Genomic DNA, 55874 nt, shown 5'->3' on the forward strand with positions numbered 1-55874 from the left:
CTCCTTCGTCTTCTACCTCGCGCATCTCGGCCGCGACCTGCGGCGCTTCCCGCCGCTGGAGAAGGCGCTGACGGAGCTGCGCAAGGCCGCGCCGGACCGGCTGGTCGTCGCCGTCATGACGCATGTCGACGAAATCCGCCTGAAGCTGGAAGCGGCCGGCATCCCCGTCTTCGAGGACCCGTCGCGTGCCATCCGCGCCATCGCGGGCGCGACCTTCGTGCGCGAGCTGCAGGCAGCGGCCGTTGCGGCGCCGGAACTCGCGAAGGGCCCGCCGATCGTGCTGGCCTCGAGGAACGAGGCGGCGGCAAAGGAGCTGCTGGCGCAATCAGGCGTGCCGGTGCTGCCGGAGAGGGCCTGCGCCACGGCCGCTGAAGCGGCTGCGGCGGCGACCTCGATGGGCTTCCCGGTGGTGCTGAAAATTCTGTCCGACGACATCCCGCACAAGACGGAGGTCGGCGGCGTGCTGCTGAATGTCGCGGATGCCGCGGCAGTCGCCGCCGGCTTCGACGAGCTGTTCCGTCGTGCGGGCGAAAAGAAGCCGCAGGCGAAGCTGGACGGCGTGCTCGTCGCGCCGATGGTCTCCGGCGGCGTCGAGACCATCATCGGCGTGCAGCGCGACCCGGTCTTCGGCCCCATGGTCATGTTCGGCCTGGGCGGCGTTTCGGTGGAGCTGTTCAACGACGTGGCCTTCGCCACCGCGCCGCTGACGCCCGAGCGCGCCGAACAGCTCATTGCCGCTGTGAAGGGTGCTAAGCTGCTCGACAGCTTCCGCGGCCGTCCGCCGATGGACAAGGCCGCGCTGGTGAAGGCCCTCGTCGCCGTCTCCGAACTGGCCGTGGCGCAGCAGGACGTCATCGAGAGCGTCGAGATCAATCCCTTCCTGGTGCGGCAGGAGGGTGCCTACGCCCTCGACGCCCTGGTGGCCCTGCGCGGAGAATCCGCCGGCCACTGACATCGCATGTTGCGGATGCGAGACACCTCCGTCAGGATTGCTCCCGCATCCGAAAGGCGCAGCCCCGATGAACCAGATCAGCACGCCCGACCGCTACGGCCAGGATTTTCTCTCCCTCCTCCGCGACGGCCCGCCTGTGCGGACGATCGAGGAGGAGCGCCTGCACCGGAAGCAGATGCTGGCGGCGACCTTCCGCCTCTTCGCGCGCAACGGCTACGACCAGGGCCTCGCCGGCCATGTCACGGCGCGCGACCCGGAGCGGCTGGACCATTTCTGGGTCAACCCGCTCGGCTTCCATTTCGGCCGCATCCGCGTCTCGGACCTGATCCTGGTGAATGATGACGGCGAGGTGGTCGAGGGTTCCCATGCGGTGAACCGCGCGGCTTTCGCGATCCATTCGGCGATCCATGCGGCGCGGCCGGATGTGATCGCCGCCGCGCACACGCATTCGACGCATGGCAAGGCCTTCTCGACGCTCGGGAAGCTGCTGGATCCGCTGACGCAGGATTCCTGCGAGTTCTACCAGTCGCACGCGCTCTTCGACGACTTCACCGGCGTCGTGCTGGAAGAGGAGGAGGGCCAGCGCATCGCGCAGGCTCTCGGCCCGAACAAGGCGGCGATCCTGAAGAACCATGGGCTGCTGACGGTGGGCCAGACGGTCGAGGCGGCGGCCTGGCGCTTCATCGCCATGGACAATTGCGCACGGGCGCAGCTGCTCGCTGAGGCGGCAGGCACGCCGCAGCTGATCCGGCCGGAGATCGCGGAGCTGACGGCGACGCAGATCGGCAACGAGAAGGGCGGAATCCTGAATTTCTATCCGCTGTGGGACAAGATCACGTCGGAAGAGCCGGATCTGCTCACGTGACTGAGAGGGGCTCCGCCCCTCCCAGCGTTGTCTCCGCTTCGCGGCCAACCCCCGCCAGGGCTTTATGCCCTGGACCCTTTAACTGATCGAAGATCCAAGAAACTGAGTTTTCTTGGTGGGGGAGTTTGAGGGGGCAAAGCCCCCTCAATCCATCGAAGCCCCGGACGCCCGGATGATCGGCGTCCACGCCGCCAGCTCGTCCCGCACATACTGCTGCGCGTCATCCAGAAAGACGCGCCCCGGCGCCGTCGCCGATTCTGCGTAGCGCCGCAGCAGGTCCGGCGATTGCAGCGAGTCCCGCGCAGCCGCCGCCAGCCGTTCCAGGATCGGCCGCGGCGTGCGCGCCGGCGCCGCGATGCCCGACCAGCCATCCACCACCAGTGAGGGGTATCCCAGCTCCACGAAGGTCGGGATATCCGGGAAGCTGGGCACGCGCTCCGGCCAGCTGTGCGCCAGCGGTCGCAGCGCGTTGCTGCGGATGTTCGTGCTCGCCGCCGTCAGGCTGTCGATCATCATGGGCAGCGTGCCGCCGATCACGTCCGACACCGCCTGCGCCGAGCCGCGATAGGGCACGTGCGTCATGCTCAGCCCTGCCGCCTGGAGGAAGCGCACCATCACCAGATGCGGCATCGAGCCGATCCCTGAAGTGCCGTAGGAGTACCGGTCCGGCTCGCGCTTCACCGCCTCGACCAGCTCGGCGACGCTGCGGATCGGCAGGTCCGGCCGCATGAGGATGAGGTAGGGCGTGCTCATCACCATCGCGACATGGGCGAAGTCGCGGTCCGGGTCCCAGCCCGCGCGGTCGCCCTGCAGCACCTTGCCGACGATCATGGAGCTGATGACGGAGAGCACCAGCGTGTAGCCGTCGGGCGCGGCGCGCGCGACCTGGCCGGTGCCGACCATCGCCCCGCCGCCAGGACGGTTCTCGACGACGATGCTCTGGCCGATCCGGCGCGACATCTCCGCCGTGACGATGCGCGCGATGATGTCGGTGGTGCCGCCCGGCGCGAAGGGCACGACGAAGCGGATCGGCCCGGCCTGCGGCCAGGGGGCCTGAGATTGGGCCTGCGCCAGGGCCGGCGTGGCCAGGGCTGCCGGCAGCAGCCCGAGGGCGCGGCGCTTCAGCATCACGCCACCCCCGCCGCGAGACCGTCGCGCTGCGGGTCCGCGCCGCCTTCGAGGCGGCCGTCCCACATCGTGATCCCGTGCACGCCGGCAAAGGGGAAGGTGGCGGCGGTGCGCTTCACCTCGTAGCCCATGGCCTCGACCTCGCGCTGAACCGCGCGCGGAATGCGGTTGCCGATATCGATCGCATCGCTGGTCGCGCTGAAGCGCGGTGCGGAGATCGCCTCCTGCATGCCCATGCCGAAATCAAGCAGGTTCACGATCACCTGGGCCACCGCGATGGGAATCCACGCGCCGCCCGGCGCGCCCAGGGTCGCCACGGCCTCCGTGCCCTCCAGGATGATGCTCGGCGTCATCGAGGAGAAGCGCCGCTTGCCCGGGGCGATGGAGCCGGCGCGGCCCGGCCGTGGATCGCACCAGTTCATGGCGCCGTTCAGCATGAAGCCCGTGCCGGGCGGGATGACGCCCGAGGGCACGCCCAGCGTGTGCGTCATGGAGACGACCATGCCGTTGCCGTCCACGCAGGAGATGGTGGTGGTGTGCTTGGAATCGGATTCCGTGCGCGGCAGATGGTACTTTTCCCCTGCCAGGATCGCGGCGGCGCGCTCGTCCGCATAGGCGTCCGAGAGAAGCCGCTCCAGCGGCGGTGGCACGAAGCGCGGATCGCCGATGTGGAGGTCCTTGTCGCGGCCGGCGACCTTCATCGCCTCCGCCACCACGCGCAGGTACCCGGCGCTGTTGTGGCCGAGGGACGGCAGGTCGAAGCGCTCGAGGATGCGCAGCATCTCGGCCACCATGATGCCGCCTGCCGGCGGGGCCGGCACGGCGATGGTGCGGCCGCGATAGTCGATGGTCAGCGGCGGCCCGATCTCCGGCGCCATGCCCGCGAGGTCGGCGGCGGAGAGCAGCCCGCCATGCGTCTCCATGTCCGCGACGATCTTGCGCGCGATGCTGCCGGTGTAGAAATCCTCGGCGCCTTCGCGGGCGAGGATGCCCAGCGTCGCGGCCAGGTCGGGGTTGCGCACAGAGTCGCCCACGCGCTTCGGCGATCCGTCCGGACGCAGGTAAAGGCGCTTGCCGTCCTCGGTGAAGGCCAGCTTGTCCCGATAGGGCAGGCGGCCATAGCCCGCCTCGTCCAGCGCGAACATGGTGGCGACGTGCGGGCGCACCAGCCAGCCCTCGTTGGCGATCGCGATGGCGGGATCGAAAAGCTGGGCCCAGGGCTTGCTGCCCCAGCGGCGATGCGCCTCGGCGAAGACGCGCAGGATGCCCGGCGTCGTCACCGCGCCGTGTCCGAGCTCGTTCACGTGGCCGGTGAGCACATAGCCGTAGCCGTCGGAGCATTCGCGCTCGAAGGCATTGGCCCACATCATCTCCGTACAGGCGCCAGGGCAGGTGGAGAGCCCGTTGATGACGAGATGGTCGCCCGTCTTCGGATCGAGGATGTGCAGTACGCCGAGCCCGCCGATGCCGCACATCATGGGGTCGACGACGCCCTGAGTCAGCGCGCAGGCGAGCGCGGCGTCGAGGGCATTGCCGCCGGCGGCGAGGATGGCGGTGCCGGCCTCCACCGCCTCGGGCTGCGGTGCCGCGATCATGGCGCGCGGGGCGGGGATGCGGCGTTCGGGACGGGCCATGCTTTTCACTCCGCCTTGATGCCGCGGCGGCGGATGAAGGCCGCGATCTCGGCGCTCTCCGTCTTCGCCCGGTCCTGGATGGCTTCAGCGCTGCCCGAGACCGGCTCCAGCACGACCTCCCGCAGCTTCTGGGTCACGGCCGCGCTGTCCACCACGGCGCGCGTGGCAGCATTCAGCCGGCCCACGATGGCTTGCGGCATGCCGGCCGGGCCAACGAAGGCGTACCAGCCGGGGAGGGTGATGTTCCCGAGCCCGGCCTCAGCCAGCGTGGGCGTGTTGGGCAATGCAGGCGAGCGCTCGCGCCCCAGGGTCACCAGCGGCACGACCTGCCCGGCCTCAGCGGCCTGCAAGGCGCTGCCGAGCGGCGTGAACATGCCGTCGACATCGCCCGCGATGATCGCCGTCAGCGCCGGCGCCGAGCCGGCGAAGGGGACGTGGGTGAGGCGGATGTTCGCGCGCTCGGCCACCATCTCCATGCCGATATGCGTGGAGTTGCCGATGCCCGCGCTGCCGAAGGTGATGCGCTCCGGCTCCGCGCGGGCGCGCTCCACATATTGCTGCATGCTCGTGATCCCCGTGCGGCGGCCCACGATGATCGCGTAGGGCGTGTCGGCGATGGGCGCGATCCAGGAGAAGTCGCGCCAGGGATCGTAGGGCAGGTTCGCGAAGAGGTTCGGGTTGAAGCTGAAGATCGAGACGCCGCCCAGCAGCATGGTGTTGCCGTCGGGCCGCGACTGCTTCAGCGCGTTGATGGAGACGATGCCGTTCGCGCCCGGCCGGTTGTCGATGACGACGCTGCGGCCGAGCTCGCGCGCGAGCGGCTCGGTGAGCAGGCGGGCGAGCACGTCGGTGGCGCCGCCCGGCGGCTGCGGGATGATGATGCGGAGAGCCGTCTCCTGCGCCCGGGCGATGGCCGGCGCGGCGAGGAGGAGCGCGGCCGCCCGGCGCGCGATGGGGTAAGTCATGGTGCGGGTCCTTTGAGGATGCGCAGGATGGGGGCGACGGCCAGCGCCGCCAAGACGTTCAGGACGGGCAGCTGCGCCTCCTGATAATGACCGGCCGCATCCAGCAGGTTCAGGGCGCCGAGGGTCTGTCCGTCCCAGCGCACCGGCACGTTCACTGCGCCCTCGCAGCCGAGGGCGAAGATGATCTCGTGGTCGAAGAAAGCGCGGACGATGTCGGCGCGGTCGCGGCAGAAGCGCGCCTCCCCCGCTTCGACCACGCGGGCGAAAAACTCGCTGGTCCGGTCGATGGGCTTGTACCCGCCGACCGGGTATTCCGCCGGCCGGCTGGAGTGAAAGCGCCGGTTCACGCCGCGCGCATGGTCCAGCACCAGCACGGTGAAGAGCCGATGGCCCACCAGCTCCCCCGCCGCCGCTTCGATCGCCGCCAGCCCCGCCTCTGGCTGCCCCGGAGCGGCCAGAGCCTGCGCGACGCCCTCCAGATTCACAGGATGGTCTGCGAGGCGAGGGTCTTGGGCGAGTGCGTGATCACCTCGGGCGCCGCGCCCACGATCACCGTGTCGTCGTGCCGGAAGCCGCCCAGGCCCCATTGGTACAGGCCGGGCTCGGCCGAATAGACCTCGTTCTCCAGCAGCGGGCGGTGGTTGAAGGCCATGTCCTCGGGGAACTCGTGACCCATCGTGCCCATGCCGTGGCCGGTGCGGTGCAGGATCAGATCGGCGACCCCGGCCTTCTCGATCACCGCCTGGGCCGCTGCGTCGATGCCGCTGACGGGCTTGCCGGTGATGGCCGCCTCGCAGGCCGCCTCGTTGGCCGCGCGCGCCGTCTCGAAGAGGAAGGCCTGCCGCTCCGTGGGCCTGCCGCAGAACCAGGTGCGCTCGTTCTCCACCACCAGCCCGTTCACGCGGGGGATGACGATGTTCACGAGACCGTCGCCCTTCTCGATCCGTTGGCCGGAGGAGCGCCCGTCGCCATGCGGCGCGCAGCTTGCCGGGCCGGAGAGCGTCCAGCAGCGCATGATCTCGAGGTGCTGGCCCGGGAAGCGGTTCGCGGATTCCTCGGCGAGCCTCGCGGCCATGGACATGTCGAGCTCCTGCACCAGCCGGCCGGGGCGGATGTTCTCCCGATATTGGTCCTGCACCCAGTCGGTGAGGGCGGCGATCTCGCGCAGCAGCTGCAGCTCCTCCGGATGCTTCACCCAGCGCAACTGCCGGCAGCCGGCGGTGGCGCCTTCGAGCTTCAAATGCGGCAGCAGCGCCGTGGCGCGGGCCAGCATGCCGCCCGCGGCATCCGCGCCGATCCGCGCCTTGGCGAGCCCCGCGCGGCGCAGCCGGTCGGCGACGAGTTGCGGCCATTCCGTCACCAGCGGCAGCCGGTTCGCGAGGCGCGGATGCTCGGCGTAGAACTCCGTATCGGTCACCCAGAGCTTCTGGGCCTCCAGCCCGAAGCGCCAGTGGTTGGTCGAGAGCTCGCACAGGACTGCGAAGGGCTCGCCGTCGCGCGGCACGATGCAGAGGATCGGCCGCTCCCAGGGCTGCACGTCGGTGGCGAAATTGGTGGCGAACTGGAAGAAATCGGCTCCGGTGAAGGCGAGCGCGTCATAGCCCTCCCGGTCCATCAGCTCGCGCATGAGGGCGAGGCGATGGTCGCGGACGGCGGTGCTGAGGGTCATCGGACGGGTCCCGTGGATTCGGATGGATCTCCCGGGACGATGGCATGGCGGCCGGCATGCGTCATGCCGGCCTTGCCGCCGCCCTCCCGACGGGCGACATCAGGCGGACAGGAGCCTGACATGAACGAAACCCCCAAGCCGCGCGGCGAGCTGCAGATCCGTCAGCTCGCCATGCCCGCCGACACCAACCCCGCCGGCGACATCTTCGGCGGCTGGGTCATGGCCCAGATGGACGCGGCGGGCGGCATCGCGGCCGCGGGGGTCGCGCAGGGCCGCGTGGTCACGGTGGCCGCCTCCACCATGGTCTTCATCCAGCCGGTGAAGGTGGGCGACGTGGTCTGTGTCTACACCCAGCTCGCACGGGTCGGGCGGACCTCCATCACCTTCGACATCGAGGCCTGGGTGCTGCGGCAGCGGATCGGCGACCGGGTGAAGGTCACCCAGGCGGAGTTCACCTTCGTTGCGGTGGACGAGAACGGAAAGCCGCGGCCGGTGCCCCCTCAGGAAACGCCCCCGCAGAATTCATCGCCCTGATGTTCGGGGTGTTACCTTCGGGACAGTTCCGGCGAAGGAGGCGTGGTTGCCTGCCGCCTCCACCGGAAGCCAAGGAAACACCCAGATGATCCGCCTGTTCACGATGATGTCGCTCATGGCCGGCGTCGCGGCCTGCGCCGCCCCGCCGCCGAGCGAGGCCCTGCGGGACCGCCCCGTCTCCACCGGGGCCTCCCGCGACGCCGCGGAGCTGGCCCGGCCCGGCGGCCAGCCGGTGCCGGTCAACTTCAACCCGCTCGATACCGGCGTCTCGACGATGCCCGGCTCGGGCGGCGGCGGCTACTGAGGCTCATCGCTCCGGACGGCGACGTCCGGAGCGCGGCCGCTCAGGCCATCGCGCGCGAGAGGCGGCCCGCGCTCCGCGTTGCGCGGATGCCGAGCCACACGAAGAGGACCAGCACCACCACCTGCGCGATGGCGAAGGGCGGCTCCGACTGGGTCGGCGCCAGGACGTTCAGCGCCGGGATCTTCGCGAAGGCCTGCGCCACCAGCACGAAGACCAGGAAGTAGAGGCTCGCCACCATGCCGACGGCGTCCGCCTTCCGCCAGCCGCCGCCGAGGCCGAAGGCGTAGCGCGCGGCCAGCACCACCGCGAGCACGAGCAGCGCGATGCCGCCGACGATGTGCGAGGGCAGCACGCCGCTGAAGGGGAAGAGGTAGCCGGTCGCGCTCGTCAGGATCGCGGTGGCGAGGAACAGCACGGTCCAGAAGGGCGTCGTGCCTGCGCGCAGCAGCTCGTAGACCACCACCACGCCCGCCGCGATGGCGATGAAGCTGAGGGCGGTGTGGATGGTCACCAGATCGAAGGCCATGAATGAGTCTCCTGTAGGCGGTGCGGCCGGTCCGGGGATGGCTGCATCCCGTTGCTCTTCATCCTTCCCGGATTCGGAGGAGAACGCCACCGACAGTTGCAGGTCAGTGGCCGGCGTGGCGCGTGTTGTAGATCTGCAGCTGCGCGTTCACCGCGCTGAGCAGCGGGGCCTGGACGCCGGCTTCCGTGCCGCGGCGGATCAGGTCGCCGATGATGTGGTCCACCTCCAGCCGCGGCACGCTCTGCTCGATGTCACGCATCATCGAGGCGGCCCAGCGCGAGGCGGGATCGGTGAGCTGCCTGTTCACCTGGTCCAGGGAAGGCTGGCGCGGCGCATGGCCCAGCGCGGTCACGATGCCGCGCGTCTCGGCCATGATCCCCTCGGCGGTGGCGAGGCCGGTAGAGGTCGCCATGATCTCGCCGACCGTCGCGCGCATCAGCGAGGTGAGGCCGGCGCCGGCCGCGATCATCGCCCATTTCTCCCAGAGCGCCTGGACGATCTCCTTCGTCGCCGTGGCGTTCACCCTGGTGCCCGCGAAGGCCTGGGCGAGCTCCTGCGCGCGCGGCGAATCCCGGCCTTCGCGGTCGCCGAAGAGGATGGTGTCGTTCGGGCTCGTGTGGCGGATGGAGCCGTCGGCGGCGAGCGAGGTCGCGATGTAGCAGACGCCGCCCAGCACGCGCTCCGCGCCGAAGCGGGCGTCCAGCGCGTCGAAATGCGCCATGCCGTTGAGGATGGGCAGCACGGCCGTGCCGGCGCCGACCGCGGGGGCGATGGCATCCATCGCGCCGTCGAGGTCGAAGGCCTTGCAGGTCAGGAAGACGAGGTCGTAGGGCGCGCGGACCTCCTCGGCGAGAACCGTCGGGATCCTGCGCTGCAGCACCTCGCCGCGGCTGTGCACGACGAGCCCGTCGCGCGCCAGGATCTCCGCGCGCTTCGGGCGCACGAGGAAGGTCACGTCCGCGCCGGCCCGGGCCAGGTGCATCCCGTAATAGCCGCCGATCGCGCCGGCGCCGAGGATCAGGATGCGCATCAGTGCACCGTCTCGATGGCGACCGCGGTCGCCTCGCCGCCGCCGATGCACAGGGCCGCGACGCCCTTGCGCTGCCCGCGTTCCTGGAGCGCGTGCAGCAGCGTCACGATGAGCCGCGCGCCCGTCGCGCCGATGGGATGGCCCAGCGCGCAGGCGCCGCCATGCACGTTCACCTTCTCGTGCGGCAGGCCGAGGTCGTGCATCGCGGCCATGGTGACGACGGCGAAGGCCTCGTTGATCTCGAAGAGGTCCACCTCGCCGGCCTCCCAGCCCACGCGGTCCAGCAGCTTGCGGATGGCCGGGGCGGGGGCGGTGGTGAACCATTCCGGAGCCTGGCTGTGCGTCGCGTGGCCGAGGATCTTCGCCAGGACCGGCAGGCCCTGCTTCTCGGCGTTGGAGAGCGTCGTCAGCACCAGCGCGGCCGCGCCGTCGGCATTGGCGCTGCTGCTGGCGGCGGTGACGGTGCCGTCCTTGGAGAAGGCGGGCTTCAGCGTCGGGATGCGCTCGGGCGAGAGCTTCTGGGGGATCTCGTCCTGCGCCACCTCGCCGACGGCGACCACCTGGCTGGCGAAGGCGCCTGACGTCACGGCCTCCTTGGCGCGGCGCAGCGTCTCCATGGCATAGACGTCCTGCTGGCCGCGCGAGAACTGGTAGCGCTCGGCTGTCGCCTCGCCGAAGCTGCCCATGGAGCGGCCGGTCTCGTAGGCGTCCTCCAGCCCGTCCAGGATCATGTGGTCGTACATCATGGCATGGCCGGCGCGGTAGCCGCTGCGCGCCTTATCGAGCAGGTAGGGCGCGCCCGACATGCTCTCCATGCCGCCGGCGACCACGATCCCCGCCGAGCCCACGCGCAGCAGGTCGTGCCCCAGCATCACCGCCTTCATGCCGGAGCCGCAGACCTTGTTGATCGTGGTGGCGCCGGTCGCGTCCGGCAGGCCGGCGCCGCGCGCTGCCTGGCGGGCCGGGGCCTGCTTGAGGCCGGCAGGGAGAACGCAGCCCATCAGCACCTCGTCCACGGCGTCGGGCGCGACGCCCGCGCGCTCGACGGCGGCGCGGATGGCGGCCGATCCGAGCTCCGGCGCGCGGACGCCCGCGAGCCCGCCCTGGAATTTCCCCAGCGGCGTGCGCACGGCGCTGGCGATGACGATGGGATCCTCGTGCATGGCTGACCTCCGGGGGCGGATGTTTTCGTGGCGACCGCCATCAATATGGATATTGATTGCGTTCGTCATCAAATCTGTCAAGGAGTGGGGCGAAAGGAAAAGCCGATGCGGGTTTCGAAGGAGAAGGCGGCCGAGAACCGCGCGCGCATCCTGGCGGAGGCCGGCCGGCTCTTCCGCGAGCGCGGCGTCTCGGGCGTCGGCGTGGATGCGCTGGCCGAGGCGGCGGGCCTCACCCATGGCAGCCTCTACAGCCAGTTCGGCTCCAAGGAGCAGCTGGCCGTCGAGGCGCTGACCGAGGCCTTCCGGCACAGCGGCGAGAAGCACGAGGGCAAGGACCTTGAGGGCTTCCTCGACCATTACCTCTCGCCGCGCCACCGCAAGGCGATCGGCGAGGGCTGCGCCATCTCCGCCCTCTGCGCCGAGATGCCGCGGCAGGCTCCGGCGCTGCGGCGCAGCTTCACCGAGGGACTTCGCGCCATGTTCGGCCGGGTCGGCGCCAAGCTCGCGGCGCGGCGCGGCGTGGCGGACGAGGAGGAGGCGCTGGCGGCGGTGTCCTCGCTGGTCGGCGCGCTGGTGCTGGCGCGCGCGGTGGACGATCCAGCGCTCTCGGAGCGCATCCTGGCGGCGACGAAGGCGCGGCTGCTGGACGCCTAGGAGGGCCTTGCCTTCATCACAGCGTCGCGATCACCGACCACCAGGCCCAGGCCGTCAGCATCGACAGCGGCACGCCCACGCCGATGAGCAGGGCGACGAGGTCGGGCTCCAACTCGTGGTCCATGGCGATGATGCTCGCTCCCAGCATGGGCGGCATCGCCATCTCCAGCATCGCGACCTTGGCGACGGGATCGCCCGCCTGGCCCAGCGCGAGATACATCGCCAGGATCGCCAGCGGAGCCAGCACCAGCCGGTAGCCGAGCCCCACGCCGAGCGCCGCGACGCGGCCGGCGATGCGGTCGAAGCGCAGCGCATAGCCCACGGCCGCCAGCGCGATCGGCGTCAGCGTGTCGGCGAGGGAGACGAAGATCTGCGTCAGCCAGTCCGGCCGCTCCAGATGGTTGGTGGCGAAGGCGATCAGGATCGCGAGGAAGGGCGGGAAGGTGGCGATCCGCTTCGCGACCGCGCGCCAGTCGAACCGCCCCGAGCTCGCGACCGTGGCGACGGCGAGGCCCAGCGTGGACAGCGCGAGGTAGGAGCCGAAGAGGTCGATGACGAGGCCGAGGCCGAGCCACTGGCTGCCGGCGAAGGCGGCGATCATGGGCAGGCCCACGAAGGAGGTGTTGCCCCAGCCGCCCACCAGCAGCAGCGCGCCGGCCCGCTGCCGCGTCCAGCCGAGGGCGCGGCAGAGCGGGACGATCAGCAGGATGGCGAGGATGGCGCCGATCCAGGGCGTCGCCGCGGCGAGCCACCAGTCGCCCGCCGGATCGAGGTCGTGCACGCTGCGCAGGGCGGCGGCGGGCAGCGCCACGTTGATGACCCAGCCGCCCAGCGCCTTGGTCGCCGTGTCCGGCAGCCGTCCCGACCAGCGCAGCGCGACGCCGATGGCCAGGCACAGGATGATCAAGGCGATTTGCTGCACGCGGCACCTCGGCGGATCGGTTGTCGATCCCGATCCGCGGCTGCGTCAGGACGGGCGGGGCGGGTGGCGCCGCGGCGATCCTCGCCGATTCCTCCGAGACCGTCAGCTCATTCGTGGGCAACCGGTGCGGGGCGATGCTACGCCTTCGCCGCCCCCAGGATTCCGCCACCCGCGGCCTGCAGCAGAACCGCGATGCGCTCGCCCTCGGGCTTCGGCTCCACCACGCGCAGCGGCTGCCCGAGCCAGGCGCCGACCTGCGCGATGCTGCGCACCACGTTCACGTCGGTGAGCTTGCGGCCGCTGTTCTCGCCGCTGCGCACCTCGGTCTCGTGGCGGGCGTCGTAGCCGATCAGCCAGACCGCCGCGACGCCCGTGCCGGCGCCGACCTGCACGGTGACGGAGGTCCTGTTGGGCGTGACGGTGATCGGCACGCGCGGCGCGTTGCGCGCGGCCTCGATGGCGGCAAGCACCGCGGCCCGGTCGGAGCCGACGGCGTCGGTCCGGCCCTGCACGACGAGCTGCGGCGTATAGACCTGGCCGCGGTAGCGCGAGCCCACCAGGGTCGAGGAATAGCGCCGCTGCCGGTCGGTGGCCTCGCGCATGGAGAAGCGGTCGCGCCAGCCGGTCCGGTCCCAATAGGTCACGTGGAAGGCGAGGGCGAGCACGTCGGGCCGGTCGCGCGCCAGCTCGCCGAGCAGGGCGTCGGCGGCCACGCAGGAGGAGCAGGACTGCGAGGTGAAGAGCTCGACCACCACCGGCTGGTCGGCGGCCCGGGCGGGGAGGGAAGCGCCGGCGAGCAAAGCTGGCGCGGCGAGGAAGCGTCGGCGGATCATGGGGCCTCCATGCGATGCCGGAACAGGCGTCGTCATGAAGTATACGCCCATCGAGAGCTGGAGGTTAGCTCAGGCTGCCGCCCGGGCCGGCACGCCGCGCGCGAGGCCGCCAAAGAGGTCCAGCATGCGCTCCATCCAGGCGTGGAGGGGGTCGCTCTCCTCCAGGATCCGGAGCGGGCTCACCACGCGGGCCCACATGAAGCCGCCGAACATGATGTAGTCGGCGTAATCAGGGGATGCGCCGGCCACATAGGGCTGCTGCATCAGCACGGCGCGCAGCGGCTGCAGGGTGGCGCGGAACTCGGGCAGCTTCGCCTCGCGATCGGCGGTCACCTGCTCGAGCGACATGCCGAAGCGCTTCTCCCGGCTTTCGACGAAATACTTTTTCTCGTTCTCGCCGAGCAGGCCGGGGATGTCGGAGACGATGAGCTTCACGAGGCCGGCATTCAGCACGCGGTCGGCCCAGGAGGCGGTGAAGCGCAGGCTCGCGGAGTTGCCGGGGAAGAGCGCGGGCCGGTCGGGATAGGCGCGGTCCAGGTACTCGGCGATGGCCCAGCTGTCGGCCACGGTCTGGTCGCCGTCGATCAGCACGGGCACGGTCTTCGAATTGGCGAAGGCGATGGCCTCGCTCTGCGTGAAGCGCCAGGGGATGGTCTCGGTGTCGAGGCCCTTATGCGCCAGCGCCATGCGGATGCGCCAGCAATAGGGGCTGAAGCGGCGCTCCGGATCGGTGCCGCAGAGCTCGAAGAGTTTTCGCTGTGCCATGGAGTTCCCCGTTCCGGCTCGGACGATACGGAACAGGCCTGCGAAGGGCAAATCCGGTCGGGCGGGACGCGCCGGCGCCGGCTATGGATGACCCGATGAAGGACGCGGCACGAAACTACCATGCCCGGATGCAGCGGGTGCTGGCGCATATCGACGCGCATCCCGCCGGCGACCTGAGCCTCGAGGCGCTGGCCGATGTCGCGGCCTTCTCGAAGTTCCACTTCGCCCGGCAGTTCTCCGAGCTCTTCGGCCTGTCCCCGGCGCGCTACGTGCAGCTCGTGCGGGTGCGGCAGGCCTCCTGGCGCCTCGCCTTCCATGGCGACACCGCGATCACCGAGCTGGCCTTCGACAGCGGCTTCGACACGCCCGAGGGGTTCTCCCGCGCCTTCAAGCGACACACCGGCCGGATACCGAGCGCATTCCGCGACGATCCGATCCTGCCATCGCATGGGGAGAGCCCGCGCATGCCGACCGAAGCCGAAGTGCGGATCGTGGATTTTCCGGCGACGCCGGTGGCGCTGCTGGAGCATCGCGGCGATCCCGCCCGGATCTGGGAAGCGGTGCGCGCCTTCATCGCCTGGCGCCGCCGCGCGGGCCTGCCGCCCTCGGTCAGCGCGACCTTCAACGTCTTCCACGGCGAGGACCGCATCGACCTTTGCGCCGCGACCGACCGTGAGATCGCCCCCAATCCCGAGGGCGTTCGCGCAGGCCTCATTCCCGGCGGACGCTGCGCGGTGCTGCGCCATGTCGGGCCGGCCGAGGATCTGCGCTGGGCGGGGCGACTGCTCTATGCGGACTGGCTGCCCGGCGGTGGCGAGGAGCCGCGCGATTTTCCCCTGTTCGTGCAGCGAATCCGCTTCCATCCGGAGGTTCCCCAGCACGAGGCGGTGACGGACGTCTTCCTGCCGCTGCGGTGACGGCCGCGGCGGCTGGGCAGAATCTTCGCATTCTGCCTCTTTGCGATCGCCGTGCGGCCGCTCCGGGCGCTTTCGATGGCGGCGCAGGCATTGCCGGTTCCGGACGGCTGCTCCAGGGTTCCGCCCGTCGAACGGAAAAGGTTTTTCATGCGGCGTCCCACCCTGGCGCGACGAGTGGTGCTCTCCCTGCTGGCCGCGCCGGCTGTCGCCTCCGCGCAATCCTGGCCCAATCGCCCCATCCGCCTGATCGTGCCCTTCCCGCCGGGCGGCGGCGTGGACCTCACGGGGCGCCTGCTGGCCGAGCCGCTGGGGCGCAACCTCGGGCAGCCCGTGGTGGTGGAGAATCGCGGCGGCGCGGGCGGGGTGATCGGCGTCGAGGCGCTCTCCCATGCCGCGCCGGATGGTTATACGCTTTCGCTGACCGGCGCGGGCACGCTGACCGTCGGCCCGCATCTGCGCCCGCTGCCCTATGAGCCGCTGGGCCTCGCGAACATCACGCGGCTGGTGCGGATGCCTTTCATCCTGGCCGTGCGCACGGACCTGCCGGCACAGACATTGCCGGAGTTCATCGCCCTCGCGAGGCAGGGCAACCTCCGCTACGCGAGCGGCGGCGCCGGCACCAGCCAGCACCTCACCGGCGAGCTGTTCAACCAGTCGGCCGGCGTGCGCATCGAGCACGTGCCCTATCGCGGCACCGGCCCCGCGCTGAACGACCTCGCGGCCAAGGTGGTGGACGCCTATTACGGCGACCCCGCGACGCTGACCCTCATCAACGGCGGCCAGGCGCGCGCCATGGCCGTGACCTCGCCCGAGCGCTGGCCGCTGCTGCCGAACACGCCCGCCGTCGCCGAGGCCGTGCCCGGCTTTGCCTCGGAGAACTGGTACGGGCTCGTGGCGCCGGCCGGCACGCCCGAGGCGATCCAGGACCGCATCCATGCGGAGGTGATGCGCGTCTTCGAGGACCCCGCCTGGAAGCGCCGTTTCGACGAGGCGGGTCTCACCCCCGCGCCCATGCCGCGCGCCGACTACGTGGCGTTCCTCCGCGCGGACACCGAAGTCTGGGGGCGCGTCGTGCGCGCCGGCAACATCAGGATCAACGACTGAGATGCAGCATCGCCTGGCCGTCGACATCGGCGGCACCTTCACCGACCTCGTGCTCGAAGCGCCGAGACGAAGCTATTCCCACAAGCTGCTGACCACGCCCGACGCGCCGGAGCGCGCGGTGATCGAGGGCACGCGGTTGCTGCTGGAATCGGCCGGCGTGGAACCCTCGGCGATCGGCCTTGTGCTGCACGGCACGACGCTGGCGACCAATGCGCTCATCGAGCGGAAGGGCGCGAAGACGGCGCTGATCACCACCCAGGGATTCCGCGACAGCATCGAGATCGCCTACGAGCACCGCTTCGCGCAATACGACCTGACCATGGAGCGCCCCGCGCCGCTGGTGCCGCGCGCGCTGCGCTACACGGTGCCCGAGCGCATCGCGGCCGATGGCGGCGTGCTGCTGGAGCTGGACGAGGCGGCGCTGCGCGCGGTCTGCGGGCAGGCGAAGGCGGATGGCGTCACCGCGATCGCGATCTGTTTCCTGCACTCCTTCACCAACGACGCGCATGAGCGCCGCGCGGCGGAGATCGTGGCGGAGATGCTGCCGGGCGTGTCGCTCTCGCTCTCCTGCGAGGTCTGCCCGGAGGTGCGCGAGTACGACCGCGCCAGCACCACCATCGCCAACGCCTATGTGCGGCCGCTAATGGACGGCTATCTTGCCGGCATCGAGCAGGGGCTGCGCGGCCTCGGCCTCGATGCGCCCGTGCTGATGATGATGTCCTCGGGCGGTTTGTGCACCGTGGGCGCCGCGCGGCGCTTCCCCGTGCGGCTGGTGGAGAGCGGCCCGGCGGGCGGCGCCATCCTCGCGCGCCACGTGGCGGCGCAGAACGCGCTGGACCGCGTGCTGGCCTTCGACATGGGCGGGACGACCGCGAAGCTGACGCTCATCGACCATGGAAAATTCCACATGGCGCGCAGCTTCGAGGTCGCGCGCGCCTACCGCTTCGTGCAGGGCAGCGGGCTGCCGATCCGCATCCCCGTGATCGAGCTGGTGGAGATCGGCGCCGGCGGCGGCTCCATCGCCCGCCACGACACGATGGGCCGCATCCAGATCGGTCCCGACAGCGCCGGCAGCGCACCGGGCCCGGCCTGCTATGGCCTGGGCGGCGCCTCGCCAACCGTCACGGATGCGGACCTGCTGCTGGGGCGGCTCGATCCGAACCTCTTCGCCGGCGGCACGATGAAGCTCGATCCCGATGCCTCGGACCGGGCCTTCGCGGCCATGGGCGCCAGCGCGCCGGTCGGCGTGGCCGAGATCGTGGACGAGACCATGGCCAGCGCGGCCCGCGTCCATGCCGTCGAGAACGGCGAGGACACCGCCGGCCGCACCATGATCGCCTTCGGCGGCGCGGCGCCGCTGCATGCCGCGCGGCTCGCGCAAAAGCTCGGCATCGCGAAGGTGCTGGTGCCGCGAGGCGCCGGCGTGGGCTCGGCCTATGGCTTCCTGCAGGCGCCGATCGGCTTCGAGGTCGTGCGCACGCGCTACACGCGGCTCGACGCGATGGACGGCGCCTCGCTGGAGGCCATGTTCACGGAGATGCGCGCCGAGGCCGAGGAGGTCGTGCTCCAGGCCGCGCCGCCCGAGGGCCTGGTCGAGACCCGCACCGCCTTCATGCGCTATCGCGGCCAGGGGCATGAGATCGCCGTGCCCATCACGGGGAGCATCGATGCCACCACGCTGCACGACGCCTTCGTCGCCGCCTATCGCGGCATCTTCGGCCGCGCCATCCCAGGGCTGCAGCCGGAGATCATGACCTGGGCGCTCTCGCTGTCCCGGCCCGTGGCGGACCCGGCGGTGCTGGCGGAGCTGCCCTCCCTCGCGGCCCCCGCGCCCGAGCGCGAGCGCCCGCTCACCGACCCCGCCACCGGCCGCACCGACACGGCTGCCATCCACGTCCGCGACGCGCTGCCGCCGGGCGCCATGCTGAAGGGCCCCGCCCTCATCATCGAGGACGAGACCACCACCGTCGTGCCCGCGGGCTGGACCGCCCGCATCAACGCCGCCGAGCAGATCCTGCTGGAGTTCGCCGCATGAACCAGAACGACGACATCCGCTACCAGGTGATGTGGAACCGGCTTCTGTCGGTGGTCGAGGAGCAGGCCAAGACTCTCGTCCGCACCGCCTTCTCCACCTCCGCGCGCGAGGCCGGCGACATCTCCGCCGGCGTCTTCGACGTGGAGGGCCGCATGCTCGCCCAGGCCGTGACCGGCACGCCCGGCCACATCAACTCCATGGCCCGCAGCGTGAAGCACTTCCTGGCCAAGATTCCGGCCGAGACGATGAAGGAGGGCGACCACTACGTCACCAACGACCCCTGGCTCGGCACGGGGCATCTCTACGACATCGTCGTGACCTCGCCGGCCTTCCACAAGGGCAAGATGGTCGGGCTCTTCTCCTGCACCGTGCACGTGGTCGACATCGGCGGCATCGGCCTCGCGCCGGACGGGCGCCAGGTGTTCCACGAGGGCATCCGGATCCCGATCATGCCCTTGGCGCGCGAGGGCGTGGTGGACCAGTGGCTGGTGGACTTGGTCCGCGCCAATGTCCGCGAGCCCGTGCAGGTGGAGGGCGACATCTACGCCCTCATGGCCTGCAACGAAACCGGCGAGCGCCGCCTCTCCGCCATGCTGGCCGAGAACGGGCTCGACGACCTGGAGCTGCTGGGCGAGCACATCATCACCCGCTCGCGCGACGCCATGCTCAAGGAGATCGCGGCGCTCCCGAAGGGCACGTGGAAAAGCCACATGCGCATCGACGGCATGGAGGCGCCGATCGACCTGCACGCGACGCTCACCATCGCCGAGGACCACATCGCCGTGGACTATACCGGCACCTCCGGCCAGAGCAGCTTCGGCATCAACTGCCCGCTCTGCTACACCGACGCCTACACCGCCTTCGGCGTCCGCTGCATCATCGGCCCCGAGATTCCCAACAACGCCGGCACGCTGGACCTGATCCAGGTGACGGCGCCCGAGGGCAGCATCGTCAACGCGCTCTTCCCCGCGGCGGTGAACGCGCGCAGCACCATGGGGCACATGATGCCCGACGTGGTGTTCGGCGCGCTCGACCAGGCTTTGCCCGGCCGGGTGCCGGCGGAGGGGACGTCGAACCTGTGGAACCTGAAGCTGGGCGCGGGGCAGGGGCTCACGGGCGACACCCAGCGCCCCTTCATGGTGACGATGTTCCATTCCGGCGGCTCCGGCGCGCGGCCGGCGCAGGACGGGCTCTCCGCCACGCCCTATCCCTCCGGCGTGAAGAACGTGCCGGTGGAGGTGACGGAGACCGTGGCCCCGCTGGTCGTCTGGCGGAAGGACCTGCGCGATGATTCCGGCGGCGAGGGCAAGTATCGCGGCGGCGATGGCCAGATCATGGAGGTCGCGCATCGCCACGGCGAGGCCTTCGGCATCTTCGCCACCTTCGAGCGCGTGAAGTACCCGCCGCGCGGTCGTCACGGCGGCGGCAACGGCGCCAACGGCGTGGTGAAGCTGGCCTCGGGCGAGGTGCTGAAGGCCAAGGGCTTCCAGGTCATCCCCGCCGGCGACCGGCTGGTGGTGGAGATGCCCGGCGGCGGCGGCATGTTCCCCAAGGAGCCAACCTGACGGGAATGTGAAGGCTGCGGGAGGTCGTTACCTCCGTAGCAATCTTCGTTCGCTTCGTCGCGGACCGGACCTATCCTGACGGCCTGGATCAGGAGAACCGCGAATGCCCGACGATGCCGCCGAAACCGTGACGCCCGATGCCGTGCTGCAGCTCGGCATGGCCTTCTGGGGCTCCAAGGCGCTGCTCTCCGCCGTCGAGCTGGGCCTCTTCACGGAGCTGGCCGCGCAGGGCCCGAGCGACGGGGCCACGCTCGTCGGCCGCCTCGGCCTGCATGGGCGCGGCGCCAACGATTTTCTCGATGCGCTGGTCGCCCTGGGCATGCTCACGCGCGACGATTCCGGCCGCTACGCCAACACGCCACAGACCGCGACGTATCTCGACGCGGCCAGGCCCTCCTATCTCGGCGGGCTGCTGGAGATGGCCAACCGCCGCCTCTACCCCTTCTGGGGCCGCCTTACCGAGGCCCTGACGACGGGCAAGCTCCAGAACGAGGCGCGCGAGGGCGGCGACGACCTCTTCGAGGCCATCTATGCCGACGAGGACACGCTGGAGGTCTTCCTCCGCGCCATGAGCGGTGTGAGCCGGCCGACCGCCCGCGTCCTCGCCGAGCGCTTCCCCTGGGCCGGGTATCGCAGCTTCGCCGATGTCGGCTGCGCCCAGGGCGCGCTGGTCGCCACGATCGCCCAGGCCCATCCGCATCTCGCGCCCTTCGGCTTCGACCTGCCGCCGGTCGGCCCCGTCTTCGAGCGCCACATGGCCGAGGTCGGCCTGGCGGACCGCGCCCGCTTCCTGCCCGGCGACTTCTTCACCGGCGCGCTGCCCTCCACCGAGGTGCTGGTGATGGGCCACATCCTCCATGACTGGGGGCTGGAGGAGAAGATGATGCTCCTGCGCAAGGCGCTGGACGCGCTGCCGCCCGGCGGCGCGCTGATCGTCTATGACGCGATGATCGACGACGGCAGGCGCCAGAACGCCTTCGGCCTGCTGATGAGCCTGAACATGCTGATCGAGACCAAGGGCGGTTTCGACTACACCGGCGCGGATTGCGTCGGCTGGGCGCTGGAGGCCGGCTTCGCCGAGGCCAGGGTGCACCACCTGACCGGTCCCTATTCGATGATGGTGGCGAAGAAGGCGAAATAGCCCCCTCGCCGTGTAACGCATTGCCGCGATGTGCGATCCGCGCTTTGCGGCAGGCTCAGCGGCGCCTATCTGAGGCCAGCGCGCGCCACGCTTGATGTGGGTTTGCGCCCCATCAGGATTCCGAAAGTGCCCTTTCCCACGCTCGCCGCGCCCATCGCGGCCGCCCTCGCCGAACGCGGCTATGCCGAGCCCACTGCCGTCCAGGCCGCCGTGCTCGAGGCCGCGACCGCCGGCCGCGACCTCCTCGTCTCCGCCCAGACCGGCTCGGGCAAGACGGTCGCCTATGGCCTGGCCATCTCGCGCGACCTGCTCGGCGAGGCCGAGCGGCTGCCCTCCGCCGGCCTGCCTCTCGCCCTCGTCGTCGCTCCCACCCGCGAGCTGGCCCTCCAGGTCCAGACCGAGCTGAACTGGCTCTATGCCCGTGCCGGGGGCCGGGTGATCTCCTGCGTCGGCGGCATGGACCCGATGACCGAGCGCCGCCAGCTCGCCCATGGCGCGCATATCGTGGTCGGCACCCCCGGCCGCCTGCGCGACCATATCGAGCGTGGGAACCTTCGCCCAGCCTCCATGCGTGCGGTGGTGCTGGACGAGGCGGACGAGATGCTCGACCTCGGCTTCCGCGAGGACCTCGAGGCGATCCTGGAGTCCCTGCCGGCCGAGCGCCGCACGCTGCTCTTCTCGGCCACCGTGCCGCGGCCGATCGCGCAGCTCGCGAAGAACTTCCAGCGCGACGCGCTGCGCATCGCCGCCACCGGCGAGGGCAGCCAGCACAGCGACATCGAGTACCGCGCCCTCTCCGTCGCCCCCGGCGAGATGGAGCGCGCGGTGGTCAACACGCTGCGCTACCTCGATCCGCGCACGGCCATCGTCTTCTGCACCACCCGCGCCGCGGTGAACCGGCTGCACGGCAACCTGGTCGAGCGCGGCTTTTCCGCGGTCGCGCTCTCCGGCGAGCTCTCCCAGGCCGAGCGCACCCGCGCCATGCAGGGCCTGCGCGACGGCCGCGCCCGCGTCTGCGTGGCCACCGACGTCGCCGCCCGCGGCCTGGACCTGCCGGACCTGGCGCTGGTCATCCACGCCGACCTGCCGAACGATCCGGAGACTCTCCTCCACCGCTCGGGCCGGACGGGCCGCGCGGGGAAGAAGGGCATCAGCGCGCTGGTCGTGCCGCACAACCGCCGCCGCATCGCCGAGCGCCTGCTGATGGGCGCCAAGGTGCGGGCCGAGTGGTCGCCCGCTCCCTCCGCCGAGGACATCCACGCCAAGGATGTCGAGCGTCTTGCCGAGACGGCGACCACCATGCTCGATCAGATGCCCGAGGAGGCCGACCTGGCCCTCGGCCGCCGCCTGCTGGAGGGCCGCAACCCCGAGGCCGTCGCCGCGGCGCTCGCCAAGCTGCTGCGCGCGCACCTGCCGGCGCCCGAGGAACTGGCTGGACCGGTGCAGTACGCGCCCCGCGCCGAGCGGGACTACCAGCGTCCTGTCGCCCAGGCCCCGCGCGACTACCCGGCCCAGGCGCCCGTCGCCGTCGAGGGCGTGTGGTTCCGCATGAATGTGGGCCGCAGCAACCAGGCCGATCCGAAGTGGATTCTGCCCTTCCTCTGCCATCGCGGACATGTGACGCGCGACGCCATCGGCCAGATCCGCATCCTCGACCGCGAGACCCGCTTCGAGGTGGCGCCCCACCTGGCGGACCGCTTCGCCATCGCCGCGGCCAAGCCGGGCCAGGACGACGCGCATATCCGCATCGAGCCGGCGGCCTCCGCGGGACCAGCCGACCGCGCCCCGCATGCGGCCGGTCCGCGCCCGCCCTATGCCGGCAAGCCACGTCCCGCCTACCAGGGCAAGCCGCGCGCGGCCGACGGGGCCAAGAAGCGCTCCGCGACGTCGCGTCCGCCGCGCTCGTAGGGGGCACGCCCATTCCGTTGTGAAGGCCCAACGGTTCGGGCTAGATGCGGGCCGCCTTCGCAAAGCGCCCGCAGATGACGACAGCAGCCCTCCCCCAGGGAATCGACGCCGCTTCCCTGACGGTGGCGCTGCGGCGATCGGGCCTGCCCGGCGAGCGCCGGGTCAGCCAGGTCTCGGTCCTCAAGGCCTTCCCGACGATCCTGTCCCATATCTTCCGGCTGCGCCTGACCTATGACGGCGAGGCCGCCGGGCTTCCCGAGACGTTCATTCTGAAGGCCGGCCTGCTCGAACGCGCCGGCGGCCCCTGGAAGGCCGGGCGGCAGGAGGTCGACTTCTATGCGCGGGTCGGCTCGGCGACGCCGGCGGGCCTCGTCCCGCGCTGCTTCGACTCCCATTGGGATCCGGCCACCGGCGCCTGGCACCTCCTGCTGGAGGACCTGACCGACACCCACCGAATCGCGACACCCTGGCCGCTGCCGCCGGAGCTGCCGGATGCCGTGGCCATCATCCGGGCCCGGGCGCGCTTCCACGCGGCCTGGTGGGACCATCCGCGCCTCGGCACGGAGGTCGGAAGCTGGACGGACGAGGCCGGCATGGGCCAATGGCTCCAGCGCCTGGCGGCGAATTATGAGCGTTTCGCCGAGCAGGCCGGCGACGGCCTGTCGGCCGATCGGCGCGAGCTCTATGCGCGGCTGCTCGATGCGGCGCCGAAGCTGGTCGGGCGCTACCACCGCCATCGCCACATGACGGTCATCCAGGGCGACGCGCATGTCTGGAACTGCTTCCTGCCGAAGCAGCAGGGCGCTGGCCAGGCGAGGCTCTTCGATTGGGATTCCTGGTCGGTCAACGTCGCGACCATCGACCTCGCCTATATGATGGCGGTCCACTGGTATCCAGAGATGCGCCGCGGGCGGGAAGGCCATCTGCTCGACGTCTACCACGCCGAGCTGCTGATTCAGGGCATCGGCGGCTACGACCGCCGCGCCCTGCAGGAGGATTACCGCCTCTCCGTGCTCTGGCAGGTCACGACGCCGATCCAGCAGCAGGCCTTCGGAATTCCGCCGCTGATCTGGTGGAACAACCTGGAGCGCGTCCACATGGCCGCCGAGGATCTGGATTGCCGGGCGCTGCTCGGCTGAGCCCGGCTCTGGGGTCAGCCGGCCGGGCGTCTCAGCCGCTGGCCTTGGTCCTGCTCCGCCCCAGCCCGAACCCCTTGGCGAGCTCGGAGCGCCGGGCGGCGTAGTTCGGCGCCACCATCGGATAGTCGGACGGCAGGCCCCACTTCGCGCGGTATGCGTCGGGGGTCAGGCCATAGGAGGACAGGTGCCGCTTGAGCATCTTCAGCTTTTTCCCGTCCTCGAGGCAGATCAGGTAGTCCCGCGTGATGGACTTCTTCACCGGCACGGCCGGCTCTCTCGCCTCGGGCGCCGCCTCCGGAGTCGCGGTTGTCCCCAGCGCCGCCAGCGTGCGGTGCACCTCCGCGATCATCCGGGGCACATCGGTCGCGGAAACGGAATTGTTGGACAGGTGCGCCGAGACGATCCCGGCGGTGATGCCGAGCAGGTCGTCGGCGGGGTGGCTGTCGGACATGGAGATCTCCAGCTCGTGATTTGAATTTGCGCATCGGATCAATGCCCGGCGGCCCGGATCGGCGCAAAGGAAAAGGCCACGCGGGCCGGGGGGCGGCCCGCGTGGCTCAGTGTCCCGGACCCCCGGAGAGAGGGGGGAAAGGGGTCCGGGAAGCTCCGACGGTGTTAGCCCCGTGCGGGGATCTGCACCGCCACGAAGGCGCTCTGGCCCTCGCGGATGATCCGCAGCGCGACTGCCGCGCCCGGCTGGCGGCCGGCCTCGCGGATCGCCGTCGCCACGGCGTTCACGTCGACCACGTCGCGGCTGCCGACGCCCACGATCACGTCACCCTCGCGCAGTCCGGCCTCGGCGGCCGGGCTGTCGGGACGGACGCTCGCGACCACCGCGCCGCGGGTGCCCTCGGGCAGGTTCAGCGCCTGCCGGGCCTGCTCGTCGATCGGGGCCAGCGCCACGCCCACCGGGCCGCCGCGCTGCTGCTCGCGCTCGCCGCGCTGGCCGGGCTTGCCGCCGCGGGCGGGGCTGCCGTCGCCGTCCTGCAGCGTGGCCAGGGTCACGCTGAGGTCGCGGCTCTGGCCGTCACGCTGGACGGTCAGCTGGACCGTGCTGCCCGGGCGGCTGTCGCCGATCAGGCGGGCCAGGTCGCGCGGGTTGGCCACGGCCGTGTCGCCGACCTTGGTCACCACGTCGCCGGGGCGCAGGCCGCTGCGGGCGGCGGGGCTGTCCGGCTGGATGTCGCCGACCAGCGCGCCCTCGGGGCGCGGCAGGCGCATGGCGGTGGCCAGCGCCGGCGTCAGGTTCTGCGTCGTGGCGCCGAGGAAGCCGCGCTCCACGTGGCCATTGGCCTCGATCTGCGTCACCACCTGGCGGACCATGTTCGACGGGATGGCGAAGCCGATGCCGACCGAGCCGCCCGTCGGCGAGAAGATCGCCGTGTTCACGCCGATCACCGAGCCGTCCAGGGCGAAGAGCGGGCCACCGGAGTTGCCGCTGTTGATGGAGGCGTCGATCTGCAGGAAGTCGTCATAGGGGCCCTGGCCGATGTTGCGGCCGCGCGCCGAGACGACGCCCGTGGTCACCGTGCCGCCCAGGCCGAAGGGGTTGCCCACGGCCACCACCCAGTCGCCCACGCGGGCCCGGGCGCTGTCGCCGAGCTCGAGGAAGGGCAGGGGGGCGCCGGCGTCGACCTTCAGCACGGCGATGTCGGTGCGGGCGTCGCGGCCGACGATGCGGGCCGGCAGCTCGCGGCCGTCCTCCAGGGTCACGGTCACGGAGCCCGCGTCGCGGACCACGTGGTTGTTGGTGACGATGGTGCCGTCGGCCTTCACGACGAAGCCCGAGCCGAGGGCGCGGCCGCCGCGCGGACGCTCCTGACCCTGGCCGCGCTGCTGGCCCTGGTCGCCGAAGAAGCGGCGGAACATCTGGTCCTGCTCGCTGCCCTCGGGGAAGGGCGAGCGGCCGGAGACCTGGGCCACGCGCTCGGTCGCGGTGATGGTCACGACGGCCGGGCGGACGCGGTCCACGAGGTCGGCGAAGCCGGGCAGGGCCACGGCCTGGCGGGTGACGGGGGCGGGGTTGATCGGCTGGCTCTGGGCGCCGGCCTTGCCGTCCCAGAAGGCCAGGCCGCCGAGCGCGGTGCCGGCCATGAGCACGGCGGCGAAGCCGGCGCGGCGGCGGCGGGAGGGGGTGGAAGTCGTCGTCATGAAGCGTCTCTCCAGTTCATCGGTCACGGGACAGTCCCGCTTGGGATGACGGGAGCTTCGTCCCGGGACGCTGGAGGCGACGGGGAGCGACCATGAAGATCGTGTCAGAAATCTTTGCCCTCAAACGCCGGGCGCGCGCTCCGCGCGCTTGGCTTCGCCGCGCGACTGCGGCGCTTGTTGTGAAGTCAGTTGGGCGGTGCCGACCGCTGTGCGGCCGGATTCGTCGTTGGCGCGTTCGACCTGGCCGGTCGCGCAGCCGTCAGGGCGCCAGCGTCAGCCTCGCCCTGAAGCCCTTCCCGCCGGCGCCATCTTCCAGGACCAGCGTCCCGTCATGCGCCCGTGCCGCCGCGGCGACGAGCGCGAGGCCGAGGCCCGTCCCCGGCGTCGAGCGGCTGCGGTCCAGCCGGTGGAAGCGCCGGACCGCGGCCTCGCGCTCCTCGGCGGGGATGCCCGGCCCGTCGTCCTCGACCTCGATGACCGGACCCGGCCGCAGCCGCAGGACGATATCAGAGCCGCCATGGTGCACGGCGTTCTCGATGAGGTTCACCACCGCCTGCCGCAGCAGCGCCGCGTCGCCGGGCAGCGTGACCCCGGGGGCGATCTCCGTCCGCAGCGCCTTGCCGGCCTCCTCGGCCACGGGCGCGTAGATCTCCGCGCTGGTTTCCACGAGGGCGGAGAGGTCCACCGGCGCAAACCCCTGCCGCAGCACGCCGCTCTCGGCCCGGGCGATGCGCAGAAGCGCAGAGAAGCTGGCCAGCACGGCGTCCAGCTCGGCCATGGCGCGCTCCAGCACCTCCGCATCCGTATCAGGGTCGCGCGGCCCGGCCAGCGCGCCCTCCAGCAGCTGCCGCAGGCGGGAGAGGGGGCTGCGCAGGTCGTGCGCGATGTCGTCCGTCACCTGCCGCTGCGCGATCATCAGCCGCTCGATCCGGCCGAGCAGCGCGTTGAAGGTCTCGGTCAGCCGGTCGAACTCGTCGTCGCGGCCGCTGAGCGGCAGGCGGCGGGTGAGGTCGCCCTCCATCAGGTCGCGCGCGGCATCCGAGGCCGAGGCCAGCCGCCGCTCCATCCGCCCGGCCGCGACGAAGCCGAGCAGTAGCGCCAGCAGCGCTGCGGCGCCGCCGGCCATGGGTGGCGTCCAGGCCAGCGCCATGGCCGCCTTGTCCACCGGCGTGAGGTCGGCCGCCACGAGCAGCGTCGCGCCGCCCGGCAGCGTGCCGCCCAGCACGCGCAGGCTCGGCCGCTCGCCCGTGCCGGGGAGGTTGGCGAAGCCGCGCAGCGGCGGCGGCGCCTGGGGCAGGCGGCCGGCGATGATCCGCCCGTCCGGCGCCAGCAGCGCCACGAAGAGCGGGCCGCGCCGGCGCGCATAGGTCTCCACCGAGACGGCCAGCCCGCGCAGCCCGGTCTCCTCGAACTCGCGCACGAAGCCCTCCGCCTCGGCGGCGATGGCGAGGTCGAGCTGCTGGCGCAAGGCCGCTTCGGCCCGCCACCAGCCCCAGTAGGAGCCGAGCAGCGACAGCACGAGCATGACGGCGGCCGAGGCCGTCGCGGCGCGCAGCGCGAAGCTGGAAAGATGCCTCACACGTCGACGTTCCCGGGCGCCGAGAGCGCATAGCCTGCGCCGCGGACCGTGCGGATCATCGGCGCCTCGCCCGGCAGGTCCAGCTTTCGCCGGAGACGGCTGACATGCACGTCCACCACGTTGGTCGTGGGATCGAAGGAAAAGTCCCAGACCTTCTCCAGCAGCATGGTCCGCGTGATGACCTCGCCCGGATGCCGCATCAGGAATTCCAGCAGCCGCCATTCCGTCGGCAGCAGGTCGAGTTTTCTCGCGCCCCGCGTGACGACGCGCTGCAGCAGGTCCATGCGCAGCTCGCCGAGGCTCAGCACCGACTGCTCGGCCGGCGGTCCTGCGGGGCGGCGGGCTAGGGCACGGATGCGGGCGCGCAGCTCGGCGAAGGCGAAGGGCTTTCCGAGATAGTCGTCCGCCCCGGCCTCCAGCCCCTCCACGCGCTTCTCGACGTCGCCGAGCGCGGTCAGCATCAGGATGGGCGTGGTGATCCCGGCCAGCCGGAGGGCGCGGATGATGGAGAGCCCGTCCGGTCCCGGCAGCATCCGGTCGGTCACGATCACGTCGAAGGGCTCGTTCATCGCCAGGAACATGCCGTCGCGGCCGTTGTTGGCGTGGTCCACGACGTGGCCTTCCTCGCGCAGGCCCTTCGCGACGTAGCCGGCGGTGGTCTCGTCGTCCTCGATCAGGAGGATGCGCATGTTGCCCGTGCAGCCTGTTGGGCCGGCCAGCCTGCCATGAATCCCAGCCCGGCGGGAGAGAGAGGCAACCCGCGCCCCACCCGGGTGCTATGAACGGACATGCCCGAACCCGCTCCCGCCGCGCTCCACACCCAGCCGACCGGCCGGGCGCGGGACGTGCTCGCCGTCACCCACTCCACCACCTACCGCTACGCGGTTCCCGTGACCCTCGGTCCGCAGCGCCTGATGCTGCGCCCGCACGACAGCCACGACATGCGGCTGCTCTCCGCCTCGCTGACCCTCTCGCCGCCCGGCAGGCTGCGCTGGTTCCACGACGTCTTCGGCAACAGCATCGCCATGGCCGAGTTCGACGCGCCCACGCGCGGGCTCGTCATCCGCAGCGACCTCGTGGTGGAGCGCTTCGGCGACGAGCGGAACCGCGACATCGCCGCCGAGATCGCGCCCGAGGCCCGAAACTGGCCCTTCCTCTATTCCTCCGACGACCGCGCCGACCTCGGCACCATGATGATCGCGCAATACCCCGATCCCGGAGGCCGTGTCCTGCGCTGGGGGCAGGGCTTCGTGGCGGCCTATCCGACACCGACCCTGGGCCTGCTGCGCGACATCAACGCCAGCATCCAGGCCGGCTTCACCTATCGTGCTCGCGAGGAGGCCGGCACCCAGACGCCCATCGAGACGCTCGACGGCGGCTCGGGCACCTGCCGCGACTTCGCCGTGCTGATGATCGAGACCTGCCGCGCCCTGGGCTTCGGCGCCCGGCTCATCAGCGGCTACCTGCGCGTGCCGGAGGAGAGCGCGCTGCTCGGCGCCGGCTCCACCCATGCCTGGTGCGAGGTTTACCTGCCCGGCGCCGGCTGGATCGCGTTCGACCCGACCAACGGGCTGATGGGCAGCCGCGACCTGATCCGCGTGGCCACGGTGCGCGACATCCGCCAGGCGGCGCCGATCAGCGGCAGCTTCATCGGGCGCCCGGAGGATTTCCTGGGGATGGAGGTTTCGGTGGAGGTGCGCCCCGTCGCCCCGGGGGCGCTTCCGCCCGCGTGACTCCAGGGCCTATCCTTCCGCGAAACGGAGGACGCCATGAACGAGCCGCTCGACCCGAAGCATCTGCCCGCGGGCATTCGCGCGCGCATTGTGAGGCATGTGAACGGCCTCGACATGCACCTGCTGGAGGCCGGCGAGGCCGGGCGCCCGCTGCTCCTGCTGCTGCACGGCTTCCCGGAGCTGGCCTTCTCCTGGCGCCGCGTCATGGTCCCGCTGGCCGAGGCCGGCTACCACGTCGTCGCGCCCGACCAGCGCGGCTACGGCCGCACCACCGGCTGGACCGCCTCCTTCGACGGCGAGATCCAGAGCTTCGGCCCGCTCAGCTACGTGCGCGACACACTGGCCCTGGTGGCGGCGCTCGGCCACACGGAAGTGGCCAGCGTGATCGGCCATGACTTCGGCTCGCCCGTCGCCGGCAATTGCGCGATCGCGCGACCGGACGTTTTCCGCTCCGTGGTGGTGATGAGCGGGCCCTATGGCGGCCCGCGCCCCTGGCCGATGGGCGAGCAGGCAGCGCCCGAGGCGCCTGCCGGCCTGGCCTCGCCGGCGATGAACGAGGCGCTCGGCCTGCTGGACCCGCCGCGCAAGCACTACCAGTGGCACTACTCGACGCGGGGGGCCAACGAGGACATGTGGCACGCGAAGCAGGGCCTCGCGAACTTCCTCCGCGCCTACTACCACCACAAGAGCGCCGACTGGGCGGCCAACCGGCCGTTCCGGCTGTCGGGATGGGTGGCGTCGGAGCTCGAGAAGATGCCGCACTACTACATCATGCCACGCGACCTCGGCATGGCGGCGACCGTCGCCGCCGAGATGCCGAGCCCCGCCGAGATCGCCGCGAACAGGTGGCTCCCGGACCGGGACCTCGCCGTCTACGCGATGGAATACGGCCGCACCGGCTTTCAAGGCGGGCTGCAATCCTATCGCTGCACGACATCGGGGCTGGTGGGCGCGGAGATGCGGCTCTTCGCCGGCAGGTGCATCGAGGTGCCCGCCTGCTACATCGCCGGCGCCAGCGACTGGGGCGTCCATCAGAAGCCCGGCGACTTCGAGGCGATGCAGAGCACGGCCTGCGCGGATTTCCGCGGCGTCCATCTGGTGCCTGGCGCGGGACATTGGGTGCAGCAGGAACAGCCGGAGGCGACCGTCGATCTACTGCTGGATTTCCTGCGCCGGAAGGACGCGCCCGGAGGAAGGGCCGACCGATCAGACTAGGCGCATGATTCAGACCCGCAGGCCTTCGCCTTGGGCCGTCACGCTCCGGCTCCCGCGCCGGAGCGGCGGATTGTAGCATCGCCGGATGCCGCGGGAGAGCGAGGTTGCCCATGCTGGTCACGACGGAGGCGATCGTCCGACAGGCCATGCAGGCGGACCTCGCCTATACCCTGCAGCGCATCGGCGTGATTGCGGAACGGCCTGGAAATCCCTTCGGCGTCGCGACGCGGCGCTTCGGGCATGCGACGGCGCTGGCGGCTTCAGGCCTTCCGTCGCCGCGCTTCAACCGGCTCGTCGGCCTGACCGCCGGGGAAGCGCCGCTGCTGGCCGAAATCCTCGCCTGGTATGGGGAACGCCAGGTCTCGCCGCGGATCGAGATCAGGCCGGGTCATCTGGATGCCGAACTGGCGGACACGCTGGCCGGGGCCGGCTTCCGGCAGACCGCGTTCCACGCCTCCCTCGTCGGACTTGCGATGGAAGGGGCGGGACCGGACAGGATCATCCGGTCCGTCGAAACGCCCGAAGCCATGGAGGCCTTCCTCGCCGTCTATCTCGCCGGCTGGGGGTTTCCAGCGGCGATTCATGAGGGCGCAAAGGTGAACATGCGCGGGTGGCTCGGACTGCCTGGGTGGAATCTCTATCTGGCCGAGGCCGACGGACAGCCCGCCGCGGCGGCCATCCTCCATGTGCAGGACGGCATCGGCTATCTGGCCGATGCCTGCGTGCATCCCGACCATCGGGGCCGTGGCCTGCATTCGGCCCTGCTGGCCCGTCGGCAGCGGGAGGCGGCCCGTTTGGGCGCGGCGTGGCTGTGCAGCCAGGCCGATTTCGCCTCGACCAGCCACCGCAACATGGAGCGGGCAGGCTTTCGCCTCCTGCACACCCAATCGGAATGGACCCTGCGGTGAGGCAGGCCAGGACGAGCCCGAGCGTCGGACCCTTCGCGAGGCAGGATCAGCCGCGCTCGATCGGCAGGGATTCGTCCTTGGCCCATTCGCTCATGGAGGCGTCGTAGACCGCCAGGTCCGAATGGCCGAGCTGGTGCAGGAGAAAGGCGTCCAGCGTCGCCGCGATGCCGCCGCCGCAATAGAGGATGATCCGCTTCGACCGGTCGGCGCCGACGGCGGCGAAGCTCTCGGCGACCTCCTCCGGCGGCCGGAAACCGAAGGTCTTGGGGTTGACCAGAGATCCCACCGGCACGTTGACGCTGCCGGGAACCCGGCCCGGCCGCCCGTATCGCGGATTTTCCCCGCTGTGCAGGTCCGGGGCCAGGGCATTGATCGTACAGGTGCCGGCGTCACCGATCGCCGCCTTCACCTCCGCCTTGCCGACGAACAGGCCCGGACGCGGCCGGACGGCGAGGGGGGCCGGCGGATACTCCGCGCGGCCGGCCTCGATCGGCCGCCCTTCGGCTTGCCACTTGTCCACGCCGCCATCGAGCACCGCCGCATCGTCGAAGCCGATGGCCCGCAGCATCCACCAGACGCGCGTGGCCCACTGCATGTTCTTGCGGGAATAGAGGACGACGCGGAACCCGTCGCCAATGCCCTTCGCCGCGAAGCGCACCGCGAGATCCTCCGCCGCCGGCATGGTGAAGTTAAACCGGCTCGACCCGTCCGAGAGCTCGCCCTGCAGATCCAGGAAGGCCGCGCCGGGAATGCGCGCGGCCTCGTAGTCGCTGCGCCCGCTCTCGACGCGATAGGGCCTGCCAGTGCCCGTCTCGTAGATCAGGTAGGTCGTGCAGTCGAAGATGCGCAGCGACGGATCGTGAAGATGCTCTTCCAGCCACTGCGTGCTGACGATGGCGTCCGGGTGGACGTAGCGGGCGGTGGTCGGCATGGGCGGATCCTCCGGATGGTGATTTTCACCGGAGCTTGGCCCAAATCCGACCCCTGACAAGCTCAGGGCTCTGTCCCTCAGATCCGGCGGATCAGCGCCGTCGGATAGAAGCGCCCGTTCTGCCGTCCGCCCGTCAGCACGTATTGGCCGGGCATCTCGATCACCGCCGCGTCGGCCACGGAATCCGCCTCCGCATCCCAGGCCTCGCGCAGCGGCCGCCCGTCCATGCCCTCCACCGGCACGCCGAGCAGGTGCAGCAGCGTCGGCACCACGTCGGTGAGGTCCGCCATGGCGCGCACCGTGGCGCCGACGCGGAAGGGCCCGCCCTCGAAGCCCATCACGGTCGCCAGCTCGCGCCGGTGCAGCCCGCCATGCATGCCGCCGCCCTCCGGCACGTCGCCCGCGTCGAAGGGCGCCTGGCCCGCGATCCCGAAGCGGTCCGGCCCCTCCTCGCCCGCGAAGAGCAGCACGAGGTCGGCGGAACGGGCATGCTCGGCGTTGAGCAGCGCCAGCGGCGCCACGCGGCCGGGCAGGATGGAGGGATCATTGGCCAGCAGCGAGCCGAACCAGTCCTGCTCCGCCAGCCAGTCCGCCACCTGTGGCGCCAGCGATTTGTCGCGCAGCCAGATGCCCGGCGCGCCGGCCGGCGCCACGGTGATGTCCGTGCCGCCGTCGCTCGCCGGCAGCCCGGCCTCGGCCATGCGCTTCGCGACCGAGATCTTCCGGGGGCCGGTCACGTGCCCGTGGTCGGAGAGGACGATCAGCCCGATCTCCCCCGCATCCGGCTGCGCATCGCGCCAGGCGACGATCTTGGCCACGCAGGCATCGGCCTCGGCGATCGCGAGCTGCGTGTCGGCGCCGTCCAGCCCGCGGTAGTGGAAGGAGACGTCCGGCTCCGAGCACCAGAACAGCGCCACGTCGGGCTTGATCTCCGGCAGCACGAATTCCGTCAGCACCCGGCAGGCGTGGCGGTTGCGCTCGAGATTCGGCACCGAGGCCGGCGGCACGGGGCCGAGCCGTGCGGCCGCGGCCTTCGCATCGGCGGAGTCCACATCCGCCGCGTTCCAGCGGAACTGGCCGAGCCGCGTCGCGGCCGGATGCGCCACCAGCGTCTGGCCGGGCGTGCCGGCCGAGACCACCGCGAAGCTGCGCCCCGCCGCGGCGAGCCGTTCGCCGATGGTCAGGCGCTGCAGCGGCGATTCCTTCCCCGCGGAGAGGGTGAGGAAGTCCGCCGGCTCCTTGGTGCGCAGCAGCCGGTCGGGCGCCAGCGCCGCGTCGAAGACCGTGTTGCCCACCAGGCCGTGCGAGGCCGGCCGGCAGCCGGTGACCAGCGAGGGGGTCGCCACGCGCGTCTCGCTCGGGAAGACGCTGCGCGCCTCGGCGAAGCGCGTGCCGCGCGCCATCAGCGCGGAGAGCGCGGGCATCCGCGCGGCGGTCACCAGATCGGGCCTGAGCCCGTCCAGCACGATCATGACAAAGCGCATCCATCTCATCCCTTGGAACGTTACGGAGCATGCAGGCTCGCCTTCGATCCGTCATGAGGCGAAGCTGTGAAGATTGGCGCGAATCCATTCGGCGTGCTGCAACACTCAGGCAGTATGCTGCCAGCTTCGTTGCTTAGCAGAGCTGGGCGGCAAGGGCCGGGCTCAGGCACAAAAGGGGACCGGCGAGGTTGGAGCGAGAGATCGCAAACGTCATGAAGGCGAGCGGGCTCCGGAATTTCCGCTACACCGCCTTCCCGCCGATGGTCTTCGAAGCCCCGGCACGCGCCGTGGAGGAGGAGGAGGCGGTCGTCCTGCCGGAGCCGTCGCCCGGCGAGCCGGAATGGGTGCTCGCGCCCGAGAACACGCTGCCCGCCGCCCCCGAGCCGGCACCGGCCCTGCCGCCGCTTGCGCCGCATGTGGAGCCGGAGACACCCGCCCCGGCGCCCCCCGTCACGATGCCCCCCGTCACGACGCCGGTGGCGCCGCCCGCCTGGACCCGGGCCGCGCCCGAGCCGATCCCGGATCCGCCGAGCTGGTCGCAATCCCCGCCGCCTCCGGCGAGGCTCGCCTCCGGCCTGCGGCTGCTCTCCGAAGCCGCGGCCGCCGCCGCGCCGCCGCCGGTTTCGCCGAAGCCGCCCGGGACGCCGCCTCGCTTCGCCCTGCTCGACGATATCTCGACGGACATGCGCCCGCGCCGCGCCCGTACCGGCCGCCGCAAGCCCGGGGACGTGCTGTGAGCGCCCCATGCCGCTGATCGCCTTCGCCTCGCCCAAGGGCGGCGTCGGGAAGACGACGATCGCCGCCCATGTCGCCGCGATCCTGGCGCGGCGCGGCTACAAGGTCATCGCCCTCGACCTCGATCCGCAGAACGCGCTGCGGCTGCATCTCGGCCTCTCCATCCGCGAGGAGGGGCGCTTCCTCTCCGGCCTTCTCTCGCGCCCGCTCTGGCGGGACTGCGTGATGGAGACGGAATCCGGCGTGCGCCTTCTGCCCTTCGGCCCGCAGGACCCGCTGGGCACGCTGGAGCTGGCCGTGGCGCTTACGCAGGATCCCGCGCTGCTGGCCGACCCGGTGCGCGACATGCTCTCCAGCCCCGACCAGATCGTGATCGTGGACAGCCCGCCCGGCCCCAATGCCGCGCTGACCGCCATCACCTCCATGCTCGACCTGCTGGTGCTCGTGCTGCTGGCCGATGGCGGCAGCGCGGCGATCATCCCGCAGATCGCCAGCAACCGCTTCCTCGGCCGCGGCACGCTGGCCAGCCGCTCCGCCGACCGCGCCGTGGTCGTGCTCAACCAGGTGGACGAGGCCGAGCCGCTCTCCGACGCCGTGATGGAGATGGCGCAGGCCGCGCTGGGCAAGCGCCTGATCGGCGCCATCTGCCGCGACCAGGCGCTCGCCGAGGCGCTGGCCGACAAGCGCATGCTCGTCGGGGGCGAGGAGGGGGCCGGCGAGGATTTTCAGGTCCTCGCCGACGCGATCGTGAAGAGCCTCAGGCTGCCGGGCACCGGGCCGCAGGGCTACCAGGGCCTGTTCGAATGGAGACAGCCTTGAGCGGCGCGCGGTTCTCGGAATTCGTCCAGACCTTCCCGGGCCCGGCGCCCCGGGCCGCGCGGCTCAAGCGCCTCGTCGCGATCGTGCTGGGCTTCCTCGGCGCCTTCTTCTTCATCACCGCGCCCATGGCGGAGGAGGGCCAGGTCTGGCTCACGCTGGGCGGGATCGTGGCCTTCCTCATCCTGAACCGCAGCGAATCCCGCAAGGTCGGGCTGATCCTGGTGGTGATGTCGGTGATGGTGAGCGCGCGCTACCTCTTCTGGCGCGCGACCGAGACGCTGGAATTCGATTCCCTGCTGCAGACGCTGCTGGGCGCGGGGCTCTTCGGCGCCGAGCTCTTCGCCGGCACGCTGATGACGCTCTCCTACATCCAGACCTCCTACCCGCTGGACCGCAAGCCGGTGCCGCTGCCCGCCGATCCCGAGACCTGGCCGACGGTGGACGTCTATATCCCCAGCTACAACGAGAGCCTGGACCTCGTGCGGCCGACGGTGCTGGCCGCGATGAACATGGACTATCCGCGCGACAAGCTGAACGTCTGGATTCTGGACGACGGCCGCCGCCCCGAGTTCCGCGACTTCGCCGAGGAGGCGGGCTGCGGCTACATCATCCGCCCCGACAACAAAGGGGCGAAAGCCGGCAACCTCAATCACGCGATGCGCCACACGGACGGCAAGTACATCGCCATCTTCGACTGCGACCATGCGCCGACCCGCGCCTTCCTCCAGCTCACCCTGGGCTGGCTGGAGCGCGACCGGCGGATCGCGCTGGTGCAGACGCCGCACCATTTCTACTCGCCCGATCCCTTCGAGCGGAACCTCGCGCGCCAGCGGCCGGTGCCCAATGAGGGGCTGCTCTTCTACGGCGCCATCCAGCCGGGCTCCGACCTCTGGAACGCCTCCTTCTTCTGCGGCTCCTGCGCGGTGCTGCGCCGCGAGGCGCTGGAGGAGGTGGGCGGCGTGCCTCATGTCACCGTCACCGAGGACTGCCACTGCGCGCTCAAGATGCAGCAGCGCGGCTGGCACACGGCCTATATCCGCATCCCGCTGGCGGCCGGCCTCGCGACCGAGCGGCTTGCGCTGCACATCGGCCAGCGGCTGCGCTGGGCGCGCGGCATGCTGCAGATCATGCGCACGGAGAACACGCTCTTCGCGCCCGGGCTGAAATGGGCGCAGCGCTTCTGCTACTTCATCGCGGGCTTCGGCTTCCTCTTCGCCCTGCCGCGGGTGATCTTCCTCACCTCGCCGCTGGCTTTCCTCTTCTTCGGCGAGAGCGTGATCGCGGCCTCGCCGCTCGCCATCATCGCCTATGCCGGCAGCCACATGTTCCACGCCGTCGGCACCACCGCGCGGCTGAACGGCAAGCACCGCCACTCCTTCTGGTCCGAGATCTACGAAGCCTCGCTCGCGGTGCCGCTGCTGCCGGTGACGCTGCTGACGCTGTGGGATCCGTCCAAGGGGAAATTCAACGTGACGGACAAGGGCGGCATCCTGGAGGCAGGCTATCTCGACTTCCGTGCCGTGCTGCCCAACCTCATCATGCTGGTGCTGCTGGGCCTCGGCTTCGGCATCGGGCTCTGGGGCTGCTTCACCACCGAATTCGGCACGCTCGAGAACAACGCCTACCTGCTCAACACCATCTGGGCCGGCATGTGCCTCATCCCGCTCTCGGCCAGCGTCGCCGTGGGGCGGGAGCGCGAGCAGTCCCGCGTGCGCGCCCGCGTCGAGGCCGACCTCCCCGGCTACCTCATCCTGCCGAGCGGCGAGCGCCTCGCCGCGCACAGCGCTAACCTCTCGCTCTCGGGGGCGCGGCTGCTGCTGGACCGCGCGCTCGGCGTGGCCGAGGGCGACCGGGTGACGGTCGCCTTCGAGACGGGCGGCGACATCGTCGAGCTGAAGGCGGAGGTGATCCGCTGGGACGGCGCCGAGGCCTATCTCCAGTTCGTCATCGAGAACATCGCCGACGAGGCCGCGGTGGTCCGCGCCTTCTTCGGCCGGCCCGACGCCTGGCTCTACTGGGACCATTGGCCCGAGGACAAACCGCTGCGCTCGCTTCTCACCGTCGTCCTCGCCACGGCCGATGCCGTGTTCCGCAAGTACCGCTTCGGCATCCTGCGCGCGGCCAAGGTGCTGGCGCCCGCCAAGCCCCAGGCGCCGCGCGTCTCGGACGTGGTGGCTCCGCGCCGGCCGCGCACGCGGGAGCCGGTCCCGGTCGCCGAGACCATTCCGGCCGTGCTGCTGGCGCTGGGCCTGGCGCTTGCCGGGCCGGCCGCCGCGCAGGCGCCCGCCCCGGCGGCGACCGCGCCCGCAGCACCGGCCATCCCCGCGCCCGACCCCTCCTTGGCCGACACGCTGCCGCCGGGCGCGCGGGTGGTGACGCGCACGCTGCGCGACCTCGGCCTCGGCGGGCCAATGCAGCTGCGCGGCATCGCCGACCTGCAGGGCGTGCTCTTCGGCCTGCGCGCCGACGAGGTGGTGACCGAGGCGCGCCTGACGGTGGCGGGCGGCGCCTCGCCGCAGCTCATCCCCGCGCTCAGCCAGATCGCCGTCACGCTGAACGAGCAGTCCATCGGCACCATCCCCATGGAAGCCGGCCGCGAGAGCTTCGGCCCGCTCGAATTCCCGCTCGACCCGCTCTACTTCGCCGAGGTGAACCGGCTCAACTTCCGCTTCGCCGGCCGCTACACGACCGAGTGCAACGACCCGCTCTCCGGCCTGCTCTGGGCGACGGTGTCGGATCTCTCCACCTTGCGGATGCGCATCGAGCGGCTGCCGCCGCAGCGCGACCTCGCCCGCCTGCCGGAGCCGCTCTTCGACCGGCGCATCCTTCAGGGCATCGTGACGATCCCCACGGTGCTGCCCGAGACCCTGGGCCCGGCCGGCCTGCGCGCCGCCGCCATCGCCGCCTCGTGGTTCGCCGTGCAGGCCGACTACCGCGGCGCGACCTTCCCGGTCTCCCGCGCGCTGCCCGTACGCGGCGACGCGATCGTGATCGCCGTCGGCGCGGACGCGGTGCCCGGCCTGGCCCTCCCGCGCATGGACGGGCCGACGCTGGCGCTGGTCGCCAACCCATCCGACGCCTTCGGCACGCTGCTCGTCATCGGCGGCCGCAGCGAGGCCGAGGCGGTGGCTGCGGCGCAGTCCATGGTGGCCGCCCGCGCGGCGCTCTCCGGCGAGACGGCGCGCGTGGTGGCGCCGACCATCCCCGGCCGGCAGCCCTATGACGCGCCGCGCTGGATCCGCACGGACCGGCCGGTGGAGCTCGGCAGCCTCGTCTCGCGCGAGGAGCTGCAGGCCCAGGGCTACGCCTCCGGCTCCATCCGCATCCCGCTGCGCACGGCGCCGGACCTGCTGACCTGGCGCGGCCGGGGCTTCCCGCTCCGGCTGGACTACCGCAGCCCGCCGGGGCCGATCCTGGACGTCTCGGCCTCGCGGCTCGACGTCGCGGTCTCCGGCTCCTACCTGCGCTCCTTCCGCCTCGCCGATCCGGAGTTCTTCCCGCCGCTGTCGGCGGCCTGGGACTGGATCGCCGGTCAGGCCGGGCTCGGCGGCGGGGAGACGCGCAGCGGGCGCGTGAACATCCCGCCCTACTTCGTGCTCGGGCGCGACGAGGTGCAGCTGCGCTTCGACATGCGCCCGCTGGCGCGCGGCGACTGCGTGGCCGTGCCGGCCGACGTCCGTGCCGCGATCGACCCGCAGAGCACCATCGACCTGCGCCGCGCCCATCGCTACGCGCGGCTGCCCAATCTCGGCTTCTTCGCCTCCTCGGGCTTTCCCTTCACGCGGATGGCCGATCTCTCCGGCACGGCCGTCGTGCTGCCCGAGCGCGCAAGCCCGGTGGAGGTGACGGCCTTTCTCGACCTCGTGGGCCAGCTCGCCGCGACGGTGGGGCTCGCCTCGACCGGCGTGCAGGTGGTGACGCCGGGCGGGCTGCAATCCGTCGCCACGCGCGACCTGATCGTGATCGGCACGCTCGGCCGCAACCCCGCGCTCGCCACGCTGCTGCGCGATTCGCCCGTGCGCGTGGAGAACGACCGGCTGACCCTCGCGCTGCCCGACGCCCTGCAGGAGGTGCGCGCCGTCTTCCTCGACGCGCCCGGCAGCGCCGAGCGCGGCCGCGCCAGCGTGGCCCTTTCGGAGAGCGGCGAGGGGATGGCGGCGATGCTCGGCGCGGAGAGCCCGCTGCAGTCCGGCCGCTCCGTCGTCGCGCTGGCGGGCGCCACGCCGGCGGCGATCGGCCAGCTCGTCGCGGCGCTGCGCGACCCCGAACTCGCGCCCCGCATCCAGGGCGACCTGGCGCTGCTCTCGGGCGGGCGGATGCAAAGCTTCCGCACCCAGTCGTTCTATGCCGTCGGCAACCTGACCTGGTGGCTCCGGCCGCAGGTCTGGCTCGCCGAGCGGCCTGAGCGCGTGCTGGCGCTGCTGCTGGCCTGCGCCGCGCTGATCGGCATCCCCTTCTTCTGGATGCTCCGCCGACGTTCGCTTTCGCGGTTGCGTGCCCGCACGCATTCGTGAGATTCTTCCCGACGGGGGATTTGATATGCGCGCCGTGCCTATGGCCCTGCTGCTCGGGGGAGCGGTGCTGGGTCCCGCCGCCGCCCAGACGACGCCCGTTGCGGCCGATGCGGCTGCAACGCCCGCGCCGTCGCGCGCGGTCGATGTCCTGATCCGCCAGGCCGAGCGCTGGCTCGCGCAGGACCGTCCCGACCTCGCCGCCGCCTCCATCGAGCGCGCGCTGGCCGCCGAGCCGCGCAACACCGCCGCCCTGGCGCTGGCCGCCCGCATCGAGGCCGCGCGCAGCAACCGCGCCGCCGCCGCCGGCTTCGCCACCCGCCTGCGCGAGGCCGGCGCCACCGAGGAGCAGCGCGCCGTCGCCGAGACCGCGCTGCGCGGCGCCACCATCGACCGCGCCGCCATCGAGGAGGCGCGCCGCCTCTCCCGCGAGGGCCGCGTCGACGAGGCCGCCGCCCGCTATCGCCAGATCTTCGGTGCGCAGGGGCCGACGCCCGCTTTCGCGCAGGAGTACTATTCCGCGCTCGCCGCCACGCAGGCGGGCGGCGACGCGGGCCGCGCCGGCCTCGCGCGCCTCGCCGAGAGCCCGACCGCGACGCCGCGCACGCGCTTCGCCTTCGCGCAGAACCAGACCTTCCAGCCCGGCACCCGCGCCGACGGCATCGCCCGCCTCCAGGCCCTGGCGAGCGACCCCGAGGTCGGCGCCGATGCCCGCCGCGCCTGGCGTCAGGCGCTGATCTGGAGCGCCGCCGACCCGGCCTATGCCCCGCAAATCCAGGCCTATCTCCAGCGCGCGGGCGACGATCCCGAGCTGCGCCGGGCCATGGAGACGGCCCGCACCGCCGCCGTGCCCGCCGACCCCAACGCCGCGCTGCGGCAGGAGGGCTTCGCCGCGCTGGAGGCCGGCGGCGCCGCGGGCCTGCGCGACAGCGCCCGCCGCTTCGAGACCGCGCTCGCCGCGAATCCGCGCGACGCGGATGCGCTGGGCGGCCTCGGCATCGTCCGCCTGCGCGAGAACCGCGCCGCCGAGGCGCGCGATCTGCTGGAGCGCGCCGTCGCCGCCGATCCCGCGCGCGCGCAGCAATGGCAGTCCGCGCTGGACGGCGCGAGCTACGGGCTGGAGCTCGCCGAGGCCCGGGCCGCGCTCCGCCGCAACGACATCGAGGGCGCCGACACCATCGCCCGCAGCGCCGCGCGCCGGCAGGTGGAGGACCGCACCGATGTCGAGGTGCTGCTCGGCCAGATCGCGCTGCGCCGCGGCGATGCCGCCGCCGCCGAGCAGCGCTTCCGCACCGCCCTCTCGCGCCGCCCGGGCTTCGCGCCGGCGCGCGACGGGCTGAGCCAGTCCCTGCGCGCACAGGGCCGCCTCGCCGAGGTGCCGCGCGAGCGGCCGCCGCGCATCGCCGGCGACGCCGCCGAGCCGACCGGCGCCGGCAGCCAGCTTCGCGCCGAGGCCAGCCGCTCCATGGACCCGGTGGTCGCCGAGGCGCTCCTGCGCCAGGCGCTGACCCAGCAGCCCGACGACCCCTGGGTCCGGCTCGACCTCGCCCGCGCGCTGCGGCGCCAGGGTCGCGCCGCCGAGGGCCGCGCCGTCATGGAGGAGCAGGTCGCCCGCGACCCGCGCGGCGACAGCTTCTTCGCCGCCGCCCTCTTCGCCGACGAGGACAACCGGGCGGCCGATGCCGAATCCTATCTGAGCCGCATTCCGCCCGCCGCCCGCAGCCGCGACATGTCGCAGCTCCAGGCGCGCATCCGCACCCAGCGCGACGTGGCGCGCGCCGCCGCGATGATGTCCAGCAACCGGGCCGAGGCGCGCACGCAACTGCTCACCATCGCCGCGCGGCCCGACCCTTCGGGAGCCACCGCCGCCGCCGTCATCCGCGCCTTCGGCGATGCCGGCGAGCGCTTCGGCGCCGCCGAGGCCGCGCGCGTGGGCGAGGCCGCGAACCGCGCGGGCGGCGCGCCCGTGCGCATCGCCATCGCCGGGGCGCTGCTCGGCGCCGGGCTGGAGGCCGAGGCCATGGCCCTGGCCGACCAGGCGGATGCCGGCACGCTGACGGCTGAGCAGCGGCGCGACGTCGCCTCGCTGCGTGCCGGCATCGCCGTCCGCGCCTCGGACCGGTTGAACGACGAAGGCCAGCAGGCCCAGGGCTTCGAGCGCCTCCGCCCGGCCCTGGAGCGCGACCCGGACAACGTGGACGCCAACCTCGCGCTGGCCCGCCTCTTCCAGGGCGCGCGCGAGCCGGCAGAGGCGCTGCGCATCGCCGAGGGCGTGCTGGCGCGCAGCCCGCGCAACTTCGACGCGCGACAGGGCGCCGTTAGCGCCGCCATCGCGCTGCGCCAGCGCAGCAAGGCCGAGCAGCTCCTGGCCGAGGGGCGGGAGTTCTTCCCGAATGACAGCCGCATCTCGCTGATGGAGGCGCGCATCGCCCGCGCCTTCAACCAGGATGACCGCGCCCGCCGCGCGCTGGAGACGGCCCAGGCGCAGCGCCAGGCCGAGGTCGGCCGGGTCGCCACGCTGCCGACCGGCGTGACCACGACCACGCCATCAGGGCTGCAGAATCCCTTCGTCCGGCCCGGCGCGGCCGTGCCGCTGCCGACCGTGGACGGGCGGGCGGTCGTGGCCCAGCCCAGTGACCGCATCGCGCGCGAGATCGCGCAGGAGCTGGCCTCGCTGGAAGCGCTCAGTGCCGGCCGGGCGACCGTGCTGGCCGGGCTGCGGCAGCGCACCGGCAGCAACGGGCTCGACAAGCTGCAGGAGATCAGCGGCGGCGGCGAGGTCGAGGTCACGCCGCCGGGCATCGGCGGGCGGCTGACCGCAACGGTCACCGGCGTCGCGTTGGACAGCTCCCGGCTCGGGACCGACGCCAACACGCAGCAGCGCTTCGGCAGCAACGCGGCCTTCGGCACCACCCAGTCCCCGCGCAGCAATGCCGCGGGCGTGATGCTGGGCGCGACCTACCGGCGCGGCGAGGTCTTCCGGGCGGATATCGGCTCTTCGCCGCTCGGCTTCCCGACCACGACCTTGCTGGGCGGGCTCGAGATCGCGCCGCAGATCGGCCAGGTGCGGCTCCGGCTGACCGGCGAGCGGCGCTCGGTGACGGACAGCCTGCTCTCCTGGGCCGGCCAGCGCGACCGCCCGACAGGGCAGAACTGGGGCATGGTGGTCCGCACCGGTGGGCGGGCGCAGCTCGAGATGCCGTTCGGGCCGGGCTATGCCTATGTCGGCGGCGGCTATTCGGTCTTCGAGGGCCAGGGCGTCGCGGACAATAACCGCGTCGAGGCGGGAGCGGGCTTCTCCTACCCGGTGATCCGCCGCGCGGGCGGCGAGCTGAGCGTGGGCACCGACCTCGTCTACTTCTCCTACGATCGGAACCTGCGCTTCTTCACCCTCGGCCATGGCGGCTACTACAGCCCGCAATCCTTCGCCGCGCTGAACGTGCCGGTGGACTACCGGGGGCGCTCGGGCGACTTCAACTATCGGCTGGGCGGGACCGTCGGCTATGCGGTCTGGCGCGAGGAGACGGCGCCGCTCTACCCGGACAACCCGACGCTGCAGGCGATGGTGCAGGCGCGGGCCGCGGCCGACCCGACCATCATGGCCGTGTACAACGGCCAGAGCCGGCAGAACTTCGTGGGCGGGCTGCGGGCGGACCTGGACTACCAGGTGACGCCGGGCGTGAACCTCGCGGCCGGCTTCCGCTACGACAAGTCGGCGAACTGGGACGAGACACGGGTGCTGCTGCGACTCAATGGACGATTCTAGTCGCTATCTGAAAGATTCAACTATTTCCGTGGCATAGTAAACTATCCCGCGAGTGATTTATTTGCGTGGACACGCGGAAGTTGCGTTGTATTCCGCGGATGCACGCGGTTCATTGGCCGCATGCGCGTCACCTGCGTGCTCGGCACGCGCCCCGAGGCGATCAAGCTGGCTCCCGTGATCCTGGCCCTCCGGGCGCGGGGCGTGGCCTGCGACATCGTCTCCACCGGGCAGCACCGGGAGATGCTGGGCCAGGCGCTCGGCGGCTTCGGTCTGGCTACGGACCATGATCTCGGGCTGATGCGGCCGGACCAGACGCTGACGCATCTGACGGCGGGCGCGCTGGAAGGGCTGGCGCCGCTGCTGCCGGCGCTGCGGCCTGACTGGCTGCTGGTGCAGGGCGACACCACGACCGCCTTCGCCGCCGCGCTGGCCGGCTTCTATGCGGGGGTGCGGGTCGGGCATGTGGAGGCGGGGCTGCGCACCTGGAACCCGCAGGCCCCCTGGCCGGAGGAGGCGAACCGCAGCCTCATCGCGCGGCTCGCCACGCGGCATTTCGCGCCCACGCCGCTGGCCGCGAGGAACCTGCGGCGCGAGGGCATCGCGCCGGGCGCCGTCGCGGTGACCGGCAACACCGGCATCGACGCGCTGCTGATGGTGGCGGCCCAGGTGGAGGGCGACGCGGCGCTGGCGGCGCGCTTCGGCTTCCTCGATCCGGCGCGGCGGCTTGTCCTCGTGACCGGCCACCGGCGCGAGAATTTTGCCGGCGGGCTGGACCGGATCGCGCAGGCCGTGGCGGCGCTGGCGGCGCGGTCGGACGTGCAGGTGGTCTTTGCGCTGCATCTGAATCCCCGCGCGGAGGCGCCGGCGCGGGCGGCGCTGGGGCATCTGCCGAACGTGCATCTCCTGCCCCCGCAGGACCATGCGGACTTCGTCTGGCTGATGCGGCGCGCGCATCTGGTGGTGACGGACAGCGGCGGCGTGCAGGAGGAGGCGCCGAGCCTCGGCCGGCCCGTCCTTGTCACCCGCAACGAGAGCGACCGGCCGGAGGCGATCACCGCCGGCACGGCGAGGCTCGTCGGCACGGACGGCGCGACGCTGCTGCGCGAGGCCGTGCGGCTGCTCGACGACGACGGCGCCTGGCGGACCATGGCGCGGGCGGAAAACCCCTATGGCGACGGGCAGGCCGCGCCGCGCATCGTGAATGCGCTGCTGGCCGAGGGCGCGCGGGCGCCTGCGATCAGCCTTCCTTTGCCGGACGACGGCCATCCGACCATGCCCATGTCCTGGGGGTCCTTGGATGCTGCCGGATTTCGGCCGCAAGGCGGCTGGCGCCGCCCGCTCCGTCTTCCGGTCGGCGGTGCGGCGAAGCCAGGCCGCCGGAGGCGGCGCCTGGCGCTTGAGGGAACCGACTAAACCGTGAACTGCTCCGAGATGATCCGCTCCGAGAGATTCCGGTCCGGGTCGAACAGCATCGTCATCGTGATGCTGCGGTCCTCGCGCACCTCCACCCGGCGCACGTCGCGCACCTCCGTGTAATCGGCCGTCGCGGAGACGGGGCGCTTCTCCGCCTCCAGGATCTCGAAGACCACCCGTGCCGTCGAGGGCAGCAGCGCGCCGCGCCAGCGCCGCGGCCGGAAGGCGGAGATCGGCGTCATCGGCAGCAGGTTCGCGTCCAGTGGCACGATCGGCCCGTGCGCCGAGAGGTTGTAGGCCGTGCTGCCGGCGGGGGTGGAGACCAGGATGCCGTCGCAGATGAGCTCCGACATGCGCTCCTTGCCGTCGATCAGGATGCGCAGCTTGGCCGTCTGGCGCGTCTGGCGCAGCAGCGAGACCTCGTTGACGGCGAGCGTGGCGTGGGTCTTCCCATCGGAGGAATGGGCGCGCATGCGCAGCGGATGCAGCAGCGCGGCTTGCGCCGCGCGGAGGCGGGCGGGCAGGTCCTCCTCGCGGTACTCGTTCATCAGGAAGCCGACGCTGCCGCGGTTCATGCCGTAGATCTGAGCGTTGCGGCCGAGGAAGCGGTGCTGCGTCTCCAGCATCATGCCGTCGCCGCCGAGCGCCACGATGAACTCGGCCTCGCTGGGCTGCACCTCGCCATAGAGCGCGGCGAGGCGGTCGCGGGCCATCTGCGCGACCTCGGTGGTCGCGGCGAGGAAGGCGATGCCCAAGGGGGCAACGGAAGGCGAGTCGCTCAAGCGAGCCGGCGGTGCTCGAGCACCGGCATGTCGCGCCGCACGCGCGCGGTGACGGCCGGGTCGATGCGGGCGGTGGTCCAGCCGATGCCGTCGCTCGCCTTGGCGACGACATGGCCCCAGGGATCGGCGATCAGCGAGTGGCCGTAGACCTGCCGCATGGCGCCGCGCTCCTCATAGGAGCCGTGCGAGGCGGCCGCCACGATCCAGCACTGCGTCTCGATGGCGTGGGCGCGCAGCAGGACCTCCCAATGGTCCTTGCCGGTCATCAGCGTGAAGTTGGACGGCACGAAGATGACGTCGGCGCCGGCGCGGCGGAGGGCCAGGTACTGCTCGGGGAAGCGCATGTCGTAGCAGATGGTGCAGCCGAAGGTGGTGTCACCGGCGCGGAAGGTGACGATCTCGTTGCCGCCGCCATAGAGCGCGCTTTCGCGGTAGCCGGTGCCGTCGGGGCCGGTGATGTCGAAGAGATGGATCTTCCGGTAGCGCGCGATCTCGGCGCCCATGGGGTCGAAGACGACCGTGGTGTTGAAGAGCTTTTCCGGGCCCTGCTCGATGATCGAGCCGCCATGCACGTGGATGCGCGCGTGGCGGGCGATGGAGCGCAGCATCTCGTAGGCGGGGCCGCCGGGCTCGTTGGAGCCGACTGGCGGCAGCACTTCCGCCGCGGCGGTCCGGGACTCGCGGCCCCCGCCGAGATTGGTCCAGGTCTCGGGGAGGGTGACGATGTGGGGGCGGTCGGCTTCCAGCGCGCCTTCGATCAGGCGGCGCGCCTGATCGAGATTGGCCTGCTTGTCGCTGCCCTGGTTCATCTGGATGGCGGAGATGCGCATGGGGGTATCAAGCCATAGAACGCGACGCGGACAAAGCGGGCGCCCTCAGGCGTGGAGGCAGCCCCACAGCATCGCGATCGTGCCGAGCACGCCGAAGGTCACGCGCGCGAGGTGAAGGTGGCCCCATCTCTCGATGAGCGCGCGGCTCTGCGGCCCGGCCTCGGCGGGCTCGACGGCGAGGATCGCCTTGTTGGTCCGCATCATCACGAAGAGGGTCCAGGGCCAGCCGGCGAGCAGCAGCAGCGCGCCCTCCAGGAAGGCGGGATGCCCGGTTCGCCCCCAGGCGATCACGCCGAGCACGAAGGCGACGATCGCGATGGAGGCCTGCATGGCGAAGCCTCTGATGTAGGAGGGCTTCCACTGGATCAGCAGCGCGCGGTCGTCGAGCTTCAGGCGCGCGGGCTGCTCGGCGACGGTGACGTAGACGGCGGCGCCGGCGAAGACGGAGGCTGCGATCAGTGCGAGCAGCCCGGGCAGCATCGCTAGCGCTTGGGCCAGGAAATCTTCGGCTCCGCGCGGCCGCCCGGATAGATGGCTGGATGCTGGTCGGAGAGGGCCGAGGGATCCAGCCGTGCGGCGGGCGTGGGCAGCTCGATCTCGTGCTCGCCGGTGCCGCGCCATTCGGGCCGCCGCGCCTCGGGCATGCGGGCCGCGAAGACGCGCAGCTCGGCGCGGATCTCGTCCAGCTGCGCCTCGATGTTGTCCAGCCTTCCCTTCACCCCGAAGACGGAAAAGGGCATCACCACGAGACAGAGCGCCAGCAGCGCCAGCACCAGAAGCGCCACGAGGCCGGTCCATTCCGGCAGGCCGGGCAGGGTGAGGCGGGTCGCGAGGTCCTGCAGCATCAGCCCCCCGTCACGCTCATGTGACGCGCGACCGCGGGCGACTTGTGGCGGCGGTCGATGATGAAGTCGTGACCCTTGGGCTTGCGCGTGATGGCCTCGAGGATGGCGGCGCGCAGGCCCTCGTTGCCGATCTCCTCGTCGCGCAGCGGGGCGCGGAGATCGGCGTCGTCGTCCTGGCCGAGGCACATGTAGAGCTTGCCGGTGCAGGTGATCCGCACGCGGTTGCAGCTCTCGCAGAAGTTATGGGTCATCGGCGTGATGAAGCCGAGGCGCGTGCCGGTCTCGGCCACGTCGTAGTAGCGGGCGGGGCCGCCGGTGACGTAGTCGGTGGAGTTCAGCGTCCAGCGCTGCTTCAGCTTCGCGCGGACCACGCTGAGCGGCAGGAACTGCTCCGTGCGGTCCTCGCCGGTCTCGCCGAGCGGCATGGTCTCGATGAGGCAGAGGTCGAAGCCGTGCTCGCCGCACCAGGCGAGCATGCGGTCGAACTCGTCCTCGTTCACGCCGCGGAGGGCCACGGCATTGATCTTCACATGCAGGCCGGCGGCCTTGGCGGCGAAGATGCCGCCCAGCACCTTGTCGAGGTCGCCCCACCGGGTCGCGGCGCGGAAGATGCCGGCATCGAGCGTGTCGAGCGAGACGTTCACGCGGCGGATGCCGGCGGCGGCGAGGTCGTCGGCGTGGCGGGCGAGCTGGGTGCCGTTGGTGGTGAGCGTCAGCTCGTCCAGCCCGTGGCCGAGCCGCGCGCCCAGGCTGCGCACCAGCGAGATCACGTTGCGCCGCACCAGCGGCTCGCCGCCCGTCAGCCGGATTTTTCGCACGCCGAGGTCGATGAAAGCGCCGCAGAGGCGGTCCAGTTCCTCGAGGCTCAGCACCTCGGCCTTCGGCAGGAAGGTCATGTCCTCCGCCATGCAGTAGACGCAGCGAAGGTCGCACCGATCCGTGACGGAGACGCGGAGATAGGAGATGTCGCGACCGAACGGGTCGATCATGGAAGCGGGAGCCCCGGAAATCTCATTACATCCGTCATTTGGGGCGGGCGGGGGCGCGCTTGCAACCCCTACCAACGTTTAGGCGGCGGCGATGCGCGGACCCTGGCCCGGCGCGCGGGTCATCCAGTTCAGCGCGCTGGCCAGGATGCCGACCACCACCATCACCGGCCAGAAGGCGTTGTAGTTGCCCACGGTCTCCATCAGCACCGCCCCGGAGCCCGCGCCGAGGAAGCCGCCGATCTGGTGGCTGAAGAAGCAGACGCCGTAGAGCGCGCCCAGGTTGGCCACGCCGAAGCGCCGCGCGATGGCCGCCGAGGTCAGCGGCACCGAGCCCAGCCAGACGAAGCCCATCACGGCCGCGAAGACGATCGTCCCCCATTCGGTGGGCGTCGTGTAGGCGAAGATGGCGATGGCGGTGGTGCGGATCAGGTAGATCCAGCCCAGCCCGTTCTCCGGCCGGATGCGCGAGGAGAGCCAGCCGCAGAGCCAGGAGCCGGGGATGTTGAACAGCCCCACCATCATCAGCGCCGTCATGCCGACGGAGGCCGGCAGGCCGCAGAGCGCGATGTGCGAGGGCAGGTGGGTCGTCAGGAAGGCGAGCTGGAAGCCGCAGGCGAAAAATCCGCCGGTGAGCAGCGCGAAGTCGCGATCGGCCAGCGAGGAGCGGGCAAGGCCGGGCAGGCCGCGCAGGCCCGCCGCCGGCGGGCCGACTCGCGGCGCCGGCTTCCACTCGATGTTGCGGGCGATGGGGATGATGAGCAGCGCGGAGATGGCCAGCGTCGCCATGGCGCCGGTCGCGCCCACCCAGCCGATGGCATTGAAGACCAGCGGCACCATGGCCGCCTGTCCCAGGCTGCCGCCGGCGCTGGCGATGCCGATGAACTCGCCGCGCTTCTCGGGCGGTGCGAGGCGGCCGACGGCGGCGAGCGCGAGGCCCGTGCCGGCGCTGGCGACGCCCAGGCCCGAGAAGAAGCCGATGCCGATCAGCACCGTCGCATTGGAGGGGAAGAGGGCCGGCAGGCCGCAGCCGATGAGGTAGAAGATGCCGCCGCCGGCCATGACGCGGCCGGAGCCGTATTTGTCGGCCATGGAGCCGCTGATCGGCTGGGCGAGGCCCCAGACCAGGTTGTGCAGCGCCACCGCAAGGCCGAAGGCCCAGGGCGCGATGCCGTTCTCGGTCGCGAGGGGAAGCAGCAGCAGCCCGTAGGTCTGCCGGATGCCCATGGCGAGGCTGGAGGTCGCCGCCGCTGCGATGATCGCGATCCAGAGGACCGACTTGGCGGAACGCGCGGCAGCGGCAGGACTTTGCATATACAAATCAGACCGGAGGGTCCGGTGTTGCACAAGCGTAAGCCACGCCGGGACCGTCATGCGTCAGGCGCAGGGCAGACAGAAGGGAGGCCCGGCCGGAAGGGAGCGCCGGCCGGGTCGAGGGGCCGAACTGAAAGTGGAAGTTCAGCTTCCGGAGATCAGGCGGCGCGCCGGACCTCGGCATGGTCGTTGGCCGGGCTCGGGATCGAGGCTTCCGCGGCGGCGACGATACCGCTGCGCGAGATGCCGATATCGGCGAGCTCGCGATCCGACAGGCTGCGGAGCTGCTCGATCGTCTCGCGGCGGGCGCGAAGCGTGGTCAGGGCATTGCGCAGGCCACGGAAAAATCCGCTGATGCGGGCGGCGATGGCCTCGTCGCGGGCGCGGCGCGCCTCGGCGATCAGGCGGGCGATCTCGTCGGCCTTGTCGTTGCGCGGGGCGAGGGGCATCAGCAGCGCGGCCTCGGCTGAGATGATGCGGGAGTTCATGATAGGATTCCGTCTTGGCGGGCAGCCACCTGCCCTGTCGGCGGGTATGTAGGACGTGAAACTGTGGAAAGCTTGCGCGAAGCCCATATCTCAGCCGCGCGCTCACTGCATGACATACTGTGAAATGCTGCGTTTTTGACGGATCAGAGACCATGCCAGATCATGCCGCCCCTTGGGCCGCCCGCCTCGCCGCCCTCCGCTCCGTGCTCGCCGCGGCGGGCGTGGACGGCTTTCTCGTGCCGCGTTCGGACGAGCATCTCGGCGAATACGTCCCGCCCTCCGGCGAGCGGCTTGCATGGCTCACGGGATTCACGGGCAGCGCCGGCATGGCTGTGGTGCTGGCGGACAAGGCCGCCGTCTTCACCGACGGCCGCTACACCACCCAGGTCCAGGCCGAGACCGACGGCAGCCTCTACGAGCGCCGCCACGTCACCGAGGAGCCGCCCGACGGCTGGCTGCGCGCCCATGCGGAAGGGCGCCGCATCGGCTACGACCCCTGGCTGCACGGCGAGGCCGCGCTGAAGCGGTTCGCCGGCGTCCAGCTCGTCCCGCTCAGCCCCAATCCGATCGACGCCATCTGGCGCGACCGCCCGGCGCCGCCCGTGGCCGCGGTGGTGCCGCACCCGCTGGAATATGCCGGCGCCACGGCCGAGGCGAAGCGCGAGGCCGCCGCGGCCGAGCTGCGGAAATCCGGCGAGGAGGCCGCCGTCCTGGCCGACGCGCATTCCGTCGCCTGGCTGCTGAACATCCGAGGCGCCGACCTCGCCTATACGCCGCTGGCGCTGGCCACGGCTCTGCTGCGCGCCGACGGCTCCGTCCGCATGTTCCTGAACGCGCCCGAGCGGGTCTCCGCGGAGACGCGGGCCTTCCTCGGCAACCGCGTGGCCGTCGAGCCGCGCTCGCACATCCCGGCCGCGCTGCAGGAGCTCGCGGGCAAGACGGTGCGGGTCGATCCCGACCTCACCCCCGCCTGGTTCGCCGCCGCCCTGCGCGAGGCCGGTGCCACGGTCGTCGCCGGCGAGGATCCCTGCCGCCTGCCGCGCGCCACCAAGAACGCGACGGAGCAGCAGGGCGCCCGCAACGCCCATGCCCGCGACGCCGTGGCCGTGGCGCGCTTCCTCGCCTGGTTCGCCGCCGAGGCGCCGAGGGGCGGGCAGACCGAGATGTCGGCCGCCAACCAGCTTCTTGCCTTCCGCCGCGAGGTGCCGGGCTTCGTCGCCGAAAGCTTTCCCGCCATCTCGGGCGCCGGTGAGAACGGCGCCATCGTCCATTACCGCGTCACCGAGGCCAGCGACCGGCCGATCGCTGCCGACGAGTGCTACCTGATCGACAGCGGCGGCCAGTTCCCTGACGGCACCACCGACATCACCCGCACCCTCTGGACCGGCCCGGGTCCCGCGCCGGCCGGGCTGCGCGCGCGCTACACGGCGGTGCTGCGCGGGCATATCGCGCTCGGCACGCTGCGCTTCCCCGAGGGTGTGGCGGGGCCGCACCTCGACGCCATCGCGCGCCGGCCACTGTGGGATTTCGGTCTCGACTACGACCACGGCACCGGCCATGGCGTGGGCAGCTTCCTCTCCGTCCACGAGGGGCCGGCCGCCTTCAGCCGGGCGGCGCGGGTGGTGCCGATACGGCCGGGCATGATCATCTCCGACGAGCCCGGCTACTACCTGCCGGGCCAGTACGGCATCCGCATCGAGAACCTGCTGATGGCCCGCGCCGCCGAGCCGCAGCCCGACCAGGTCCGCCCCTTCCTGGAATTCGAGACGCTGACGCTGGCCCCCTATGCCCGCGCGCTGATCGAGCCGGCACTGCTCACGCCGGCGGAGATCCGCTGGATCGACGCCTATCAGGCGCGTGTGCTGGAGGAAGTCGGGCCGCAGCTGGACGAGGCGACCCGAGCCTGGATGGAAGCGGAGTGCGCGCCTCTGGAGGCCTGATCAGCCTGGAAGCAGGCCGGTCCAATGGGCCGCGAAGGCCCATTGGTCGGCCGCTTCCTCGACGATCTTGTCCATCGGCTTCCCCGCGCCGTGGCCGGCGCGGGTCTCGATGCGGATGAGGTGCGGCTTGTCGCCGATCCCCGCCGCCTGGAGGGTCGCCGCATATTTGAAGCTGTGGCCGGGAACGACGCGGTCGTCGGTCTCGGCGGTGGTGACGAGGATCGCGGGATAGTCCTGGCCCGGCCGCACGTTGTGGCAGGGCGAGTAGGCGAGGAGGTTCCGGAAATCGGCCTCCTTCTCCGGATCGCCGAAATCCTCCATCCAGAGCGCGCCGCCGGTGAACTTGTGGAAGCGCAGCATGTCCATCACGCCGACGCCGGCCAGCGCGGCGGCGAAGAGGTCGGGCCGCTGGTTCATGACGGCGCCGACGAGCAGCCCGCCATTGGACTCCCCCTGGATGGCCAGCCCGTCCGGCGCGGCGATCCCCTCCGCCTTCAGGTATTCGGCGGCAGCGATGGCGTCGTCGAAGACGTTCTGCTTGTTCCCGCGACGCCCGGCCTCATGCCAGGCCTTGCCGTACTCGCCGCCGCCGCGGAGGTTGGCGACGGCATAGGCGCCGCCCTGCTCGACCCAGGCGAGCAGCATCGGCGAGTAATAGGGGATCATGCTGATCCCGAAGCCGCCATAGCCGTAGAGGATCGTCGGCGCCGGCCCCGTCGCGTCCTTGCGCCGCACGAGGAAGAGCAGGACGCGCGTGCCGTCCTTGGAGGTGCAGAAGCGCTGCTCTACCGCGATGCTGTCGAGGTCGAAGCCCGCCTCGGGTGCGGCCCAGACCTCGCTGGCATGGCTCGCGACGTCGTAGCGGTAGACGGTGGTGGGCGCGTTGTAGCTGGTGAAGACGTAGAAGGCCTCGCTGCCCTCGGGATCGCCGCGGAAGCCGCCGGCGGTGCCGATGCCGGGCAGCGCCACCACGCCGTCGGCCGTGCCGTCGAGGCGATGGCGCCGGATCTCGGTCTTCGCATCCACGAGATAGGAGGCGAGCAGCCGCCCGCCGAGCAACGAGGCCGAGGTCAGCACCGCCTCCTGCTCGGGCACCAGCTCACGGAATTCCGGCGGCGCCTCCGCCAGGTCCAGCGTCACCAGCCTCCGGCGCTCGGCGCCCTGGCTGGTCATGACGAAGAGCCGGGTTCCGAGATGGCCAAGGACCGACCATTCGGCGTCGAAATCCGTCACGAGCGGGCGCGGCGTCCAGTCCTCCGAGGCGAGATCCACGAGGGCCAGCGCATTGGCGCCCGGTCCCGGCGTGGAGATGATCGCGGCGTAGCGCCCATCCTCGGTGACATCGGCCAGGTGCAGCAGGTGCGGCTGCTCCGGCGTGGCATGGACGAGCTTGTCCTGCGACTGGGGCGTGCCGAGCGCATGGAACCAGACCGCGTGGTTCGCCACGCCGGCCTGCGCCCCTGCCGGGCCGGGCTCCGGATAGCGCGAGTAGAAGAAGCCGCCCTCCGCCCAGGAGATGCCGCTGAAGCGCGCCCATTCGACCCGGTCGTCCAGCACCTCGCTGGACGCGACCTCCAGCACCTGGATCCTGCGCCAGTCGGTGCCGCCTTCCTGGACGGCGAAGGCGACATGCGCGCCGTCGCGGGAGGGCTCCCATTCCGCCAGCGCCGTCGCGCCGTCCGCCGACCAGAGGTTCGGATCGATCAGCACGCGTTCGGGACCATCGAAGCGGTCGCGGAGGACGAGGACCGGCTGGTTGGCGAGGCCGGAATGCCGCGTGTGGAAATAGCGCCCGCCGCGCGCCTGCGGCGCGCTCACCCGCTCATGGTCGAAGAGCGCCCGCAGGCGCGTCCGGAACAGGTCGCGGCCAGGCAGGGATTCGAGGTGGCGCCGGGTGACGGCCTGCTGCGCCGCCACCCAGGCGGCGACCTCCGCGTCGCTCCGGGCGTCGTTCTCGAGCCAGCGATAGGGATCGGCCACCACCAGGCCGAAATGCTCCTCCCGGAGATCGGCGCGATGCGCCGCCGGGTACTGGATGCGGGAGATCATGAGGCGTCTCCGAAACGGAAGGGGGATCGCGGGCCGGGAGCCGGCCCGCGATCGAGGGGCCGTCAGCCGCCCTTGACGACGAGCTTCACGTCCACGTTGCCGCGCGTGGCGTGGCTGTAGGGGCAGACCTTCTCATGCGCTTCCTTGGCGAGCGCCTCGAGCTCGGCCTGGGGCAGGGAGGGGTCTTCGATGGTCAGCTCCACGGAGAGGCCGAAGCCGCCGCCCTCGCGCGGGCCGATCGAGACGGCCGTCGAGACCTTGGCCTTCGAGGCGTCCTTCTTGTGCTGCTTGCCGACGAAATCCACCGCGCCGCCGAAGCAGGCGGAATAGCCGGCGGCGAAGAGGTGCTCCGGCGTCGCTGTGCCCGGCTTGCCGGGACCGCCCATCTCCTTGGGGACGGAGAGGTCCACCGAGACCAGCCCATCGTCGGACTGGGTGTGGCCGTTGCGGCCGCCGGTCGCGAAGGCGTGCGCGGTGTAGAGCGGGTTGATCTTGTCCACCATCAGTCGGTCTCCTGGCCGTGTGAGCCTCGAAAGGCTGACCGGGAGATGGGGGCAAGTCCAGTTACCGGTAGGGGACGGTCGCTACGGCGTTGTAGGGCGATCCCTCGACCAGCCGCGTGCTCCAGGCGAGGTAGACCAGCACGTGCGCCTGCTCGTCGACGAAGCGGTGCACGCGGGTCTCCTTGAAGAAGAGGCTGGTGGAGGCCTCCCAGATCTGCTCGCCGCGCTCGCCCCGGCGGACGCCGTCGGGAATGGCGATCGGTCCGGTCGCCGTGCAGGAGAGCGAGAAGCGCGACGGGTCCTCGGCGACGCCCACCATGCCGGCGAGCCCGCCCGTGCGGGCCTGGCTGACATAGCAGGCGACATTGGGGATCCCGGGGTCGGTGAATCGCTCGACCACCACCTGGTGGCTGCGCGTCAGGCCGAGATTGGTGATGGCGGTGTTCACCCGGCCGACGCGCGTGGTGTCGTCGGCCGCGGCGGGGGCGGCGATGAGGAGGGCGGCGAGGGCGAGATAGCGCTTCATGGACCCATCAGCGCCGCGCGCTGCCTTCAGGTTGCAGGGAAGCCCGCCATCTCGCGGAATTCCGCCTCGGTGAGCACACGCACGCCGAGCTCGGCGGCCTTGGTGGCCTTGGAGCCGGCATCGGCGCCGACCACGACGAAGTCGGTCTTCTTCGAGACGCTTTTCGTCACCTTGGCACCCAGCGCCTCGGCCTTGGCCTCCGCCTCGGCGCGGGAGAGGGTCTCCAACGTGCCGGTGAAGACCAGCGCCTTGCCGGCGAAGGCGCTGTCGCCGGCGTCGAGATCGACGACATCCTCGGGCGTCACGTAGCGCAGCAGGTCGTCCAGGGCGTCGAGGTTGTGCTGCTCGGCGAAGAATTCCACGAGCTCGGTCGCGATGGAGGGACCGACCCCCTGGATGCTGCCCAGCTCCTCGCGCGCCTCGCTGCCGATGATCCGCGCCTCCAGCATGCGGGCGCGGAGGTTCTGGATGCTGTGGTAGTGCCGCGCCAGCAGCTTGGCGTTCTGCGCGCCGATCCGCCGGATGCCGAGGCCGAAGAGGAAGCGCTCCAGCGGCACGCGGCGGCGGGCCTCGATGCCGGCCAGCAGGTTCGAGACCTTCTTCGCCTCGCCCT

At 71.6% G+C, this 55874-nt stretch carries 49 protein-coding genes (2 of these 49 running past the window's edge); 21 read left to right on the forward strand and 28 right to left on the reverse strand.

The window, feature by feature from the left end; translation table 11 throughout:
• Together AC1ROY_RS31655 and AC1ROY_RS31660 are read left to right on the forward strand one after the other, a co-directional pair.
• Positions 1-952 carry the 3' portion of an acetate--CoA ligase family protein gene (locus tag AC1ROY_RS31655; RefSeq protein ID WP_493152937.1) on the forward strand. It extends 1142 nt beyond the left edge of the window, so the window shows 952 of its 2094 coding nt (coding positions 1143-2094); its start codon lies beyond the left edge, outside the window; its stop codon occupies positions 950-952.
• Positions 953-1019: 67 nt separating this feature from the next.
• Positions 1020-1817: a class II aldolase/adducin family protein gene (locus AC1ROY_RS31660; RefSeq protein ID WP_493152938.1), complete on the forward strand. Its 798-nt coding sequence runs from the start codon at positions 1020-1022 to the stop codon at positions 1815-1817.
• 144 nt (positions 1818-1961) lie between these two features.
• On the opposite strand, the gene AC1ROY_RS31665 is transcribed toward AC1ROY_RS31660, so the two are convergent.
• Genes AC1ROY_RS31665 through AC1ROY_RS31685 form a run of 5 tightly spaced genes read right to left on the reverse strand, consistent with a single transcriptional unit; the run spans position 1962 to position 7213 of the window.
• Entirely contained in the window at positions 1962-2945 is a 984-nt protein-coding gene (locus tag AC1ROY_RS31665; RefSeq protein WP_493152939.1) for a Bug family tripartite tricarboxylate transporter substrate binding protein, read from the reverse strand.
• Positions 2945-4579 (reverse strand): gamma-glutamyltransferase family protein, encoded by a 1635-nt coding sequence (locus AC1ROY_RS31670; RefSeq protein WP_493152940.1) that lies wholly within the window; start codon positions 4577-4579, stop codon positions 2945-2947. Before AC1ROY_RS31670 ends, AC1ROY_RS31665 begins: the two co-directional genes overlap by 1 nt.
• Before the next feature lie 5 nt (positions 4580-4584).
• Positions 4585-5544 (reverse strand): Bug family tripartite tricarboxylate transporter substrate binding protein, encoded by a 960-nt coding sequence (locus tag AC1ROY_RS31675; protein ID WP_493152941.1) that lies wholly within the window; start codon positions 5542-5544, stop codon positions 4585-4587.
• Positions 5541-6029 carry a GAF domain-containing protein gene (locus AC1ROY_RS31680; RefSeq protein ID WP_493152942.1) on the reverse strand — a complete coding sequence of 163 codons (489 nt, stop codon included), beginning with the start codon at positions 6027-6029 and terminating at the stop codon, positions 5541-5543. Before AC1ROY_RS31680 ends, AC1ROY_RS31675 begins: the two co-directional genes overlap by 4 nt.
• Positions 6026-7213 (reverse strand): M24 family metallopeptidase, encoded by a 1188-nt coding sequence (locus tag AC1ROY_RS31685; RefSeq protein WP_493152943.1) that lies wholly within the window; start codon positions 7211-7213, stop codon positions 6026-6028. Before AC1ROY_RS31685 ends, AC1ROY_RS31680 begins: the two co-directional genes overlap by 4 nt.
• Before the next feature lie 120 nt (positions 7214-7333).
• On the opposite strand from AC1ROY_RS31685, the gene AC1ROY_RS31690 reads away from it, so the two are divergent.
• Together AC1ROY_RS31690 and AC1ROY_RS31695 are read left to right on the forward strand one after the other, a co-directional pair.
• A complete protein-coding gene (locus AC1ROY_RS31690; protein WP_493152944.1) occupies positions 7334-7747 on the forward strand; it encodes an acyl-CoA thioesterase in 414 nt (137 codons plus the stop codon).
• 85 nt (positions 7748-7832) lie between these two features.
• Entirely contained in the window at positions 7833-8051 is a 219-nt protein-coding gene (locus AC1ROY_RS31695; RefSeq protein WP_493152945.1) for a hypothetical protein, read from the forward strand.
• Positions 8052-8091: 40 nt separating this feature from the next.
• Here AC1ROY_RS31695 and AC1ROY_RS31700 read toward each other — a convergent pair whose 3' ends face one another.
• From AC1ROY_RS31700 to AC1ROY_RS31710, 3 genes are all read right to left on the reverse strand, one after another.
• Positions 8092-8577 carry a hypothetical protein gene (locus AC1ROY_RS31700; RefSeq protein WP_493152946.1) on the reverse strand — a complete coding sequence of 162 codons (486 nt, stop codon included), beginning with the start codon at positions 8575-8577 and terminating at the stop codon, positions 8092-8094.
• A 103-nt stretch (positions 8578-8680) separates the two neighbouring features.
• A complete protein-coding gene (locus tag AC1ROY_RS31705) occupies positions 8681-9607 on the reverse strand; it encodes a ketopantoate reductase family protein (RefSeq protein ID WP_493152947.1) in 927 nt (308 codons plus the stop codon).
• A complete protein-coding gene (locus tag AC1ROY_RS31710) occupies positions 9607-10770 on the reverse strand; it encodes an acetyl-CoA C-acyltransferase (protein ID WP_493152948.1) in 1164 nt (387 codons plus the stop codon). The genes AC1ROY_RS31705 and AC1ROY_RS31710 overlap by 1 nt, the downstream gene beginning before the upstream one ends.
• Before the next feature lie 105 nt (positions 10771-10875).
• On the opposite strand from AC1ROY_RS31710, the gene AC1ROY_RS31715 reads away from it, so the two are divergent.
• Positions 10876-11424: a TetR/AcrR family transcriptional regulator gene (locus AC1ROY_RS31715; protein ID WP_493152949.1), complete on the forward strand. Its 549-nt coding sequence runs from the start codon at positions 10876-10878 to the stop codon at positions 11422-11424.
• A gap of 16 nt (positions 11425-11440) precedes the next feature.
• Here the strand turns inward: AC1ROY_RS31715 and AC1ROY_RS31720 are convergent, their stop codons facing one another.
• From AC1ROY_RS31720 to AC1ROY_RS31730, 3 genes are all read right to left on the reverse strand, one after another.
• Positions 11441-12331: an AEC family transporter gene (locus AC1ROY_RS31720; protein WP_493152950.1), complete on the reverse strand. Its 891-nt coding sequence runs from the start codon at positions 12329-12331 to the stop codon at positions 11441-11443.
• A gap of 152 nt (positions 12332-12483) precedes the next feature.
• Positions 12484-13179 carry a DUF1223 domain-containing protein gene (locus AC1ROY_RS31725; RefSeq protein ID WP_493152951.1) on the reverse strand — a complete coding sequence of 232 codons (696 nt, stop codon included), beginning with the start codon at positions 13177-13179 and terminating at the stop codon, positions 12484-12486.
• A 69-nt stretch (positions 13180-13248) separates the two neighbouring features.
• Positions 13249-13944, reverse strand: coding sequence for a glutathione S-transferase family protein (locus AC1ROY_RS31730; RefSeq protein WP_493152952.1), 696 nt, complete (start codon positions 13942-13944; stop codon positions 13249-13251).
• Positions 13945-14039: 95 nt separating this feature from the next.
• On the opposite strand from AC1ROY_RS31730, the gene AC1ROY_RS31735 reads away from it, so the two are divergent.
• The 7 genes from AC1ROY_RS31735 to AC1ROY_RS31765 all read left to right on the forward strand — a co-directional run bounded on the left by AC1ROY_RS31735 (position 14040) and on the right by AC1ROY_RS31765 (position 23753).
• On the forward strand, positions 14040-14861 hold the full coding sequence (locus AC1ROY_RS31735; RefSeq protein WP_493152953.1) for an AraC family transcriptional regulator: 822 nt from the start codon (positions 14040-14042) through the stop codon (positions 14859-14861).
• Positions 14862-15008: 147 nt separating this feature from the next.
• Positions 15009-15965, forward strand: coding sequence for a Bug family tripartite tricarboxylate transporter substrate binding protein (locus AC1ROY_RS31740; RefSeq protein WP_493152954.1), 957 nt, complete (start codon positions 15009-15011; stop codon positions 15963-15965).
• A gap of 1 nt (position 15966) precedes the next feature.
• A complete protein-coding gene (locus AC1ROY_RS31745) occupies positions 15967-18000 on the forward strand; it encodes a hydantoinase/oxoprolinase family protein (protein ID WP_493152955.1) in 2034 nt (677 codons plus the stop codon).
• Complete coding sequence (locus AC1ROY_RS31750) at positions 17997-19565, forward strand: hydantoinase B/oxoprolinase family protein (protein ID WP_493152956.1); 1569 nt, start codon at positions 17997-17999, stop codon at positions 19563-19565. The genes AC1ROY_RS31745 and AC1ROY_RS31750 overlap by 4 nt, the downstream gene beginning before the upstream one ends.
• Positions 19566-19668: 103 nt before the next feature.
• On the forward strand, positions 19669-20706 hold the full coding sequence (locus AC1ROY_RS31755) for a methyltransferase (RefSeq protein ID WP_493152957.1): 1038 nt from the start codon (positions 19669-19671) through the stop codon (positions 20704-20706).
• Positions 20707-20832: 126 nt separating this feature from the next.
• Positions 20833-22614, forward strand: a complete 1782-nt coding sequence (locus AC1ROY_RS31760; protein ID WP_493152958.1) for a DEAD/DEAH box helicase — start codon at positions 20833-20835, stop codon at positions 22612-22614.
• A gap of 74 nt (positions 22615-22688) precedes the next feature.
• The gene (locus tag AC1ROY_RS31765; RefSeq protein WP_493152959.1) at positions 22689-23753 is read left to right on the forward strand and encodes a hypothetical protein; all 1065 of its coding nucleotides are present in this window, start codon (positions 22689-22691) and stop codon (positions 23751-23753) included.
• 31 nt (positions 23754-23784) lie between these two features.
• On the opposite strand, the gene AC1ROY_RS31770 is transcribed toward AC1ROY_RS31765, so the two are convergent.
• From AC1ROY_RS31770 to AC1ROY_RS31785, 4 genes are all read right to left on the reverse strand, one after another.
• Complete coding sequence (locus tag AC1ROY_RS31770) at positions 23785-24204, reverse strand: Ros/MucR family transcriptional regulator (RefSeq protein ID WP_493152960.1); 420 nt, start codon at positions 24202-24204, stop codon at positions 23785-23787.
• Positions 24205-24368: 164 nt separating this feature from the next.
• The gene (locus AC1ROY_RS31775; RefSeq protein ID WP_493152961.1) at positions 24369-25904 is read right to left on the reverse strand and encodes a Do family serine endopeptidase; all 1536 of its coding nucleotides are present in this window, start codon (positions 25902-25904) and stop codon (positions 24369-24371) included.
• Between the two features lie 259 nt (positions 25905-26163).
• Complete coding sequence (locus AC1ROY_RS31780) at positions 26164-27483, reverse strand: sensor histidine kinase (protein ID WP_493152962.1); 1320 nt, start codon at positions 27481-27483, stop codon at positions 26164-26166.
• Positions 27480-28172 (reverse strand): winged helix-turn-helix domain-containing protein, encoded by a 693-nt coding sequence (locus AC1ROY_RS31785; RefSeq protein WP_493152963.1) that lies wholly within the window; start codon positions 28170-28172, stop codon positions 27480-27482. The genes AC1ROY_RS31780 and AC1ROY_RS31785 overlap by 4 nt, the downstream gene beginning before the upstream one ends.
• Positions 28173-28271: 99 nt before the next feature.
• On the opposite strand from AC1ROY_RS31785, the gene AC1ROY_RS31790 reads away from it, so the two are divergent.
• From AC1ROY_RS31790 to AC1ROY_RS31800, 3 genes are all read left to right on the forward strand, one after another.
• The gene (locus AC1ROY_RS31790; RefSeq protein ID WP_493152964.1) at positions 28272-29216 is read left to right on the forward strand and encodes a transglutaminase family protein; all 945 of its coding nucleotides are present in this window, start codon (positions 28272-28274) and stop codon (positions 29214-29216) included.
• Between the two features lie 36 nt (positions 29217-29252).
• Positions 29253-30431, forward strand: a complete 1179-nt coding sequence (locus tag AC1ROY_RS31795; RefSeq protein WP_493152965.1) for an alpha/beta hydrolase — start codon at positions 29253-29255, stop codon at positions 30429-30431.
• 146 nt (positions 30432-30577) lie between these two features.
• Positions 30578-31339 carry a GNAT family N-acetyltransferase gene (locus AC1ROY_RS31800; RefSeq protein WP_493152966.1) on the forward strand — a complete coding sequence of 254 codons (762 nt, stop codon included), beginning with the start codon at positions 30578-30580 and terminating at the stop codon, positions 31337-31339.
• A gap of 46 nt (positions 31340-31385) precedes the next feature.
• On the opposite strand, the gene AC1ROY_RS31805 is transcribed toward AC1ROY_RS31800, so the two are convergent.
• Entirely contained in the window at positions 31386-32270 is an 885-nt protein-coding gene (locus AC1ROY_RS31805; RefSeq protein ID WP_493152967.1) for a sulfurtransferase, read from the reverse strand.
• 77 nt (positions 32271-32347) lie between these two features.
• Positions 32348-33754 (reverse strand): alkaline phosphatase family protein, encoded by a 1407-nt coding sequence (locus AC1ROY_RS31810; protein ID WP_493152968.1) that lies wholly within the window; start codon positions 33752-33754, stop codon positions 32348-32350.
• 212 nt (positions 33755-33966) lie between these two features.
• Here AC1ROY_RS31810 and AC1ROY_RS31815 point away from each other — a divergent pair, with 212 nt between their 5' ends.
• The 5 genes from AC1ROY_RS31815 (at position 33967) to wecB (ending at position 44998) form a co-directional block, all read left to right on the forward strand.
• Positions 33967-34491: a hypothetical protein gene (locus tag AC1ROY_RS31815; RefSeq protein ID WP_493152969.1), complete on the forward strand. Its 525-nt coding sequence runs from the start codon at positions 33967-33969 to the stop codon at positions 34489-34491.
• 7 nt (positions 34492-34498) lie between these two features.
• On the forward strand, positions 34499-35308 hold the full coding sequence (locus AC1ROY_RS31820; RefSeq protein WP_493152970.1) for a cellulose synthase operon protein YhjQ/BcsQ: 810 nt from the start codon (positions 34499-34501) through the stop codon (positions 35306-35308).
• Complete coding sequence (bcsA, locus tag AC1ROY_RS31825; RefSeq protein ID WP_493152971.1) at positions 35305-39822, forward strand: UDP-forming cellulose synthase catalytic subunit; 4518 nt, start codon at positions 35305-35307, stop codon at positions 39820-39822. The genes AC1ROY_RS31820 and bcsA overlap by 4 nt, the downstream gene beginning before the upstream one ends.
• Positions 39823-39847: 25 nt before the next feature.
• Positions 39848-43585, forward strand: a complete 3738-nt coding sequence (locus tag AC1ROY_RS31830) for a cellulose biosynthesis protein BcsC (RefSeq protein ID WP_493152972.1) — start codon at positions 39848-39850, stop codon at positions 43583-43585.
• A gap of 120 nt (positions 43586-43705) precedes the next feature.
• Positions 43706-44998, forward strand: a complete 1293-nt coding sequence (gene wecB / locus AC1ROY_RS31835) for a non-hydrolyzing UDP-N-acetylglucosamine 2-epimerase (protein ID WP_493152973.1) — start codon at positions 43706-43708, stop codon at positions 44996-44998.
• On the opposite strand, the gene AC1ROY_RS31840 is transcribed toward wecB, so the two are convergent.
• The 7 genes from AC1ROY_RS31840 to AC1ROY_RS31870 all read right to left on the reverse strand — a co-directional run bounded on the left by AC1ROY_RS31840 (position 44995) and on the right by AC1ROY_RS31870 (position 50243).
• Positions 44995-45753: an NAD kinase gene (locus AC1ROY_RS31840; RefSeq protein ID WP_493152974.1), complete on the reverse strand. Its 759-nt coding sequence runs from the start codon at positions 45751-45753 to the stop codon at positions 44995-44997. The genes wecB and AC1ROY_RS31840 overlap by 4 nt on opposite strands.
• 23 nt (positions 45754-45776) lie before the next feature.
• Positions 45777-46610: a carbon-nitrogen hydrolase family protein gene (locus AC1ROY_RS31845; protein ID WP_493152975.1), complete on the reverse strand. Its 834-nt coding sequence runs from the start codon at positions 46608-46610 to the stop codon at positions 45777-45779.
• Positions 46611-46655: 45 nt separating this feature from the next.
• Complete coding sequence (locus tag AC1ROY_RS31850) at positions 46656-47090, reverse strand: anthrone oxygenase family protein (RefSeq protein WP_493152976.1); 435 nt, start codon at positions 47088-47090, stop codon at positions 46656-46658.
• Positions 47091-47092: 2 nt separating this feature from the next.
• On the reverse strand, positions 47093-47455 hold the full coding sequence (locus tag AC1ROY_RS31855; RefSeq protein WP_493152977.1) for a hypothetical protein: 363 nt from the start codon (positions 47453-47455) through the stop codon (positions 47093-47095).
• Positions 47455-48444 carry a GTP 3',8-cyclase MoaA gene (gene moaA / locus AC1ROY_RS31860; RefSeq protein ID WP_493152978.1) on the reverse strand — a complete coding sequence of 330 codons (990 nt, stop codon included), beginning with the start codon at positions 48442-48444 and terminating at the stop codon, positions 47455-47457. The genes AC1ROY_RS31855 and moaA overlap by 1 nt, the downstream gene beginning before the upstream one ends.
• Positions 48445-48522: 78 nt before the next feature.
• Positions 48523-49755, reverse strand: a complete 1233-nt coding sequence (locus tag AC1ROY_RS31865) for an MFS transporter (protein ID WP_493152979.1) — start codon at positions 49753-49755, stop codon at positions 48523-48525.
• A gap of 158 nt (positions 49756-49913) precedes the next feature.
• Positions 49914-50243: a DUF1127 domain-containing protein gene (locus tag AC1ROY_RS31870; protein WP_493152980.1), complete on the reverse strand. Its 330-nt coding sequence runs from the start codon at positions 50241-50243 to the stop codon at positions 49914-49916.
• Between the two features lie 152 nt (positions 50244-50395).
• Between AC1ROY_RS31870 and AC1ROY_RS31875 the strand changes: the two genes are divergently transcribed.
• Positions 50396-52183 (forward strand): aminopeptidase P family protein, encoded by a 1788-nt coding sequence (locus tag AC1ROY_RS31875; RefSeq protein ID WP_493152981.1) that lies wholly within the window; start codon positions 50396-50398, stop codon positions 52181-52183.
• Here the strand turns inward: AC1ROY_RS31875 and AC1ROY_RS31880 are convergent, their stop codons facing one another.
• The 4 genes from AC1ROY_RS31880 to ligA all read right to left on the reverse strand — a co-directional run.
• Positions 52184-54232 (reverse strand): prolyl oligopeptidase family serine peptidase, encoded by a 2049-nt coding sequence (locus AC1ROY_RS31880; protein WP_493152982.1) that lies wholly within the window; start codon positions 54230-54232, stop codon positions 52184-52186.
• Positions 54233-54294: 62 nt separating this feature from the next.
• Positions 54295-54735 (reverse strand): organic hydroperoxide resistance protein, encoded by a 441-nt coding sequence (locus tag AC1ROY_RS31885; protein WP_493152983.1) that lies wholly within the window; start codon positions 54733-54735, stop codon positions 54295-54297.
• A 61-nt stretch (positions 54736-54796) separates the two neighbouring features.
• On the reverse strand, positions 54797-55261 hold the full coding sequence (locus AC1ROY_RS31890; protein WP_493152984.1) for a CreA family protein: 465 nt from the start codon (positions 55259-55261) through the stop codon (positions 54797-54799).
• Positions 55262-55287: 26 nt separating this feature from the next.
• Positions 55288-55874, reverse strand: partial view of an NAD-dependent DNA ligase LigA gene (gene ligA / locus AC1ROY_RS31895; RefSeq protein ID WP_493152985.1) — the 3' end only. It continues 1564 nt past the right edge of the window; only the last 587 of its 2151 coding nucleotides appear in the window; the start codon falls outside the window, past its right edge; its stop codon occupies positions 55288-55290.

Source organism: Roseococcus sp. GW821-FHT12F05 (assembly GCF_058806835.1).

Excerpts from the sequence above, each read along its gene's own strand:
- AC1ROY_RS31715 (WP_493152949.1), top strand. The coding sequence starts at position 10,876 with ATGCGGGTTTCGAAGGAGAAGGCGGCCGAGAACCGCGCGCGCATCCTG.
- AC1ROY_RS31745 (WP_493152955.1), top strand. The coding sequence starts at position 15,967 with ATGCAGCATCGCCTGGCCGTCGACATCGGCGGCACCTTCACCGACCTC.
- AC1ROY_RS31705 (WP_493152947.1), bottom strand. The coding sequence starts at position 9,607 with ATGCGCATCCTGATCCTCGGCGCCGGCGCGATCGGCGGCTATTACGGG.
- AC1ROY_RS31885 (WP_493152983.1), bottom strand. The coding sequence starts at position 54,735 with ATGGTGGACAAGATCAACCCGCTCTACACCGCGCACGCCTTCGCGACC.
- AC1ROY_RS31735 (WP_493152953.1), top strand. The coding sequence starts at position 14,040 with ATGAAGGACGCGGCACGAAACTACCATGCCCGGATGCAGCGGGTGCTG.
- AC1ROY_RS31725 (WP_493152951.1), bottom strand. The coding sequence starts at position 13,179 with ATGATCCGCCGACGCTTCCTCGCCGCGCCAGCTTTGCTCGCCGGCGCT.
- AC1ROY_RS31710 (WP_493152948.1), bottom strand. The coding sequence starts at position 10,770 with ATGCACGAGGATCCCATCGTCATCGCCAGCGCCGTGCGCACGCCGCTG.
- AC1ROY_RS31855 (WP_493152977.1), bottom strand. The coding sequence starts at position 47,455 with ATGCTGCAGGACCTCGCGACCCGCCTCACCCTGCCCGGCCTGCCGGAA.
- AC1ROY_RS31765 (WP_493152959.1), top strand. The coding sequence starts at position 22,689 with ATGACGACAGCAGCCCTCCCCCAGGGAATCGACGCCGCTTCCCTGACG.
- AC1ROY_RS31755 (WP_493152957.1), top strand. The coding sequence starts at position 19,669 with ATGCCCGACGATGCCGCCGAAACCGTGACGCCCGATGCCGTGCTGCAG.
- AC1ROY_RS31820 (WP_493152970.1), top strand. The coding sequence starts at position 34,499 with ATGCCGCTGATCGCCTTCGCCTCGCCCAAGGGCGGCGTCGGGAAGACG.
- AC1ROY_RS31750 (WP_493152956.1), top strand. The coding sequence starts at position 17,997 with ATGAACCAGAACGACGACATCCGCTACCAGGTGATGTGGAACCGGCTT.
- AC1ROY_RS31870 (WP_493152980.1), bottom strand. The coding sequence starts at position 50,243 with ATGAACTCCCGCATCATCTCAGCCGAGGCCGCGCTGCTGATGCCCCTC.
- AC1ROY_RS31700 (WP_493152946.1), bottom strand. The coding sequence starts at position 8,577 with ATGGCCTTCGATCTGGTGACCATCCACACCGCCCTCAGCTTCATCGCC.
- AC1ROY_RS31800 (WP_493152966.1), top strand. The coding sequence starts at position 30,578 with ATGCAGGCGGACCTCGCCTATACCCTGCAGCGCATCGGCGTGATTGCG.
- AC1ROY_RS31850 (WP_493152976.1), bottom strand. The coding sequence starts at position 47,090 with ATGCTGCCCGGGCTGCTCGCACTGATCGCAGCCTCCGTCTTCGCCGGC.
- AC1ROY_RS31740 (WP_493152954.1), top strand. The coding sequence starts at position 15,009 with ATGCGGCGTCCCACCCTGGCGCGACGAGTGGTGCTCTCCCTGCTGGCC.
- AC1ROY_RS31695 (WP_493152945.1), top strand. The coding sequence starts at position 7,833 with ATGATCCGCCTGTTCACGATGATGTCGCTCATGGCCGGCGTCGCGGCC.
- AC1ROY_RS31685 (WP_493152943.1), bottom strand. The coding sequence starts at position 7,213 with ATGACCCTCAGCACCGCCGTCCGCGACCATCGCCTCGCCCTCATGCGC.
- AC1ROY_RS31665 (WP_493152939.1), bottom strand. The coding sequence starts at position 2,945 with ATGCTGAAGCGCCGCGCCCTCGGGCTGCTGCCGGCAGCCCTGGCCACG.
- AC1ROY_RS31810 (WP_493152968.1), bottom strand. The coding sequence starts at position 33,754 with ATGCGCTTTGTCATGATCGTGCTGGACGGGCTCAGGCCCGATCTGGTG.
- AC1ROY_RS31880 (WP_493152982.1), bottom strand. The coding sequence starts at position 54,232 with ATGATCTCCCGCATCCAGTACCCGGCGGCGCATCGCGCCGATCTCCGG.
- AC1ROY_RS31805 (WP_493152967.1), bottom strand. The coding sequence starts at position 32,270 with ATGCCGACCACCGCCCGCTACGTCCACCCGGACGCCATCGTCAGCACG.
- AC1ROY_RS31875 (WP_493152981.1), top strand. The coding sequence starts at position 50,396 with ATGCCAGATCATGCCGCCCCTTGGGCCGCCCGCCTCGCCGCCCTCCGC.
- AC1ROY_RS31770 (WP_493152960.1), bottom strand. The coding sequence starts at position 24,204 with ATGTCCGACAGCCACCCCGCCGACGACCTGCTCGGCATCACCGCCGGG.
- AC1ROY_RS31795 (WP_493152965.1), top strand. The coding sequence starts at position 29,253 with ATGAACGAGCCGCTCGACCCGAAGCATCTGCCCGCGGGCATTCGCGCG.
- AC1ROY_RS31790 (WP_493152964.1), top strand. The coding sequence starts at position 28,272 with ATGCCCGAACCCGCTCCCGCCGCGCTCCACACCCAGCCGACCGGCCGG.
- AC1ROY_RS31890 (WP_493152984.1), bottom strand. The coding sequence starts at position 55,261 with ATGAAGCGCTATCTCGCCCTCGCCGCCCTCCTCATCGCCGCCCCCGCC.
- AC1ROY_RS31675 (WP_493152941.1), bottom strand. The coding sequence starts at position 5,544 with ATGACTTACCCCATCGCGCGCCGGGCGGCCGCGCTCCTCCTCGCCGCG.
- AC1ROY_RS31815 (WP_493152969.1), top strand. The coding sequence starts at position 33,967 with ATGAAGGCGAGCGGGCTCCGGAATTTCCGCTACACCGCCTTCCCGCCG.
- moaA (WP_493152978.1), bottom strand. The coding sequence starts at position 48,444 with ATGATCGACCCGTTCGGTCGCGACATCTCCTATCTCCGCGTCTCCGTC.
- AC1ROY_RS31785 (WP_493152963.1), bottom strand. The coding sequence starts at position 28,172 with ATGCGCATCCTCCTGATCGAGGACGACGAGACCACCGCCGGCTACGTC.
- wecB (WP_493152973.1), top strand. The coding sequence starts at position 43,706 with ATGCGCGTCACCTGCGTGCTCGGCACGCGCCCCGAGGCGATCAAGCTG.
- AC1ROY_RS31690 (WP_493152944.1), top strand. The coding sequence starts at position 7,334 with ATGAACGAAACCCCCAAGCCGCGCGGCGAGCTGCAGATCCGTCAGCTC.
- AC1ROY_RS31865 (WP_493152979.1), bottom strand. The coding sequence starts at position 49,755 with ATGCAAAGTCCTGCCGCTGCCGCGCGTTCCGCCAAGTCGGTCCTCTGG.
- AC1ROY_RS31775 (WP_493152961.1), bottom strand. The coding sequence starts at position 25,904 with ATGACGACGACTTCCACCCCCTCCCGCCGCCGCCGCGCCGGCTTCGCC.
- AC1ROY_RS31845 (WP_493152975.1), bottom strand. The coding sequence starts at position 46,610 with ATGCGCATCTCCGCCATCCAGATGAACCAGGGCAGCGACAAGCAGGCC.
- AC1ROY_RS31670 (WP_493152940.1), bottom strand. The coding sequence starts at position 4,579 with ATGGCCCGTCCCGAACGCCGCATCCCCGCCCCGCGCGCCATGATCGCG.
- AC1ROY_RS31730 (WP_493152952.1), bottom strand. The coding sequence starts at position 13,944 with ATGGCACAGCGAAAACTCTTCGAGCTCTGCGGCACCGATCCGGAGCGC.
- AC1ROY_RS31830 (WP_493152972.1), top strand. The coding sequence starts at position 39,848 with ATGCGCGCCGTGCCTATGGCCCTGCTGCTCGGGGGAGCGGTGCTGGGT.
- AC1ROY_RS31660 (WP_493152938.1), top strand. The coding sequence starts at position 1,020 with ATGAACCAGATCAGCACGCCCGACCGCTACGGCCAGGATTTTCTCTCC.